Source organism: Streptomyces sp. Edi4, from assembly GCF_040253615.1.
GTDB lineage: Bacteria > Actinomycetota > Actinomycetes > Streptomycetales > Streptomycetaceae > Streptomyces.
In genome coordinates this window covers 6,855,085-6,912,368 of the sequence record NZ_JBEJGY010000004.1, presented here as the reverse complement: position 1 = coordinate 6,912,368, position 57,284 = coordinate 6,855,085, and the positions used below count along the sequence as shown (strand labels likewise).

The window sequence follows — 57,284 nt, the reverse complement described above, 5'->3', positions numbered from 1 at the left end:
GCAGGGTGTGTCCGGTCTCCTGTTCCAGGGCGGCGAGCTGCTGGGAGACGGCGGACGGGGTCAGATACAGCGCTGCTGCGGCGGCGGTCACCGTGCGGTGGTCCGCCGCGGCTCGCAGGATGCGCAGCCGGCGGGGGTCGATCACTCAGCCATTGTCGCGCGCGGGCCAGGCCCTCTACGACGTTCCCGCCCGGCGCCGCCGCTGAGAGCGCTCACACCGCCGCGCACCGCGCGGCCTGCGCCAGGGTGCTGCCGCAGGCGGGGCGGTGCCGCAGGCGGGGGCGGTGCCGCGTGCCGGGGGACGGGGCCAAGTCGGCCCCGGAGTCCTAGCTCAGACACCAGCCGCAAAGGTTGCGGCGCGGGGCAAGTGGGAGAAGACGTTTCTGCGCCCGCACGATCGGCCGCCTGGGCGAGGTGGGCACGGCGCGGCTGTTGCCCCTGGTGGCCGAGGACAACGAGCCGGGTACCGCCCTGCTGGCCGCGCTCAAACGCGGCCCTGGAGCGGTCGGCCTGGACTCGCTGCTGACGGAGATCACCAAGCTCGACGACGTACGCAAGCTCGGGCTGCCCGACGGGCTGTTCGCGGACTGCTCGGAGAAGCTGGTGGCCGCGTGGCGGGCGCGGGCGATCAAGATGTACCCCTCGGACTTCCGCGACACGAGCGAGGACGTACGGATCGCCCTGCTCGCGGCGCTGTGCTCGTCACGTCAGGCGGAGATCACCGATGCCCTGGTCGATCTGCTGGCCGCCCTGGTACACAAGATCAACGCCCGGGCCGAGCGGCGGGTGGAGAAGCAGCTCACCGCCGAGTTGAAGAAGGTGCGCGGCAAGGAGGGCATCCTCTTCAAGCTGGCGACGGCCGCCGTCGACAAGCCCGACGAGGTCGTACGCCGTGCCCTGTTCCCTGTGGTCGGGGAGAAGACACTCCGTGAGCTGGTGGCGGAGGCGAAGGCGAACGAGAAGGTCTTCAAGGCCAAGGTCCGCACCACGCTCCGGTCGTCGTACAGTTCGTACTACCGGCAGATGCTTCCGCCGCTGCTGAACACGCTCGGCTTCAAGTGCAACAACACCGCCTGTCGGCCGGTGATGGACGCGATGAAGCTGTTGAAGAAGTACGCCGACGTCGACGGCAAGACCCGCTTCTACGATGCCACGGACGTGGTGCCGATGGACGGCGTGGTGCGCAAGGACTGGCGCGAGGCGGTCGTCGACGACAAAGGCAAGGTGGAGCGCATCCCGTACGAGCTGTGTGTCCTGGTCGCGCTGCGGGACGCGGTGCGCCGCCGCGAGATCTACGTCGCAGGCGCCGCGCGCTGGCGTAACCCGGAGGACGATCTGCCCGGCGACTTCGAGGCCACTCGCGCCGTGCACTACGCCGCGATCCGCCAGCCGCTGAACCCGAGGGCGTTCATCGCGGATCTGAGGCAGCGCATGGCCGCGGGCCTGGACGGGCTGTCCGGCGCGCTCGCGGACGGCTCGGCGGGCGGGGTGAAGGTCACCACTCGCAAGGGCGAGTCGTGGATCACCGTGCCGAAGCAGGAGCCGCTGGCCGAGCCCACCGGCCTCCAGCCCTCAAGGAGGAGGTCGCACGGCGCTGGGGCGTCCTGGATCTGCTGGATGTGCTGAAGAACGCCGACTTCCTCACCGGTTTCACCGGGGAGTTCTCCTCGGTGGCCGCGTATGAGCGCATCGAGCGTGATGTCCTCCAGCGCCGCCTGCTGCTGGCCCTCTTCGCACTGGGCACGAACATGGGCATCCGCGCCATCGTGGCGACCGGCGAGCACCGCGAGAGCGAGGCTGCGCTGCGGCACGTGCGCCGGCACTTCATCACCGTGGACAATCTGCGGGCCGCTGTAACGAAGCTGGTGAACGCCACCTTCGCCGCCCGGGATACCGACTGGTGGGGGCAGGGCACCGCGTGCGCGTCGGACTCGAAGAAGTTCGGGTCCTGGTCCTCGAACTTCATGACGGAGTACCACGCCCGCTACGGCGGTAACGGCGTGATGATCTACTGGCACGTCGAGCGGAAGAACGTCTGCATCTACTCCCAGCTCAAGAGCTGTTCGTCGTCCGAGGTCGCGGCGATGATCGAGGGCCTGCTGCGGCACTGCACGGACGCCGAGATCGAGTCCAACTACGTCGATACCCACGTGCGAGCGTCGTTGGGTTCGCCTTCACCGAGCTGCTCAGCTTCCGCCTGCTGCCGCGTCTGAAGAACATCGGCAGTATCCGCTTGTACCGTCCGGACGACACCCCGGCCGGCCGGCCCGCACTCGGACCCTCCCTGACGCGGCCGATCCGCTGGGACCTGATCGAGCAGCAGTACGACCAGATGGTGAAGTACGCCGCCGCGCTCCGGCTCGGGACGGCGGAGGCCGAGCAGGTTCTGCGGCGCTTCACCCGCGGCGGCCCCAAGCACCCGACCTACCAGGCTCTCGAAGAACTCGGCCGCGCAGTTCGTACGGTGTTCGCCTGCGATTATCTGGCCAGTCCTGGCCTGCGCCGGGAGATCCACGGCGGGCTTCAGGCCGTGGAGAACTGGAACAGCGCGAACACCGTGCTCCACTACGGCAAGGACGGCGCCCTGACCGGCCCGGACAAGGAGCATGCCGAGACCTCGATGCTCGCCCTGCACCTGCTCCAGTCCGCGCTCGTGCACGTCAACTCCCTGCTGGTGCAGCGGGTCCTGGCCGAACCGGCCTGGGCACCGAGGCTGAGCGAGGAGGATCGGCGCGGCCTGACCGCGCTGTTCTGGTCCAACGTCAACCCCTACGGCACCTTCCGCCTGGACATGGACCAGCGACTCGACCTGGGGCTCACGGTGCCCCGTGCCCGTGGCGCGACAGACACCGCCGGTCGATCACGTACGGAGACGCGATGACGAACTTCCGGCAACCCGCCGTCCGGCAGGCAGGGTGGTGTGTCCGAGCAACGGCTGATCGGCCCCGTCACGTCAGACGGCGGTGAAGCCGCCGTCTGCGGGTACCACGGCTCCGGTGATGAAGCTGGAACGTGGTGAGGCGAGGAAGCAGAGAACCTCGGCGATCTCGTCGGGCTGTGCGACTCGGCCCAGGGGCTGGGCGTCGGCGAACGATGCGAGGTAGGCGCGGCTGTCGGGGCGGATCGTGTCGAGGAAGTCGGTCTCGATGACGCCTGCGGCGACAAGGTTGGCGCGGATGCCCCATGGTCCGCCTTCGACGGCGAGCACCTTGGTCAGTTGGGCCAGGGCGCCTTTGGACGCACTGTAGGCGGCGCCTTCGGGCAGGGCGACCGTGCCGGCGTAGGACCCGGTGCTGACGATGCTCCCGCCGCCCCGGCTCCGCATGGCCCGGAAGGCTTCTCGGGCGCAGAGGAAGGATCCGCGGGCGTTGACGGCCATCACGGTGTCCCAGTCTTCGGCGGTGGTTTCGGTGACGGGTTTGTTCAGGGTGCGTCCGGCGTTGTTCACCAGGATGTCCAGTCCTTCGAAGGTGTCCAGCGCCGAGCGGACCGCGTGGACGGCGGTCTCCTCCCGCGTGATGTCGCCCCGCATCGCGAGTACGCCGGGGAATTCGTCCTGCAGGGTCGTGACGTCGGGACGCAGGTCGACGGCGACGACGCGGGCGCCACGGGCATGGAGCAGTGCCACGGTCTCCTTGCCCACGCCGCGCGCGGCCCCGGTGACCAGGGCGGTCTTCCCGGCGAACTCGGATGCTTCGGCAGACGCGGCGGTGGGCGTCATGATGAGGTCCTCTCGTAAAGATCGGGGTCGCGCGCAGTTTCCTGCGCCGGCTGTCTTGGCTGCTGTACGGTCACGCACTCGCGAGGCAGACGGCACAGGAGATGAGCGCGCTTGCCGGGCGTGCGCACGGGTGGCGTCGTGGACGCCCGGCGGGCGGGTTGTTCAGTGTGCGGTGAGGCCGCCGTCGACGACGAGTTCCGAGCCGGTGACGAAGGAAGAGTCGTCGCTGGCGAGGAAGAGGATCGCGGGGGCGACCTCATCGGCGCGGCCGGCTCGGCGCATGGGGGTGCGCTGGATGTCCGGTTGCTGGTCGCCCTGCTCCTCCAGGAGGTCCTGGATCATCGGTGTGGCGACCACTCCGGGATGTATCGAGTTGACCCGTACGCCCTGCCGTGCGTACTCGACCGCAGCCGTCTTGCTCAGCAGGCGCACCGCGCCCTTCGACGCCTGGTAGGCCGCGGCCGCGCCGCTGCCCACCAGGCCGAGCACGGACGAGGTGTTGATCACCGACGCGTTGCCGCTCGCTCGCAGCAGCGGCATCGCCGCCTTCATACCGAGCCAGGTGCCTTTCTGGTTCACGTCGATCACGCGGTCCCACACCTCCTCCCGCGTGTCCTCGATACCCGGCCAGTCCAGGATTCCGGCGAGGTTCACCAGCACGTCCAGCACGCCGAAACGATCGCGTACGAGGGCCGTCACCTCCTCCCATTCCCGGGCGGAGGAGACATCGAGGTGGGCGGTCGCCACCTCCGCGCCACCCGCCTCGATGCGCCGCGCCAGCTTCTGGAGGGGTTCCCGGGCTACATCGGTGATCACCAGCCGGGCGCCCTCCTGGGCGAAGAGTTCGGCGGTTTCCACACCGATCCCCCCGGTCGCGCCCGTGATCAGGGCCACCTTGCCCTCAAGACGTCGTCCGGTCATGAATACGGTCCTTTCCTTGCGTTTGATACGTCTGTCAGCGACTGCTGCCTGCCTCGGCAGTCGGTCCACTCCCACGAGGGTCGGTCTCCTCGACCGGAGCAGCTGCTGTCCGAACTTCGTTGTCCCGCTACGCTCGCCGCCCCGCTACGACGGGCTCGACTCTCGGTACAGCACGAGGTGTTCGTGGTAGAGCACTCCGTCGCGGATGTCCCCTGTGGCGGTGAACCCGGTGTCGTCGACGTAGTCCAGGTGACTACCGGTGACCGTGTAACGGCCGGTGTACGCACTGGCCCGCCCGCCGCGAGCCTCGTCGTAACGGCCGTCCGGCAGCAGCTCCTGCCGAATGTGCCCGTCCTCGGTCACCCACATACCGACCACGTCCACGTGGCCGTCCTCGATCGCCGCCATGGCTGCCCCCTCTCCTCGAACGGTGCGGTCCCTCCCGCTCCACCGAGTCTGCACAGGTCAGCGGCGACCACCCAGGACGCATGCTCCCTGGGTGCACCACACCCAGGCAGCCCACCGGCGCGCCGCCTAGCCTGATGACATGGACGACAACCATCTGGGGGACTTCCTGCGCGCACGCCGCGCCGCCCTGCGCCCGCACGACGTCGGCATGCCGAGCCACGGGACCCGCAGAGTCGCCGGACTGCGGCGCGAGGAGGTCGCCGTCCTGGCCGGAGTGAACGCCGACTACTACACCCGCCTCGAACAAGGCCGCGAACGCAACCCCTCACCCCAGGTGATCGACGCTCTCAGTCATGCGCTGCACCTCGACGAGGACGCCAGGGCGCACCTGTACCGGCTGGCTGGGGCCACGCCCGGCGACCGACTCTCGCCTCACTCCACTGGGCGCGTCAGCCCCGCCCTGCGACAGCTGATGGACGGCTACCCCAACACCCCGGCGTTCGTCATGAACAGGACCCTCGACCTCCGCGCGGTCAACGCGCTGGCCCAGGCCCTCTACTCGGCGTTCACCCCGGCGGACAACCTCGCCCGCATGACGTTCCTCGACCCGGCCGGCCCCACCTTCTACACGGACTGGAACCGGGCGGCACAAGCCACCGTCGCCAACCTCCGCGAGGCGACCGGCTTCGAACCGGACAACCCGCGGCTGCGCGAACTCGTCGGCACCCTCACCGAGCACAGTGCGGACTTCGCGCGCCTGTGGCAGTCCCACACCGTGCGAGGCAAGACGCAGGACGCCAAACACTTCCTCCACCCGGATGTCGGCCCGCTCACGCTCACCTACCAGGCGTTCGACGTACGCGAGGCACCCGGCCAGCAGCTCGTCATCTACCACGCCGAACCGGGCAGCCCCAGCGCCCACTCCCTCCACCTGCTCGGCTCCCTCCACGCCACCCGGCGCCAAGACCGCTCCCAGCACACAGCTGATCAGCCAACACAACCCGGAGACCCGCACCGATAATGCGACTTCGCCTCAGCGCGTTTCATAGGTGGTCGCTCGTGAAACACCCGGCCGCCCGGCGGCCCACCCGCGGCAATCATGTTTCATAAGTTGTTGCAAACGACTTGCCTACTGAAACACACCCATGAAACGTCCCGAGGTGTGAGCGACGACTTCAGCCGCGTGGAATCGCGCGACTGCCCCATGTCCTCCTGCGCGGCCCCCGCGGGCTCGCCTTGCCGGACCGGCAAGGGCAAGGTGGCCATCCAGTACCACACCGCACGCTTCCGCCTCGTGTCCCACCTCGCCAAGGCCCTCAGCGTGCCGACCCCCCGCCGTGCGCAATCCCGGCTCGGCGTGGACCGAACTGCCCCGGCCCGTGAGCGCCGGCGCCGAACCGGTCGGACACATCCGCCTCGGCTACGCCCGCGCCTCGACCGCCCGGCGGTCCCTGGACGCGCAGCTCGACTCCCTCGCCGCGGGCGGGGTGACCCGCGTCTTCTCGGAGAAGATCTCCGCCCGCGCCACGAAGCGCCCCGAACTGGAGACCGTCGTGAAGCTCGCCGGGGAGATCCGCTCCTCCGGCGCCGCCGTGACCCTCGTCGTCCACGAGCACAAACGGCTCGGCCGCGGCATCGAACTCGCCATGCTCGCCGAGGAACTGAAGGCCAGTGGCGTCGGACTGGAGTTCCTCACCGGGGAACTGAAGGGCTCGCACGACCCGTCCGGCATCGTCTTCACCGTGCTGGCGGCCATGTCGGGCATGGAGCGCGAGTACATCCGCGACCGCACCCTCGAAGGCCATGAGTCCGCCCGAAAGCGCGGCAAGACCATCGGCGGCGCGGGCGTCACCGACCCGGACATGCTGTCCATGGCCCTCCACCTGCGCGACCAGGAGATGAGCCTGCGCGACATCGCCAAGCGGCTCGTCATCACCACCGGCACGAAGAAGGGCCAGCACCCCTCACCCGCCACCGTCATGCGAATGCTCCGCGAGCACGACGAGAAGGCCGCCACGACGGCGAGCGTATGATCACCCGTTACCTTGCGGCTGGTGTCTGAGCTAGGACACCGGGGCCAAGTCCGAGGCTGCGGCCCCGGTCACGGCCCTGAGAGCGCTCTCACCCGCGCGCCCGAGCCTGCCTGCCCCGAAGCCGCCCCGAGGCTGCTCCAGGGGACGATGCGACGCCCCACCGCCGTGAGGTCATGACGCCGTGACGCCATGACTCACGACAGCGCCCTGAGAGCGCTCTCCGTGCCACCTCCCCGACTCGCCGTCCTCGGGGCCATCGCCTCACCAGTCGGCGCCGCACCCCCAAACCGGACCTCAGCCCTTCATCGACGCCCGGGCGTCCACGAACGCGGCCACCGTCTTCTCGATGTCCTCGGTGGAATGCGCCGCCGAGAGCTGCACGCGAATGCGGGCCGCGCCCATCGGGACCACCGGGTAGGAGAAGCCGATCACGTACACGCCACGCTCCAGCAGGAGCTCGGCCATGCGGCCCGCCTCGGCGGCGTCGCCGATCATGACCGGGGCGATGGGGTGCTCGCCGGGCAGGATCTCGAAGCCCTCCTCGGACATCCGGGTGCGGAAGAGCTTGGTGTTGGCGGCCAGCTTCTCGCGCAGATCGCCGGCCGACTCCAGGAGGTCGAGGACCTTGAGGGACGCGGCGGCGATGACCGGGGCCAGCGAGTTCGAGAAGAGGTACGGGCGCGAGCGCTGACGCAGCAGGGCCACGATCTCGGCGCGGGCCGCGACATAGCCGCCCGAGGCGCCGCCGAGTGCCTTGCCGAGGGTGCCGGTGATGATGTCGACGCGGTCGCTCACGCCGTGCAGGGCCGGGGTGCCGGCGCCACCGGGACCCGTGAAGCCGACGGCGTGCGAGTCGTCGACCATCACCATGGCGTCGTAGCGGTCGGCGAGGTCGCAGATCTCCTTGAGCGGTGCGATGTAGCCGTCCATCGAGAACACGCCATCTGTGACGATCAGACGCCTGCGCGCGCCGCACGCCTCCTTTAGCTTGGCCTCCAGATCCGCCATGTCGCGGTTGGCGTAGCGGAAACGGGCCGCCTTGGAAAGCCGGATGCCGTCGATGATCGAGGCGTGGTTGAGGGCGTCGGAGATGACCGCGTCCTCGGCGTCGAGCAGGGTCTCGAAGACGCCGCCGTTGGCGTCGAAGCAGGAGGAGTAGAGGATCGTGTCCTCCTGGCCCAGGAACGCCGAAAGGCGTCCCTCCAGCTCCTTGTGCACGTCCTGGGTACCGCAGATGAAGCGGACCGAGGCCATGCCGTAACCCCAGCGGTCCAGCGCGTCCTTGGCGGCGGCGACGACCTCGGGATGGTCGGCGAGGCCGAGGTAGTTGTTGGCGCAGAAGTTGAGCACGTCGCCCGTGGGCACCGTGACGGACGAACTCTGCGGAGTGGAGATCACGCGCTCGGGCTTGAAGAGCCCGGCTTCCTTGATCTCGTCGAGGGTCTTCTGGAGGTCGTCGCGGACGTTCGCGTACATGCGGGATGTGCTCCTTGGGCGGGCGGAAGGCGGGGCGGGCCTGCGGGAGGGCGCGGCTGGAGGGACGTTACGGGGCCGGCTTGCGCGGGTGCGGGCCGACCAGGACAGGCGTGCCGGGGCCCGGCCCACCCCGGCTGCCGGGCCGACTCGAAGGCCCGGGCCGACCGGAGGCCCGGCCCTCGGCAGGCCCGCCGAACGGTGACACCCTGACCCCCTGCCCCCTGCCCCCTGACACGGCGACACTCAGGCGGTCAGGCGGTCAGGCGGTCAGGCGGTCAGGCGGTCCAGTCAAGAATGATCTTGCCACTGCGAGCGGTGGCGGCCTCGTCGAACGCGGCGTCGAAGTCCTGGTACGCGTACTTGCCGGTGATCACGGGGCTGAGGTCCAGGCCGCCCTCGAGCAGCACCGTCATGGCGTACCAGGTCTCGAACATCTCGCGTCCGTAGATGCCCTTGATGGTGATCATCGAGGTGACGATTTTCGCCCAGTCCACGGCGAACTCCTGGGCCGGCAGGCCCAGCATCGCGATGCGGCCGCCGTGCGTCATGTTGGCGACCATGTCGCGCATGGCTTCGGCGCGGCCCGACATTTCCAGGCCGATGTCGAAGCCCTCCTTGAGGCCCAACTGCCGCTGAGCGTCGGCGATTCCGTGTTCGGCGACATTCAGCGCGAGGGTGGCGCCGGCCTTGCGGGCGATGTCCAGGCGGGACTCGCTGACGTCGGTGATGACGACGTTGCGCGCACCGGCGTGCTTGGCGACGGCGGCGGCCATGATGCCGATCGGGCCGGCGCCGGTGATCAGCACGTCCTCGCCCACCAGCGGGAACGAGAGCGCGGTGTGCACGGCGTTGCCGAACGGGTCGAAGATGGCGGCGATGTCGAGGTCGACCTTGGTCCGGTGCACCCACACGTTGGAGGCCGGGAGCGCCACGTACTCCGCGAACGCACCATCGCGCCCCACGCCGAGGCCGACGGTCGAGCGGCACAGGTGGCGGCGCCCGGCGAGACAGTTGCGGCACTTTCCGCAGACCAGGTGCCCCTCGCCGCTGACCAGATCACCCACGGCGATGTCCGCGACGTCCGCGCCGACAGCCGCGACCTCGCCGACGAACTCGTGGCCGAGGACCAGAGGCGTCTCGACGGCGCCCTGCGCCCACCCGTCCCAGGAACGGATGTGCAGGTCGGTACCGCAGATGCCGGTACGAAGAACCTTGATCAGCACATCACCGGGCCCGGTCTCCGGCTCGGGTACGTCCATGAGCCACAGTCCGGGTTCGGCGTGCTGCTTGACAAGTGCCTTCATGGGCGGGGCTCCCGGCGTACGGAGAGGGTTGCCGGCCACGGAAACGGTGGCCGGGGTACGGCGTGACGGCCGGCCGGACGTACTGGCCCGCACGTGCTGGGTGACCAGATCGGGCAGACCGAGAGGGCCGGCCGATCCGACTGATCACCAATCTGCCGAGCCCCGGCCTCCGAGTCCATCGAGGATTTCTTAAGCGGGCCAACAGCCAAGCTTCACGCGCGCCCCACGCGCCCCGCCCGCCTCACAGCAGGAACCTCCCTCAGCACGGCTCTCCGCCGTCACCACGCGCGGCCGCCACGCCCCGCCGGGCCCGAAACCACGGCGCACACCGGCGAGCAGAAGAACCATCCGGATGGAGCAGTCCGCAGCCGAGGGCGGGGGCGGGGCGGGTGTTGGAGGGCCGGGGGGGAGGGTGCCTGGTGCGCAACGGGGACACCTATGGCCCCCCTGGGGGTATGGCCTCCCTGGGGTATGGCCTCCCTGGGGTATGGCCTCCCTGGGGCGGAGAGCGCTCTCAAACGGGCCCACTTCCGCTGGAGCTCCGGACCTGGCTGCCTCTGGGGACGGCAGGCAGGCCCCCACCTCAGCGACTCTCCTCGGCTCGCCGAGTCCCTTGGCTATCGTGGCTCCACCACAACCGGGGGACATCGAGAGGATGGCGTGGACGTGAAGCGGGGGGTGACACGGTGAAGGCGGCGAACGCCCGGCATATACGGGTGCCGGTCGGTGAGGACGCCGCCCGCTGGGCGACCCGCGGACGGTGCCGACGCGTTCTGTTGGTGGTGCACAACGTGACATCGGCGACCCGCTTGCTCGACATACTCCCCCTCTTCCACGACGACCTGCGCATTCAGCTCCTGGCCACCTGCACCGGCTCCTCGGCCTTCCAGGGCGGCGTGGAGGCCCTGCTCGCGGAGATGGGGATTCCGGTACTCCCCTGGGACCAGGCGCTCGAGACAAGGGTGGACCTGGTCATCACGGCCAGCTTGGGAGGCCAACTCCACCTGCTCCAAGGGAGGTTGGCGCTCCTCTCACACGGCATCGGATACAATAAAACACTTGCCACGCCGGGACGCCGGGACGCCGGGACGCCGGGACGCCGGGACGCCGGGACGCCGGGACGCCGGGACGCCGGGACGCCGGGACGCCGGGACGCCGGGACGCCGGGACGCCGGGACGCCGGGACGCCGGGACGCCGGGACGCCGGGACGCCGTTCTCAGCGGAGGTCGCGCGCGAAGGGCGGCCACTTGAGAGCGCTTCCACAATACCCACGGCACCCCCAACACCCCCCGTCTTCGGCCTCTCTCCCGAGTGGCTGCTGCACGAAGGCGTTCCGATCGTGGACGCCATGGTGCTCTCACATCCGGAACAACTGGACCGGCTGCGCGCCGCGTGCCCCGAGGCGGCCCCTACGGCCGTCCTCGCGGGCGACCCCTGCTTCGACCGCATGCTGGCCGCCCGACCGTACCGAGAGCGCTTTCGCAGAGCACTCGGTGTACGCCGAGGCCAGCGGCTCATCGTGCTCAACTCGACCTGGAACCCCGAGTCGTTGTTCGGCGATGGCGGAGGCGACGACGTACTCCCCTCCCTACTGCCCAGGCTCACGGCGGAGTTGCCCACCGACGAGTACCGGGTCGCAGCCGTGCTCCACCCCAACATCTGGCACGGACACGGCCCCGGGCAGATCCGAGCCTGGCTGGACCGGTCCCTGCGCGGCGGCCTCATACTCGTCGACCCCTTGCACGACTGGCGCCAGGCACTGCTCGCGGCGGACGCGGTACTCGGGGACCACGGCTCGGTCAGCTACTACGCGGCGGCCCTCGGCACCCCGGTGCTGCTCGGCGCACCCCCTTCGGACGGACTCGATCCCCACTCCCCCGTGGCCGAGTTCGTCGGCAAGGCCCCTCGGCTCGACCCGTGCGCGCCCTTGGCCGCCCAGTTGGACGCCCTGATCACCGAACATCGCCCCCTCCCGGGCCCGGCCGACCTCACCACCTCGGCGCCCGGCGCATCGGCGGCATTGCTGCGGGGCCTCTTCTACCGGCTCATGAAAACCCCCGAGCCCCAGCAGCGCGCCTTGTTGGAGCCGCTACGTCTCCCCCCATACCAACGCCGGCCCGCCACCGCCCCGTTGAGTGTCCTCACCCGCCTGACTTCGGACCCGTACGAGATTCACGTGGCCCGCTACATGGAGCCCTGGTACGAGGCCGCCGGCGAAGGCCACATCCACATCGCCGTCCACGAGGACACACGCGACCGCACACAACTCGACCTGGCAGACGTCCTGTTGAGGGAAGGCCAGCCCGACGACCCTCGCTTCGGCTCACCCGCGCAGTGGACGTCGGAGGTACTGCGACGCCACCCGCACAGTGCGCTCGCCGCCTACATCACGGGCCCGGACGAGTGCATGGCACAAACCCGCACCGGGCACCGCGTCCGCCTCATCTGCGAGCCGAACGGCCTGGACCCGGCATCCGCCGCGTCGGCCCTGCACGCCTGGCTGACGTCGGGCCGGACCACCCGGGAGGCCATGGACGACGGCTTGACCATCCGCACGGGCACCGCCGCGCACCGCGTAACCGTCACGACATGCATGGCATGAGGCACGACATGAGAGCGCCCACACGGCGGGGGTCTCGGGGCCTGGACCAAACCCGGGACGTGACGGATCGGCTCAGGAAGTAACGGATCGGCTCAGGAAGCGACGAGCAGCACCGGACGGCACCCGCGGCACCGGACAGCACCGACGGCACCGGGCCACACCGGACGGAAAGGAAACGAAGCGCGCCGGCCAACGTTCCTGAACGCGCTCTCACCCCCGGTCGGATCCCTCCCCCGCCTGCTCCCGGCACCGCTCGCGGAGCGCTCTCAAATGGACCAGGGGGTAGTGGGCCTGCTCGTTGGCCAGCGCCGCGGTGGCCTCTTCGATCAGCGGCAACGCCTCCGTCGGCCGACCGCTCGCCTCCAGGGTCTCCGCGAGGTCGGTGAGCGTACGCGCGGTGTTGTACGCCTCATGTGTGGCCCGGAAGAAACTGAGAGCGCTCTCCAGCTCTTCCCGCGCCGGCGCCCACTGACCGAGACCGCGCAGGGCACGGCCGCGGTGGCGCCGCAGAAGGGCCCGGGCACGCGGCAGATCGTGGCTGCCCTCGCCGTCGGGGCGGACACCGTCCAGGATGCGGTCCGCCGCCTCGAAACAGTCGTACGCCTCACGGAAACGCCACTCACGCAGCCGCAGCAGCCCCAGCGATTCGACGGCCGTGGCGTGGCCCCGGCTATGGCCGGCCGCCTCCTCGATGCGGGCGGCCTCGGTGAAAGCGCTCTCAGCCTCGGGCCACCGGCGCAACTCGGTGAGGTTCAGGCCGAGCAGGGTCTGCATGCGCGCGGCCTCCCTGGAGTCGGGTGCCCAAGAGCGTGTGACCCGGACGCCCGCGTCGAGGGCCGGGAGCAGTTGGTCGTGGCAGCCCATCTTCAGCTGAAGCGGCCACAGAGCCTGGTTCAGGCGGAAGACCGCATCCGCGTCGCCCAACTCCTCAGCCGCGGCGATGGCTTGGAGGAGAGTGCCGAGTGTGTCGCGCAGAGCGGTCAGCGCCTCGCCGGCATCGGTGTACCGTGCCCCGGCCGGTGCAGGCTGCTGCGGTTCTCCGAGCCGCCATCCTTGCCGTAGGGCCGCCTTGCTCGCCGGTTCGGCGAAGGAGACACACCACCGCACCGCCCCGCGGACGGCCTCCTCGACCGCTGCGGGGCCCTCCTCGCTGAGTCCCTGCGTCGCCGCGTACTCCCGGACCAGGGGTCTGATCCAGTACGTGCCGTTGGTCGCGCTCTCCACCAGGCGGACGGCGGCCAGCTCGTCCAGGACGCGTCCGGCGGCCGTCTCCTCAATGCCGAGCACCGCCCCGGTCAGCGGGGCGTCGATGGCGGGCCAGTCGCGCTGGGCGAGCAGTCGCAAGGCGCGTGCCGCGTCGGGCCGCAGGGCACGGATCCCGTCGGCGACCGCGGTGCGGGCGGCGTCGCCGCTCGGCTGCCCGTCCTGCTGCCAGTGCCGGGCCGTGAGGCGGGCCGCCGCGGCACGCAGCGCGAACGGTGAGCCGGCGCAGCGTTCCAGCACGGCGGGCAGCGTCGCCCGGTCCAGGGTCACGTTCCCCGCCTTGGTGACCACGGCCAGCAGTCGCCGGGCGTCCTTGTCCGAGAGCGCTCTCAGCGGGATCCCCACCGCGTCGAGACCGGGCAGCGGGTGGCGGGCGGTCACGATGACGAACACGCCGGGCGCGGAGGTGAGTACGGGAAGGATCTGCGCCGCGGACCGTGCGTGGTCGAGAACGATCAGCAGCCGGCGATCCGTGGTGCAGGCACGCAGCAGTGCTTCACGGTCCTCGCGGGTGGGCGGGACTTCGGCCGCCGGGACGCCCAACTGCCCGAGCAGCGAACCAAGTACGGCCGATGGGTCCGCTCCCGCCGCGGGTCCCGCGCCGCGCAGGTCGGCGTACAGCTGTCCGTCGGGGAAGCGGCGCAGTTCGGCGCAGCCCCAATGCAGGGCCAGCGCGCTCGTTCCGATGCCCTGCGGACCGTGCAGCACCGCCACCCGTGGGCGGCCGTCCGGTCGGCGGGAGGCCTCCCGGCTCAGCGCCTTGCGCTCGCTCTCACGGTCGGTGAAGAACCGGGTGGAGGCGCGCAGCACGGGCCGTAGGTCGGCGTCGCCCGGGCGCGGGGCGCTGCGGGCGAAGGCGGTCCAGGCCGTGGCGAGGCCGGGGTCCTGGCGTACGGCGTCGTGCACCAGTTGGGCCACGCCGCTCAGTTCGTCGCGATCCCGTGGAGCGCGGACCTCATGGCCCACGATGCGCCGGACCAGACCGCCCGCGCTCTCCCAGGCCGCCTTGCCCGCCTCGTTGGCCAGCCCCGCGCCGACCGCGCCCAGTACGGCGGCCACGGCCTCCGCCGACGAGAGGTCCAGCATGTTCCGCCCCCGATTCGCCCGTCGCCCCCGCTTGCCGCCGCCACGCTAGCAACATCCTTTCGGGGCGACCGAGTTCCCCAACGTTTGGCCGAAACCCTTCGGCGCGCGGGGCTCGCAAGCGAGCACTCGACGGCTCGGCGCGCGCCCTAACGGCTGGACACCACGCTGAGATGTCCGCGCCCGCGCCGAGCCACGGCCGGCTCCGACTCACGCAGGACCATCGTCAGGCGGCGGAGCCCGAACTCCCGCAGCGTACGCGGCGATTCGATGAAAAGGCGGCAGCTGGTGCGGCCGCGCCCCGGGTCCGGGTGGCACACCTGCCGTACCGCGCCGTCGTGGTGCACGGCGGCGTCACCGACCGCCTTGACCCAGTGCGGAAGGCCGAGCCGGAAGGCGGCGTCCATGATCGGGTCGTCGGCGATGTCGCGCCGGATGTCCCTGAGCCAGGGAGCGCTCTCATCGTCAGCGAACGCCTCGGCGAACTGGGCCAGCAGGGGGAGGCACCAGGCCGTCTCGTGCTCGGCCAGCACGCTGGCGGCCTCCGGGTGGAACAGGACGAAACGCAGGAAGTTGTGGCCGGGCATCGCCGTGGGGTGCGGTCCGACGCCATCGAAGAGGGCGTCGTAGGCCGCGTTGGAATGGGCCACGCCCCAGCCCGAGTCGAGGACCACGGACGGGAAGGGCAGGGCGTCCGTCATCGTGAAGTAGTCATGGACATAGGCCCTGAGCTCGGGGTTTCCCTCAAGCTCCGAGGTGTCGTGCCTTTCGGCTGTCGTCTTCTCGGCTGCGTGCTCCCTCGCTGCCGTCTGCTGTCCGGGACGCTCCTGGACCAGGGCGAACGGGCACTCCGCCGTGGGGACGTGCGCTGCCGGAATTTTCGTCACCGAATCCTTCGCCACCGATTCTTCCGCCATCGAGTACGCGACTCCTCTTGCTGGCCCGCGAGTGCGGCGGCCGGCCTTCGGGCCCGCCCGGGGCTCGGAGGGCGATCTTCACACCGCGTGGCGATCCTGATACCGCCGCCACAATGATGTCAAGCATCGTGGCATTCCGGCCCCCCGAAGCTTTGATTGCGCCACAACTGTGGCAAGTTCTGGTTGTTGTTGCCGGGAACCGCTAGCCTCCGGAGCATCCACTGTTGTGTCCGCCGACTCTCATGATCTAGGAGAACTACTGGTGACGGACGGCTTCTTGGTTCCGGGACCGGCGGCCACGGGCCCCCTCGCGGCCGTCGTCGCCCGTGTGGCCGAGCTCGCCGGAAAGCTCGGCATGAATCATGCGGACGTGTTCGACGTCCACCGGCTCTCCGAGGCCTCGGGCGTCCCGGCCGACGTGGTCAGCCTGCTGCTCGAAGGCCGGCCCGCCGGTGAACCCGACCTGCAGGCACGCTTCTTGCAGCGGTTCGGTCTGCTGCGCAGCACCCGCCGCAAGCCCAACGGCCGCCCGCACACGCAACAGGAGATCGCTGACGGTGCCGGCATGTCGCGCCAGCAGGCGGGTGCGCTGATCAATGGCGACCGGCGGCCGACCATGGAGCACTGCGACGCGATCCAGCGCTTCTTCGGCGTCCACGCGGGGTTCTTGACGGCCGACGACACCGACGCGCTCGGCGGCGCCCTGCTGCGCACCGAACAGGAATTGCTCCAGCGACTCGCGGGCCGCGAGCGTCAAGAGGCGGACGGCGCACCCGGCGGTGACGCGCTGGAGCGTCTGTTGCAGGACCACGGCGTCCGTGGCATCGCCTGGCGGGCCGCCCAACTCCCCACCGACAAACACCGCGACAAGGTGACCGAGTGGCTGGACATGCTCTTGGAGAGTGTGAAGCAGTCGGAGACCTGATGGCCCGGCCACGCGGCGAACACGCTCTCCGGAGCGCATCAGCCTGCCCGAACGCCGACCGCCGTTGGTTTCCGGCCTTGGAGTGATGGCGAGTTCAACGAACTTGGGCTCAATGTCGACTGGATCAATCGCGCACGGCTCGGCAGAGTGCTGAACCGTGACGGGTTGCTCGACGAATGCTGCTCGATGAACGGCTTGCGGGGAGAACGGTGGGCATAGGCAAGGAGATGCGCCGGCTGTGCGGCGAGCTGGTCGCGGGCATCACGATCCCCGCCCCGGCGGAGCCCACCGCCCTGTACGCGGCCCTGTGCGAGGGCATGAGCCGGCGCCGGGGCCGCCCCGTGGAGTTCCGCATGGCGGCCTTCCCACCCGGAACGGCCAGCGGCCTCTGGCTCGACATGGCGGATCGCGACCTGGTGGTGGTGGAGGAGCGCACCGCTCCGGACCATCAACTGGTCATCCTGGGACATGAGTTGTGGCACATGGACGCCGGACACGGCAGCCACCATGTCGACGGCGCCACTGTGGCGGCACGGCTGTTCTCCACACACGGCGACCTGGGCGCCGCCGTGCGCAAGGTGGCCGCGAGAACGCGCTCTCATCTGTCCGAGGAGACGGACGCCGAGAGCTTCGGACTGCTCCTGGGCAGCAAGTGCCGGCCCTGGCTGACCGGGACGGGCTCGCGCGGCCCGGTGCGCCGCGACATGCTCGCAGGACGCATCGAGGCCTCGCTCGGGTACCGCGGTCCGCAGGGCTGAGGCGTGCAGAGCCAGGATTACTACGTACCGGCCGCCGCGATGGGGACGGCCCTCGCCTTCAAGGTGCCCTCGCTGGTTCGGGCCTGGCGTGATCCGCTGCTGCGCGCGGTGTGCGCGCTGCTCGCCCTGGCCGGACTCGTCTTCTTCTTCGCGGCGCCGTCGACCATCGCGGACGTCAACCGCCTCACCGGCGTCCGCAACTTCTCCGCGCCCCTGGTCTACTCCCTTCTGAGCGCTTTCAGCGCCTCGTGTCTCGTCCTCATCGTCAACTGGCGTGGCGGCCCCGCCGAGCAGACCCGGCGGATCTCCCGCCGGTGGATCGCGGCGTACAGCGTCGAGGTCGTCGTGATCGTCACGCTGTTCCTGCTCGGCGACACGCCCGTCGAGCGGCTGCGCGACCTGGACACGTACTACGCCAACACGCCCTTCATCCGCGAGATGATCGTGCTCTACCTCGTGGCCCTGACCGTCGCGGGCGTGTCGATGAACGTGATGTGCTGGCGCTGGGCGCTCCAGGTGCACGGCTGGCTGCGGACCGGGCTTTTGATCATCGTGCTCGGCTATCTGTTCAACCTGGCTTATCTGATCACCAAGTTCAGCGCCGTGTTCGCGCGGTGGGGCGGCCACGATCTGGACTACCTGAGTTCGGACGTGGCGCCCACGCTGGCCTCCTGGGGGGCTCAGATCAGTGCCGTCGGTTTCTGCCTGCCGCTGGTGTGCCAGCGGTTCGCGGACAGCTGGAGCACCTGGACCACCTACCGCCAGCTGGGGCCGCTCTGGCGCGAACTGCGCGCGGGGGCGCCCTCCCAGGGCCGTTCGGTCCGTATCTCCTGGTGGTCGTCCGCCGAACTGCGCGTGACCCAGCGCGAGTCCGACATCCACGACGGCATGCTGGGGCTCTTCCCCTACTTTGACGCCGAGGTGCGGGCGAAAGCGTATGAGAGCGCTCTCGCGGCGGGCTCCGAACCGGTCCTCGCGCACGCCGAGGCCGACGCCGCGATGGTGACGGCCGCCGTACGGGCCCGCGCCGCCGACCCGCTGGGAAAGGTCATCAATTCCGCCGAGGCAGCCGGCTCGCCGCTGCCCGAGGGACCGCGCGATCTGGTGCGGATGTCCGTAGTACTGCGTCAGTCACCCGTCGTCGCCGCCGCCCGAGAGCGCGCGGAAACCAGGTAAGAGAGCGATTTCCATGAGCGAACCCGAAAGCCCGCGCCGGGGTACGGGCCCCCGTAGAGCCGTCGTCATCGGCGGCGGCATGGCCGGCATGCTGGCCACCGCGGCGCTGGTCGAGCACGTCGACCTCGTCACCGTCGTGGAGCGCGACGTGCTGCCGACCGGCCCCGAGCCGCGCAAGGGCCTGCCGCAGGCCCGCCACGTCCACGTGGTGTGGTCCGGCGGCGCGCGGGCGATGGAGATCCTTCTCCCGGGCCTCATCGACCGCTGGCTGAAGGCCGGGGCGCGGCGCATCCCGTTGCCCACGGGCCTCGTGTCGATGCAGTCACAGGGCTGGCTGCGCCGCTGGCCCGAGATGCAGTTCATGATCGCCTGTAGTCGTGACCTGCTGGACTGGGTGGTCCGCGACCAGGTGGCGTCCAGACCGGACGTCACGGTCCTGGAAGGCACCGAACTCCTCGGCCTCGAGGGGGATTCCTCCCGCGTCACCGGTGTCCGCGTACGGAGCCCCAAGGGTGAAGAGCGCGTCCTGGAGGCGGACTTGGTGGTCGACGCCTCGGGTCGGGGCTCGCGGGCACCCCTGTGGCTGCGGGCGCTCGGGGTGCCCACGCCCCGCGAGGAGAAGGTCGACTCCGGACTCGTGTACGCGAGCCGTCTCTTCGAAGCACCCGCAGGGAGCGAGGAATACCCCCTGGTCAATGTGCAGTCGGACGCCCGGGAACCGGTGCCCGGCCGCACCACGACGATCGTGCCCATCGAGGGCGGACGCTGGCTGGTCACGCTCTCAGGCACCCGGGGCGGCGAGCCGAGCGGTGACCCGGAGGAGTTCGAGACGTTCGCCCGCTCGGTGCGCCACCCCGTCGTCGGCGAGCTCATCGCGGGGATGAAAGCGCTCTCCGACGTCGCCGTGACCCGCAGCACCGTCAACCGGCGGATCTTCTTCGAGGAAGTGCGGCCCTGGCCCGAGGGGTTCGTCGCGCTGGGTGACGCCGTCGCCACCTACAACCCGGTCTACGGGCACGGCCTCACCGTCGCCGCTCAGGGCGCCGTCGCACTGCGCGACCACGTGGCCGCCCACGGGATCGCCGGCCCCGGGCTCGCGCGCCGGGTGCAGCGCGCGGCCGCGCGCCCGGTGACGGTGGCCTGGGAACTGGCCACCGGTCAGGACATCCTCTACCCGGGGGCGAAGGGCAAGCAGCCCGGACTCGCGGCCAAGGTGCTGCGCCACTACGTGGACAGACTCCTGCTCACCGCGACCGGACGGCCACTCGTCACCAAGGCGTTCTTCGACGTGATCACGCTCTCAGCGCCGCTCACGGCGCTCGTGCGGCCCGAGATCGTGCTGGCGGTGCTACGCGGGCCCGTACTCCCCAAGCTCACGTCACCGCCTCTGACGGAGCGTGAACTGCCCCTAGCCCGGCGGCCGCAGAGGACTCCCTGACTCTGCCTCGCGCCACATCGCCGGACCCTGGGCCCAAGGGCTCGCGTGACACCGCGATTTGGGGCACGTATCGAACTTCCATAGGATCCGGCGATGATCACCAGAAAACGGCTGGCGGCCGGAGTGTGCGCGCTGGCCGCCACTTTCGCCACCGGCATTCTCCCGGCCGTCGGCACCGCCCAGGCCTTCGCCGCCCAGGGCCCCGACGGGCAGCCCGCCACGCAGCCCGGGCCCAAGGTCGACCTGGTCCTCGACGTCTCCGGTTCGATGCGGACCGCGGACATCGACGGCAAGACGCGTATGGCCGCCGCCAAGCAGGCGTTCAACGAAGTCCTCGACGCGGTGCCGCCGGAGGTCCAGCTCGGCATACGCACCCTCGGCGCCACCTATCCCGGCGAGGACCGCAAGGTGGGCTGCAAGGACACCCGCGCCCTCTACCCGGTCGGCCCGTTGAACCGTACCGAGGCCAAGACCGCCGTCGCCACCCTCGCGCCCACCGGCTGGACGCCCATCGGGCCGGCCCTGCAAGGCGCCGCCGACGACCTCAAGGGCGGTGACTCCACCCGCCGGATCGTGCTGATCACCGACGGCGAGGACACCTGCCAGCCGCTCGACCCCTGCGAGGTGGCCCGCGACATCGCGGCCCAGGGCATCCATCTGACCATCGACACGCTCGGTCTGATCCCGGACGCCAAGACCCGCCAGCAGCTCACCTGCATCGCCGAGGCCACCGGCGGCACCTACACCTCCGTACAGCACACCGACCAGCTCTCCGGCAAGGTCAAACAGCTGGTGGACCGGGCCGCCGACCCGGTGGTCGTGCCCGTCGCGACGAGCGGCACGGCGAGTTGTGAGAGCGCTCCCGAGCTGAAGCCGGGCCTCTACACGGACCGCGAGAAGTTCGCCGAGCACCGCTCGTACAAGGTGAACGTACTGCCCGGCCAGGAGCTGCGTGCCTCCGCCAGCATCGGCATGGACCGGCCGGCCAATCCGGACTACGGCATCCTGCTGCGGGCGGTGACCGCGCACGGCCGCGAGATCGTACGCGGATCGGAAGCGGGCGACGGACGCACCGATCTCATCTCGACCGGCCTTCGCTACCCCAAGGCGTCGGCGGACGACTCCGACGACAAGTCGACGCCGGAGTCCGTCTGTCTTCAGGTGTCCAACTCCTTCTCGGCCGCACCCGGCGTCAAGACCGACCCCGGGCTGCCCGTGGAGCTCGCCATCGACGTGGTGGACGGCCCCGAGCACGCTTCCGACGTGGCCTCCTTCGGTCTTGGCCGGGGCTGGTGGCTGCTCGGCGCCCTCGCGCTGACCGGTCTCGTCGCGGGGCTGGTGTGGGGCTGGATCTCGCGCTGGCGCATCGCGGTCTGGCGGACCAACTGATGCCGAACACCACCTCACGCCCCGGGGGCCAACTGATGCGTACGGTACGGATGTTGACGGCCGGCGCGCTGACGGGCGCCGCCCTGCTCGCGGGCTCGGCCGCGCCGGCGCTCGCCGACTCGCCATCGGCGAGCCCGTCCGCGTCGAAGAGCTCGGCGGCGCCCACGGAAGCGGGTACCGCCTTCCGTACGGCCGTCGCGGTGCGGCAGGGCCAGAAGGCCACCGCGTCCGCGTCCAGCGGTGACTACCTGTACTGGATGTTCCCGGCAGACGCCGGACAGCGCCCCACGGTCACGGCCAAGGTCACGCTGCCCGAGGCTGCCTCGCGGCACGGTGCCTCCACCTGGCGCATCGATGTGTACGACGGGCTGCGCCGCCGCCAGCCCTGCATGTATGGAACGCAGTCCAGGTCCGCCGCGCAGGACGCGGCCACGGTCGACCTGTCCTGCACCCTGCGACCCACTGTCGCCTGGGCCGACACCTGGTCCAACGATCCGCTGCCGGGCAGCTACTACATCCGGCTGACGGCCGTGTCGCTGCCGGACACCGACCGGGGTCTGCCGTTCAAGGCGGAGGTCGAACCGACCGTCCTGGAGACGGGTGGCGCCCACGCCGTGGACGGGAAGCTCTCGACTCCGCTCGGCGCCAAGTCGGCGGTCGAGCCGGAGGGTGGCTGGACGTCGGGCTGGTGGACCGACCGCTGGCTCTGGACGGCGGCGGGCGGGCTCCTCGCCGCGCTCGCGGGCGTGGCGGGCTACAACCTGACCCGCGGCCGAGGCCGGCCCACGCGGGTGCCGCCGAGGGTGTGAGGAGGCGGGGCGAGGGCACGTGTGCCTGCACTTGAGAGCGCTCTCGGCACCCTTGACCGGTGCCGGAGCATGGCGGGGCGCGCGTGGATGAGAGCGCTCTCCGCGTTTAGCTGGTGCCGGACCGTGGCGGGCGCGTGCGCGTGAGAGCGCTCTCGGCATTCCCGAACCGGTGCCGGACCGTTGGCGGGGCACGCGTGGGTGAGAGCGCTCTCGGCGTTCCCGAGCCGGTGCCGGAGCATGGCGGGCGCGTGTGCGTGAGAGCGCTCTCGGCGTTCCCGAGCCGGTGCCGGAGCGTGGCGCGAGGCCGGCGTGTGAGAGCGCTCTCAGACGCCGGCCTCGCGCCGCCACCCCTCCGCCCATCCACCCCACCCGGCCGCGATTCACCCGGTGCCGTACCCGCCCGGGCCGTACCCGCCGTACCCGCCGTACCAGACTCTGAGGTACCTGACCCAGCGCCACCCCAACCAAGGAGTTCCACGTGAGCCAAGCCGGCCAAGCTACGAACACGCCCGTCGTCGCCGTTCTGGGCACCGGCGTCATGGGGGCAGGCATGGCCCGCAGTCTGCTGCGGGCCGGGCTGACCGTACGGGTCTGGAACCGGACCCCGAAGAAGGCCGAGGCGCTGGCCAAGGACGGGGCATCCGTACACGCGGGCCCCGACGAGGCCGTACGCGGCGCCGATGTCGTCCTCACCTCCCTGCACGACGGCCCGTCTGTCGCCGCCACCCTCGCGGCCGCCTCCCCGGGCGTGCACGCCGGGCAGCCGTGGCTTCAGACCTCCACCGTCGGGCCGGACGCGACGCTCGAACTGGCCGCGCAGGCAGGGGAGTTGGGCGTCGCGTACTACGACTCCCCCGTGCTGGGCACCCGTGATCCCGCCGAACAGGGCAAGCTGACGGTCTTCGTCTCGGGGCCGCCGACGGCGCGGGAAAGCCTCGCGCCCGTACTGGACGCGATCGGCCAACGAACCGTCTGGGTGAGCCACGACCCGGGCGGCGCCTCCCGCCTGAAGCTGGTCGCCAACACCTGGGTGATCAATCTGGTCGGCGCCGTCGCCGAATGCCTCGGCCTGGCCGAGGCCCTTCAGGTGGACCCACGTCTCTTCCTGGACGCGCTCTCCGGCGGCCCCCTGGACACCGCCTACCTGCACGCGAAGTCCGCCGCACTGCTCACCGGTGATCTGACGCCGAGCTTCGCGCTTTCCAGCGCCCTCAAGGACACGCGTCTGATCCTCAGTGCGGCCGAACAGGCGGGCGTACGGCTCGATTTGACCGAGGCCTCTGCTGAGCGCTTCGCACGCGCCCAGGCGGCCGGGCACGGCGACGAGGACATGATCGCGACGTACTTCGCGGGCCGCACGGAGAAGTGAGCGGCCCCGGCGCTCCCCGTCGGCGCCCAGCGACGCCCCGCAGGGGCACCGCCGTGCCCCCGCCAGGCCAGCGCCGGGGGCCCTCGGGGTACCGCCGCGCCACCCTCGGACGCCGTCCCCGCCCGCGAACTCCGGAAAGAAGGGCGCGGGCGGTTCGATAGCATGGCTCTGCCCGTCGGGCGGGGGCGGCACGCGATGCCGGTCCCGGGACGGGCCCTCCCTACCTGGGTTCGCCGCGGCCAGGCCGCGGTGCCGCACGTACGAACATAAGGAGCATCCGAGGATGTCTCGACACCTGATCACCAGCGCGCTGCCGTACATCAACGGGATCAAGCACCTGGGCAACATGGTCGGGTCGATGCTTCCGGCGGACGTGTACTCCCGCTACCTGCGCCAGCGCGGTCACGACGTTCTGTACATCTGCGCCACCGACGAGCACGGCACCCCCGCCGAGCTGGCCGCGAAGGAGGCGGGGGTGTCCGTCGCCGAGTTCTGCGCGCAGGCGCACGACACCCAGAAGGCGATCTACGACGGCTTCCACCTGGCCTTCGACTACTTCGGCCGCAGCTCCTCGCAGCAGAACGTCGAGATCACACAGCACTTCGCGCGGAAGCTGAAGGAGAACGGTTTCATCGAGGAGCGGGCGATCCGCCAGGTGTTCTCGGTCGCCGACGACCGCTTCCTGCCGGACCGCTACATCGTCGGCACCTGCCCCCACTGCGGGTACGACAAGGCGCGCGGCGACCAGTGCGAGAACTGCACGCGCGTCCTGGACCCGACCGACCTGCTGGAAGCGCGTTCAGCGATCAGCGGCAGCAGCGATCTGGAGGTCCGCGAGACGCGGCACCTGTTCCTGCTCCAGTCCAAGCTCCAGGGCGAGGTCGAGGAGTGGATCGACCGGGTCGGCGGTGAGTGGCCCCAGCTGGCGTCGTCGATCGCCCGCAAGTGGCTGACCGAGGGCCTGCATGATCGCGCGATCACCCGCGACCTGGAGTGGGGCGTTCCGGTTCCGGCCGACACCTGGCCGGAGCTGGCCGCCGAGGGCAAGGTCTTCTACGTCTGGTTCGACGCGCCGATCGAGTACATCGGCGCCACGAAGGAGTGGGCGGACCTCGACCCGGAAAACCGTGACTGGCGGTCGTGGTGGTATGAGCCCGAGGGCGCGGCGGACGTGCGGTACACCGAGTTCATGGGCAAGGACAACGTGCCCTTCCACACGGTGATGTTCCCGGCGACCGAGCTGGGGGTGCGCGAGCCGTGGAAGAAGGTCGACTACGTCAAGGCCTTCAACTGGCTCAACTACTACGGCGGCAAGTTCTCCACCTCGCAGCGCCGTGGTGTCTTCACCCACGACGCCCTGGAGATCCTGCCGGCCGACTACTGGCGCTACTTCATGATGGCGAACGCTCCCGAGTCCGACGACACGTCGTTCACCTGGGAGCACTTCACCGCGACGGTCAACAAGGACCTGGCGGACACGCTCGGCAACTTCGTGAACCGCGTCCTGTCGTTCTCCCGCAAGCGCTTCGGCGACGAGGTCCCGGCGGGCGCGGCGGCCGGGGCGGCGGAGGAGAAGCTGGGCGAGGAGATCGCCGGGCTGCTCGCTGAGTACGAGGGCCACATGGAAGCGCTCCAGTTCCGCAAGGCGGCCGCGTCCCTGCGGGCGCTGTGGTCGGCCGGCAACTCCTACCTGGAGGAGAAGGCTCCCTGGCTGGAGATCAAGACCGATCCCGAGGCCGCCGCGCTGACGCTGCGCACCGCGATGAACCTGATCCACCTGTACGCGGTGGTGTCCGAGCCGTTCATCCCGGCCTCGGCCAAGGCCATGCGCTCCGCGTTCGCGCTTGAGGAAGTGGCGCCGTCCGCCGCGCGTGCGACCTGGGTGACGCCCGAGCAGGCCAGGGCCCTGGACGCGGTCCCCGCTGGGAGCGCTTTCACGGTCCCGCCGGTGCTGTTCGCGAAGATCACGGAAGAGGACCTGGAAACGTTCCGGGAGCGCTTCGGCGGCGCCGACGACGCCTGATCGTGTGCCGGATGGTCCGACGGTGGTCGGTCCGGTCGGCCGGTCGGTCCGGCAGTTCCCGTAGGTCCGGTCGGCCGGTCGGCCGGTCGGTCCGGCGGCTGAGCATCGGGGGCGGGGCCCGTCCGTCAGGCGTGACAGGTCGGTCACGCCCGCGACGCCCTCGCCCGCGGCACCCCAGCACGGCCCCGCGACACACGCGCGGGGCCGTGCTGGGTCTCAGGTGGTGAGCAGTCCCGGGTCGCTCACCCCGGTCGCGCCGGTCTCGACGTGTCCGGCGAACCGGCGCAGGAATGTGGCGTCCGCGTCGGACGTCACCGACACGTCGTACCAGTTCTTGCCGGCGCGCAGAGCAACCGTGTACCGGACGGTCGCGCCGGCGGCGACGGTGAAGGTCTGGGTCGCTCCCCCGTAGGCCGCGGCGCTGGCGACCGTGAGGTGGACCGTGCCCTTGCCCGCGTTGGTCATGGTCAGGTCGAGGTTTCCGGTGCCCGCGTTGTGGCGGGCGGTGACCTCGGGCCCCGCCGTCTTGCCGGGGTTGCGGAAGGTGCGCAGGAACCCGTTCGGTCCGTAGACGCTGAGGTTGGTGACACCTCCGGAGTAGGTCGTGTTCCAGGTGTCGGAGACCGTCTTGCCGGCCTCGGTGGTGTAGGTCCAGGGGCCGTCCGTACGGTTCGGCGAGGTGACAAGGAACTGGGCGCCGGCCGAGGCGCCGCCGCCGAAGGTGAGGGTGAACTTGCCGGTGCTCACGTTCGCCGCCCCGTCGACCAGGGGCGCGTAACGCAGCGGCCGGGTGGGGCGCGATCCTCGTTCCTGCTTGGGCAGGGTGCCGGTGGTGGGTGGCACCGGCACGAAGTCGGGGTGCCGGTTGTGGTCCGGCGGCACGTACGCGTCCGTCGAGGGCAGCGTCGGCGCCGACGACTGGGTGCGGCTGAAGTCGAACGCCGACGTCAGGTCGCCGCAGATCGCCCGCCGCCAGGGCGAGATGTTCGGCTCGTGCACACCGAAGCGGCGCTCCATGAACCGGATGATCGACGTGTGGTCGAAGGTCTCCGAACAGGTGTAGCCGCCGGTGCTCCACGGCGAGACGACCAGCATCGGCACCCGCTGGCCGAGACCGTAGGGCCCGGCCGCGTAACTGGCGTTGCCCGCGAAGTAGTCGGGCCCCGTCTCGACCGTCGAGAGGCCTTGGTTGGCGTTGGCGGGCACGTAGGGCGGGACCACGTGGTCGAAGAAGCCGTCGTTCTCGTCGTACGTGATGAACAGCGCGGTCTTGGCCCACACCTCCGGGTTGGCCGTGAGCGCGTCCAGCACCTGGGAGATGTACCAAGCTCCGTAATTCGCGGGCCAGTTGGGGTGTTCGGTGAAGGCCTCGGGGGCGGCGATCCAGGACACCTCGGGCAGCGTGCCGGCCTCGACGTCGGCCCGGAGGACGTCGAAGAAACCGTCGCCGTTCTTGGCGTCGGTGCCGGTGCGTGCCTTGTCGTAGAGCGGGTTCCCGGGCTGCGCGTTGCGGTAACTGTTGAAGTAGAGAAGGGAGTTGTCGCCGTAGTTGCCCCGGTAGGCGTCATTGATCCAGCCCCAGCCACCGGCGGCGTTCAGACCGTCGCCGACGTCCTGGTAGATCTTCCAGGAGACGCCCGCCTCCTCAAGACGCTCGGGGTAGGTGGTCCAGCCGTACCCCTTCTCGTCATTGCCGAGCACGGGTCCGCCGCCCGTCGCGTCGTTGCCCGTGTAACCCGTCCACATGTAGTAGCGGTTGGGGTCGGTCGAGCCGATGAACGAGCAGTGGTAGGCGTCGCAGATGGTGAAGGAGTCGGCGAGCGCGTAATGGAACGGGATGTCCTCACGCGTGAGGTAGGCCATCGTCGTGGACGTCTTGGCGGGGATCCACTGGTCGTACTTGCCGCCGTTGAACGCCTTGTGGCTGCCGTTCCAGTCGTGGTTGAGGTCCTGGATGAACTGGAGTCCGAGTTTGTCCGCCTTGGGCCGGAACGGCAGCACCTCCTTGCCGGCGCCGACCTGGTGGAAGACGGACTTGCCGCTGGGCAGCGTGACGGGCCGCGGGTCACCGAAGCCCCGGACCCCGTTCAGGGAACCGAAGTAGTGGTCGAACGAACGGTTCTCCTGCATCAGGACGACGATGTGCTCGACGTCCTGGATGGTGCCGGTGGTGCCCGCGGCCGGGATGGACGCGGCGCGCGCGATGCTCTGTGAGAGCGCGGCGAAGGCGGCGGTGCCGCCCGCGAGCTGCATGAACCGGCGCCGGTTGAGTTCAGCCATGAGTGGGGGCCTCTGCAAGCGTGAGGGAACAGGGGGCGAGAGGGGTGTATCAAGAACACCCAAGCCCGCGAAAGCCCCCATGTCGTCACTGTGACACTCAGTGGTACGGCAAAAGAACAGGAACCCCATGTGGCGGCGGCCCTGTTGCCGCGGCGAGTCGCGGCGGGCGGGCGCCATCCAGAGGCGGGCGGGCGCCTACGCCATCCAGAACGCCTACGCCATCCAGAAGAAGACGGCGGTCATCCGTTTGTCGTCGATGGTGCTGCCGCAGTAGCCGGTCGCGCTGTGCATGGTGTTGGCGGTGTAGAGCAGCAGCCGGTTGTAGCGGTGCGCGACCCGTACGTCCTCAGTGAAGGAATCCGGGGGTACGAAGCGCGTTCCGAGCGCTTCGACGAGGTTGTTGTGGGGTGCGGTGACCATGTTGCCGCCGAGCACCCCGCCGGGCAGGCTCTGCCGGTAGAAACTGGTGCCGCAGTCCTTGGGCGCGCGCGGGCTGAGGTAGAGCACCGCCGCGTAACGGCACAGCGCACGCGAGTCGGTGTGGGGCCGGGGCTCGCTCTCGCCCGCACCGACGACCTGGACGCAGTTGTGGTTGAGGGTCGCACCCCCGGGCGCCGTCGCCTGCCACAGCTCCTTGGCCCCCGTGCTGGCCTTGACCAGACGCTCCACCCGAGCCAGCTCGGCGGGCATCAGACCGGGCATGGCGCGCAGCCCCGGCCAGGACTCCGCCTTGTACGGATACCCTTCGACCCAGTCATCCTTGGCCACGCAACGCGCCCTGATTTCATCGATGTTGGGCAGCACATCGTCCAATACCCAGTAATCCCGGCCGAGTTTGGGCTTGCGATAGGGAAGGACCGGGAGCGCCGGACGAATGGGGGGCATGCCGCCGACCATACTGGCAGGTCACGCCGGGCTCTCCACTGAACGGGTCAACCTTTCGCCAACACACGGGAATTGACGCGGGTACGATTTGGGAACGGGCTCGTAAATGTCCGCCGGGCAACCGCGCACAGTGAAAGCCGAGGGCAAGAAAAGGCCATGCGCGGGCAAGGGAATGCCCCTTGTTTCGTCAGGGACCCGCCCAACGCGGGTCGCCCGGTCGGCGTGGAGCAGTCGGCGGGTCGGGGCGCATGTGGCCGACTTGCGTTCCGATTGGTACGAGCTTGTGAGCCGGCGGGCCGGCTATGAGGGCAGCCGCCGGGTCGGGGTGGGGCAGCCGCCGGGCTGGGTTGGGGCAGCCGGCGGGTCGGGGTGGGGCGGCCCTGGAACGGCGCCGCTCCGGCGCGATGGCGTACGACGCCCACGCGTAGCCCGTACGAAGCCGATAAGAGGCTCCGTCCCCCACGAAGACCGACCAGCACGCTGAGAGCGCTCTCGGGCAGGGCCGCGTCGCACCCGCCCCCCGCACCCGGCTGCGCACCGCCCCCCGCGCCCGCCCCGCGCCCGAAGCCCGCGTCCGCCCCGCTCGCTCGGGCCTGGCCGTAGGCTCGGGGTGATATGGACGAGCATTCGACTTCGCACTGCCACCCCGCCCCGCTGGCACCCAAGGCGGACAAGGACACCGTGCGCCGGCACAACCTCAGTCTGGTGTTGCGGGCCGTGCACGACGAAAGCGCTCTCAGCCGCGCCGGGGCCGCCGCTCGTACCGGCCTCACCAGGGCCGCTGTGTCTTCGCTCGTCGATCAGTTGATCCGCAGCGGGTTTCTGACCGAGTCGGGCAAGTCCTTCAGTGGGCAGGCGGGGCGACCGGGAACCATGCTTACCCCGGCGCGCACCGGAAGGGCCGGGGCGGGAGTCGAGGTCAATGTCGACTATGTCTCGGTGTGCGTGGTGGACCTCGCGGGGACCGACCGGGTACGTCTCACCGAGCATCTGGACAACCGGGGCGCAGCGCCGGCCGATGTACTGGCCCGGGCAGCCGGGATCGCCGTCCGCGCGCTGGACTCGGCCGCCGAGCAGGGCCTGCGCCCGGTCGGGGTGGAGCTGGCACTGCCGGGCCTTGTCTCCCGGGGCGCCGTACGCCAGGCGCCCAATCTGGGCTGGCGTCAGGTCGAGGCCGAGGACTTGTTCAGCCGGGCTCTGGGCGCGCTGCGCCCCAACTCCCCTGCCCCTGCGGTCACTTCGGACAACGAAGCCAATCTCGCGGCGCTGGCCGAGCTGTGGTTCGGTGAGGCGGCCGGGCGCGTGGATCACTTTCTCTACCTGAGCGGAGAGATCGGCGTGGGCGGGGCGGTCGTCGTCAGTGGCGACCTGTTGCGCGGCGCGCACGGTTTCGCCGGGGAGATCGGGCATGCCGTGGTGGACCCGGACGGTCCCGAGTGCCGGTGCGGCTCCCGTGGCTGCCTTGAGCAGTACGCGGGACAGCTCGCGCTGCTGCGGTCGGCGGGGATCGCGCAGGACGCGGGTGTGCCGGGCGTGGTCGAACTGGAACGCAGGGCGCGCGCGGGCGACGCGAACGCCCTCGACGCACTCGCCCTGGCCGGCCGGACCCTGGGCATCGCCCTGTCGGGCGCGGTCAACCTCCTCGACCCGGACGCGGTCGTATTCGGAGGCATCTATCGCACGCTCGCGCCCTGGCTCGGGCCGGCCGCGGAGCGGGAACTGTCCCGGCGAGCCGTGTCGGGCCTCTGGCTCCCCGAGAGCCGGCGCCTGCGGGCGTCGTCGCTCGCCGGGGACGCGGCGCGTGGGGCGGCGGCCCGCGTCGTGCGCCGAGTCATCGCGGACCCGCTCGCCTACGGATAGGCCGCCCGACGCCATCGCCCGTGGGCGACCCGTTCAACCCCGCCACTCGGCTCCGGCCCCGGCTTCGTGCCGCCCGAGGCCGACCCGGACCCTCACTCCGTGAGAGCGCTCTCACGCCCTGGCTCGGCCGGGCCCCGACCTCCGCCCCTGACCCGCCCCTTGCACGGCCCGCCATCCCACCGTACGAAGCCAGCCCACCACACTACGCCACATCACCCCGCCGCGCCACGCCACCCCACCGCGCCACGCCACACCCCACAGCGCGCCACACTCACTCGCATCACCTCGCCGCACCCCCTCGCACTACCACGCCACACCACCCTGCTTGCATAAACATTCGGAATGATGAATACTCTTCCCATGTCCAAGGTTCTCACCTCCCTGCCCGCCGGCGAGCGCGTCGGCATCGCTTTCTCCGGCGGCCTCGACACCTCCGTCGCGGTCGCGTGGATGCGCGACAAGGGCGCCGTCCCGTGCACGTACACCGCCGACATCGGCCAGTACGACGAGCCCGACATCGCGTCGGTGCCCGGTCGTGCGCAGGCCTACGGTGCCGAGATCGCGCGCCTGGTCGACTGCCGCGCCGCGCTGGTCGAGGAGGGCCTGGCCGCGCTCGCGTGCGGTGCGTTCCACATCCGCTCCGGCGGCCGTGCCTACTTCAACACCACGCCGCTCGGCCGCGCCGTCACCGGTACGCTCCTGGTCCGGGCGATGCTGGAGGACAACGTCCAGATCTGGGGCGACGGCTCGACCTTCAAGGGCAACGACATCGAGCGGTTCTACCGTTACGGTCTGCTCGCCAACCCGCACCTGCGGATCTACAAGCCCTGGCTGGACGCGGACTTCGTGACCGAACTCGGCGGCCGCAAGGAAATGTCGGAGTGGCTGCTCGCCCACGACCTGCCCTACCGCGACAGCACGGAGAAGGCGTACTCCACGGACGCCAACATCTGGGGCGCCACTCACGAGGCCAAGACCCTCGAGCACCTGGACACCGGTGTCGAGACGGTCGATCCGATCATGGGCGTACGGTTCTGGGACCCGTCGGTGGAGATCCCCACCGAGGACGTGACCATCGGCTTCGCGCAGGGCCGCCCTGTGACGATCAACGGCAAGGAGTTCGCCTCCGCCGTCGACCTGGTCATGGAGGCGAACGCCATCGGCGGCCGCCACGGCCTTGGCATGTCGGACCAGATCGAGAACCGGATCATCGAGGCGAAGAGCCGCGGCATCTACGAGGCGCCCGGCATGGCGCTGCTGCACGCCGCGTACGAGCGCCTGGTGAACGCGATTCACAACGAGGACACCCTCGCCCAGTACTACAACGAGGGCCGTCGGCTCGGCCGGCTCATGTACGAGGGCCGCTGGCTCGACCCGCAGGCGCTGATGGTCCGCGAGTCGCTGCAACGCTGGGTCGGTTCCGCCGTCACCGGCGAGGTGACCCTGCGGCTGCGGCGTGGCGAGGACTACTCGATCCTCAACACCACGGGCCCCGCCTTCAGTTACCACCCGGACAAGCTGTCGATGGAGCGTACGGAGGACTCCGCGTTCGGTCCGGTGGACCGGATCGGCCAGCTCACCATGCGCAACCTCGACATCGCCGACTCGCGTGCCCGCCTGGAGCAGTACGCGGGCCTGGGCATCGTGGGCACCGCCCACCCGGAGCTGATCGGCGCCGCGCAGGCGGCGGCGACCGGCCTCATCGGCGCCATGCCCGAGGGCGGAGCCGAGGTCATCGCGTCCCGTGGCGAGGTCTCGGGCGACGACGAGCTCCTTGACCGGGCGGCGATGGAGTCCGGCACCGACTGATCCGGCACCGACCAGGCGCAGCGGCGCGACGGCACGGCAGGGCGACCCCGCGCAGCGCGACCACGGCATATCGGCGCGGTCCGGCCCCGACGGGGCACGAGGTTGGGCCGCCCTCGTACCCCGGCGTGCGGACTGGGCCTATTTGGACGAGGGCGAAGGCGATGTGGAGGCGTGGGGCTCCGTCACCGGCAGGTTGTACACATGGGCCGGTGTCACGATCTGGGTGATCGCCCGGCCGAGGAGCGTGGTCGGCTCGTGCTTGTCGTGCACGATGTCGGTGTTGATCAGCACGACAAGCGTGGCCTTCGCCTCGGGCAGGTACATGGTCAAGGACTCATAGCCGGGCAGTGAGCCGTTGTGGCCGATCCAGCCCTGCACGTTGAAGATGCCCAGACCGTAGGACGCGCCCTGGATGGTCGTCGGGACCGACTTGAGGCGTTGCGCCTGCGTCTGCCGGGACAGCAGAGTGCCGGTCGCCAGCACACGCGCCCAGCTCTTCAGATCGTTGAGGTCGGAGATCATCGCGCCGGCCGCCCATCCCCAGGACGGATTCCAGTCGGTGGTCACCGCGACCTTTCCGTTCAGGGTCTGGTTGGTGTAGCCCTGGGCGTGCGGGCTGGGGAAGGCGGCGTCGGTCGGGAAGCTGGTGTGGGTCAGGCCGGCCGGCTTCAGGACCTTCTGCGTGATGTAGTCGTGCAGGGGCATGCCGCTCTGCTTCTCGACGACCAGGCCGAGCAGGATCAGGTTGGTGTTGCAGTAGAAGAAGACCTTCCCCGGCTGCGAGAGCACCGGGTGCTTGAAGGAGTAGTCGAGCAGCTGTTGCGGGGTGAACGGCTTGGTCGGGTCGGAGAGCAGCGCCTTCACGAAGCCGTCGTCTTCCGAATAGTTGAACAACCCGCTGCGCATCTCGGCGAGTTGACGGAGCGTGATTTTGTCCCCGTTGGGCACGCCGGAGATGTACTTGCCGATCGGGTCGTCCAGGTGGACCTTGCCCTGGTCGACGAGTTGCAGCAGCGCGGTGACCGTGAAGGTCTTGGTCTCGCTCCCGATGCGCATGTACATGTTGGTCTTGATGGGGGCGCCGGTCGCCTTGTCGGCGACGCCGAACGCGCGGACGTAGTCACCCTTGCCGGGCGCCGAAAGGCTCACCATCGCGCCGGGGACGTTCGCTTCCCGCATGACCTGCTTGACGGCGGTGTCCAGGCGCGCGGCCACGGCCGGACTCAGCTGGGCGAAGCCGGAGTCGCTGGACGCCGACGGCGAGTTCGACGCGGACGTCGAGCCGGAAGGGGACGGGGACGAGCCGGAGGAGGACGGGGAAGCGAACGGCGAGTTCGACGCGGTCGCCGTGGCCGATGTGCGAGGTGAGGGCGGCGGGGCCGTCACCCCGTACGCGCTCGTGGCCGCCACCGGCACCGTCAGCACAGCGGCCGTAGCGACCCCGGCACATGTTCTGCGCCACTGGTTCTGTGAATACCTCACGGGCAGGCCTCCTGCCTGACGAGGGCGCCCCAGCCGGGCAACCGGCCCGGCCCGAGCCGAGGGACAGCGCTTCCTCCCACGCTAGGCCCGCGCACCCGCCCTCGCATGGCGGCGACGAAGTTGCGCGGCCACCCCTTCCATGGCGCCCCATCCACGGCAGCCCATCCACGGCAGCCCTGGCCGCCGCGCGGTTAGGCTCGCGCCATGCACGCTTCCTGGGATCCGGCCGCGCCCGGCGTGCTCCTGCTGCCGTCGGGGCGGCTGGTGCGCGGCAGAGGCCTGCGCCACCCACTTCCCGCCGGGCCACGGCCCGAGTTCGCACTCCACCTTCTTGGCCGCCGCCCGGGCCCCGTCGACTGGGGCAGCCAGTGGTTGCGCTGGCCCGACTTCTGGCTGCCGTCCGACCGGACCGGCTTCGCCTCGGCCCTGAGCGCGCTGCTGGCCCGCGCCGGGAACGAGCGGGTGGAGGTGGCCTGCGGGGGCGGCGTGGGCCGTACCGGCACCGCCTTGGCCTGCCTCGCCGTCCTGGACGGCGTCCCCGCCCGAGAGGCAGTCACGTTCGTACGGGAACGTTACGACCGCCGCGCGGTCGAAACCCCCTGGCAGCGGCGCCTCGTGGCGAACTGGGAGCCGACCACCGCCTGAGGACATAAGGGGGTCTCCTCCCCCGAGCCGCACGACGGCGCACGACGCCTCACGCCCCGAGCCGTGCGATCGCCTCCTCGGTGACCGGCGTGAAGAAGTTGACGAGGTGGCCGTCGGGGTCGCGCAGCAGCAGTGAGCGGTTGCCCCACGGCATCGTGGTGGGCTCCTGCACGAACTGCGCCGCGCAGCCCGCGTCCACCAGATTCCGGTGCAACGCGTCCACGTCCCGCACGCGGAACTCCAGGATGACGCTCCGGTTGTCGGCGGGGCGCGCCGCGCCGGGCGCGAACATCGCGACCGTACGGGTGCTGCCGATCGCCAGGGTGGCCGTGGCGGTCCTGAGCTCGGCGAAGTCGTCGGTCGCCCAGCGGGCTCCCACCCCGGTCGCGCGCTCGTAGAAGCCGACGAGGCGGGCGATGTCGTCGGTGATGACACGGATCGAGACGAAGTCCATGGTGCGCTCCGAGGGGAGAGAGGGTCGGTGGTTCCGGCGCGTTTCCGCGCCTGTGACCTCACGCTATGACCAATACCGGACAGAAACCGCCCGGTATTGGCGGCATACTTTCCGGCATGGCCCGACCCACAGCCCGCGTGCTCACCCTGCTCGAACTCCTTCAGTCCGGCGGTACCCGGACGGTGGCCGAGCTCGCCGGTCAGCTCGGTGTCGACGAGCGCACGGTGCGGCGCTATGTCCAGCATCTGCTCGAACTCGACGTGCCCGTCATCTCGGTACGCGGCCGCTATGGCGGTTACCGCCTTGCCCCCGGATACCGGATGCCGCCGCTCATGCTGAACGACGAGGAAGCGCTCGCCGTCCTGCTGGGCCTGGTCGCCGGGCGGCGAGCGGGGCTGATGACGAGCACGGGTGTGGCGAGCGAGACGGCGGCGGCGAAGGTACGGCGTGTGCTGCCCGAGCGGCTGGGCCGGGGACTCGACGCCGTCCTCGACTCGCTGGCATTCACCGACCCCGGCGCCCCGGCAGCCCGGGCTGCCCCGCCGGACAAGCCCGAGCGGCCCATCACGCCCACCGGACCTGGGGCGCAGGACCCCGATCCCGCGGGCCTCCCCGCTCCCCTCTCCGCCACCCATGCGGCCCCGCCCGCCGCCGCTCCCACCGCTCCCCGCAGCGACGTTCTGCTCCCGCTCGCCGACGCCGTACGCCACCACCGGCCGGTCCGCCTGCGGTACGCCTCCGCCACCGGCCGGCACAGTGAACGCACCCTGCACCCGTACGGCCTGGTCACCCATGCCGGCAGGTGGTATGTCACCGGCGCCGACCCCGCGATCGGTGAGGACCGGATGTTCCGGCTCGACCGTGTTCTAGACGCCCGCACCCTGCCCGGATCGTTCGCGCCGCCCACCGGGCCCGGCCCCGGTCCCGCCGAACGTGTCCTGACCGGGCTTGCCACGGCTCCGTACGCACACGAGGTGAGCCTGCGGATCCAGGGGACGGCCGAGCAGATCCGGCCCTGTCTGCCGGCCGCCCTCGCGACGCTCACCCCCATCCCCAGAGCCAAAGGCGGGGAACAGGACGATCAACAGGCTTGGTTCCGTGCCGAGTTGAGAGTCGAACGCCTCGACTGGCTGCCCGCCGTGCTCGCGTCCCTCGACCGGCCGTTCGTCATCGAGCGGCCCGCCGAACTCCGCGCCCTGGTCGTCGACTTCGCCGAGCGTCTGGCCCGTTCGGCGCGGCCGCCGGACGACGAGGGCCGCTCCTGAAGCCTTGCGACACTGGTCCGATGAACCGTGAACAGATCTCCCGCATCGCCCACACGCACCACCCGATCGCGGCCCCCGTCGACGACGACGCGGTCCGCCGCCTCCTCGATGAGGCCATCTCGCGCGAGGACGCCCGCGTACTCGACCTCGGCTGCGGCGGCGCCGAGTGGCTGCTGCGCGCGCTGGCCGCCCGCCCGCGCCTGCGGGCCGTGGGCGTGGACACCTCCGAGCCCGCCCTGACCCGCGCCCGCGAGGAGGCCCGGGGCCGGGGTGTGGACGCACGTCTGACCCTCCACCAGCAGGACGCCGCCCGATTCACCTCGGCCGACCCCTTCGACCTGGTGCTCAACGTCGGCGCCGGGCACGCCCACGGGGGCCTGCTCCCCACCCTCGCGGCGGCCCGCGCGCATCTGGCGCCCGGCGGGCGCGTGCTGGTCGGCGACGGATTCTGGGAGCGCGCCCCCTCCCCCGAAGCCGTCGACATGCTGGGCGAGTTGAGTGATCTGCCGACCACACTCGACGCCGTCGTCGCCGATGGCTGGACACCGGTGGGCGCCCACATCAGCACGCGCGGCGAGCTCGACGCCTACGAATGGTCCTGGACGGGCTCGCTCGCCTCCTGGGCCCTCGACCACCCGCACGACCCGGACAGCGCGCGGGCCCTGGAGACGGCGGCCACCCACCGCACCGAGTGGCTGCGCGGCTACCGGGACTCCTTCGGCTTCGTATGCCTGGTGCTGCGCCCCACGCCGTAGCAGCGCCCAACTTCCTTTCACCTTAACGGCTTTGTCGCACGACTTCCGGACATCCACACCCGTCGGGGCCCGGTTTCCCGGTCCCGCCGGGCCCGTCGCCGGGTCCATGACCTCGCCCCTCGCCGCCCGCGACACCCAGGAATTGCCTGCGGTTTACCCGCGCTCCCTTCACAAGCCATGTGACATATGCAATTTTACAGACGCGCAAGAGCGAGCCGCGTTCATGCCAACTGCTCCGTACGGCCCGTGGGTTCCCGGGTCTGCTTCGTCACGCCCCGTCACCCGGGGGCGGCGGGCGGGCCCGGCCCCCGGTATCCCCCACCGCCGCGCCGCGTGCGCGGCTCCACACCGCTGGGAGGCGGCACGTGAACACCCGAACAGAAGGACTGAGACGAAGTCTCACCGGTTTTCTGATACTTGCCCTCGCACTCTGCATGGGCATCGCCATGATGGCGCAGCCGAGCCGCGCCGTCGCCGCCGGCTCCCAGAAGCCCGCAGGGCCGTCCGGCAAGGCCACCGCCGCGAGCGGGTCCGCCGCCAAGTCCGCGCCGCCACTTGTGGGTTCGACCGCCAATGTGTCCGACCGTTCCGATGCGCGGCACACCCCGCTGGACGCCGCGCACCTGCCGCCGAAGCAGCCCGTGACCTCCCCCGCACAGCAGAAGGCGAAGAGCAGAGCCGTCAAGGGCGCGGCGGCGTCCTGTACGCCGGGTGACTTCGGCAGCCGCAGCGGAGCGGCGCTCGTGAGCTTCGTCCAGGCTTCCACGACGGACTGCGTCAACACCCTGTTCGGTGTGACCGGGACCGACGCGCACAACATCTTCCAAGAGCCCAGCATGGTGGCCGTCGCGGGCGCGCTCCAGAACACGGCGCGGACCTACCCCGGTGACAACTCCACCAACGTGTGGCAGCTCGTGCTGTTCCTGCGCGCCGGCTACTACGTGCAGTCCAACAACGCCTCCGACGTGGGTCCCTACGGAGCGGCGCTCGCCGGCGCCAGCGAGGCGGCCCTGGACACCTTCATCGCGTCCCCGCACTTCATGGACGTCAGCGCGGCCAACGGCGACATCATGGGCGAGGTCATCGTCCTCACCGACAGCGCCAACGAGCAGGCCCGCTACCTGAACACCTACAAGAAGGTGCTCACCTCCTACACCAGCTCCTGGGACACCTACTGGAGCATGGACACCGCCGTCAACGACGTGTTCACACCGCTGTTCCGAGGCCACTGGAACCCTGCCTACATCGCGGCCGTGACGGCCGACCCGGGCATCGTCGACACCCTGAACTCCTTCGTGCTGGGCCACCTCGCCAAGCTCAACGACTCCTGGTTCTACCTGGAGTCCAACGCCGGCACCGAACTCGCGCGCTTCCTCGACACCCCCGCCCTCCAGGCGAAGGTGCGCCCGCTGGCCAAGGGCCTTCTCGGGTCCTCCGCCATCACCGGCCCGACCGCGCCCCTGTGGGTCGGCGTGGCGGCGATGACCGACGCCAACGACAAGGCGCAGTGCTCCTACTACGGCACATGTGACTTCATCAACCAGCTCACCGCGGCCGCGCTGCCGATCACGTACAACTGCGACGCCGACCACACCTTCCGCGCCCAGTCCCTGAGCGACGCCGCCCTCGCCGCGGCCTGCACCAGCGTCAAGGGCCAGGACGCGTACTTCCACAGCATCGTCAAGGACAGCGGTCCGGTGGCGAACGACCACAACACCAACATCCAGATCGTCACGTTCGCCAGCCCCAAGGACTACCAGACGTACTCCGGCTGGATCTTCGGCAACAGCACCAACAACGGCGGCGAGTACCTGGAGGGCGACCCGTCCGACCCGGCCAACCAGGCACGTTTCCTGTCCTACGTGAAGAGCGTGGGCGACGGTTTCCCCGGCGACATCTGGAACCTCAACCACGAGTACACGCACTACCTCGACGGCCGCTACGACATGGCGGGTGACTTCAACGCCGGCCAGGACGTCCCGGACATCTGGTGGATCGAGGGCTTCGCGGAGTACGTCTCCTACAGCTACCGCAACCTGCCCGACACCGAGGCCATCGCCGACGCCGCCCAGCACACCTACGCGCTGAGCACCCTGTGGCAGAGCTCGTACACCAACTCCGACCAGACCCGCACCTACCCGTGGGGCTACCTGGCCACCCGGTACATGGTCGAGAAGCACCCGGCCGACGTGCAGAACATGCTCGCCAAGTTCCGCGCCGGTGACTACGCGGGGGCGTACGCGCTCTACGCGACCGGCATCGGCACGCGGTACGACGCGGACTTCAACACCTGGCTTGACGCCTGCGCCGCCGGCGCCTGCGGCGGGACGGCCAGTGGCCCCACCGCGGCCTTCGACGCCACCGTCGCCCAGCTCACCGTCAGCCTGACCGACAAGTCCACCGACGCCGCCGGCACCATCACCCAGCGCGCCTGGGACTTCGGCGACGGCACCACCTCCACCGCCACCAACCCCTCCAAGACCTACAAGGCGCCCGGCACCTACACCGTCACCCTGACCGTCACCGACGTCAAGGGCCTGACCAACACGGCCACCAAGTCGGTCGTCGTCACCGGCGCCCTGCCCACCTGCACCGACCCCGACACCCGTGTCATGGGCCAGAACTGCTCGCGCTCGGGCCTCGCGGCCCAGAAGGGCGACCTGGACTACCTGTTCCTGTACCTGCCCGCCGGAAAGGTCACCCTGAAGGTCACCACGACCGGCGGCACCGGGAACGCCGACCTCTACTACAACACCAGCACCTGGGCGACGAACTCGGCCTACACCGCGCGCTCCACGAAGTCCGGCAACGCCGAGACCATCACCGTGACCAACAAGACGGCGGGCTACCGCTACATCAGCCTCTACGGGAAGACCGCGTTCAGCGGGGTGACAGTCACCACGGCCTACTGATCCCGGCCCGGTCCATCCCCCTGTGACGACGTGCGGTGCCGGACCCGGACCCCGGGTCCGGCACCGCACGGACGCGTTCTCGCGCTCAGCCCGGCCAGGTCCCGGTCAGGCGCCGGGTCGCGGTGGCGCCGGCCCGGTCGACGGTGGCCTTGACGGCGGCGTAGATCGCGCCCTGCAACATGGCGGCGAGCAGCACCTCGCGCCAGCCCCGGTCCTCGTCGGTGGCATCGGGTGCGTCGTCGTCATGAGCGAGCCGCTTCCACGTCTGCTTGAACACGATCCCGGCGAGCATTCCGCCGACGACGCCGAGACCGAGCCCGACCGGCTTGTAAAGGATCTTCGACACTTTCACCGGCTCATCCCTTCCCCCGGCGGCAGACCAGCCACACCACGGCGGCCACACCGCCCGCCGCGAGGAGCAGGGCCCTCGGATCCCGGATCCCGCGCCCGGTGCCCGCCGCGGTGTGCCACACCGTTTCGGGGACGGCGCCCGGGACCGCATCGGGCGTCTTGTCCTGCCAGGTGCGCACCGCCTTGTCCCGGGCCGCGCCGGCGGCGTGGGCGGCCTTGTCCTTGACGGGGTGGGCGACCTTGCCCTGCACCGTGTCCTGCACGTGGTGGGCGACGTCCGCGGTCTTGGCCTTCAGCTCGTGCGCCTTGGCCTCGGCGCGTTCTCGCACTTCGGCGGCCTTGTCACGGGCGCGTGCCTTGACATCGGTCTTGGCCGCCAGCGCCTCGACCGTACGCCCCAGGTCCTGGCGGGTGCGTTCGACCTGCTCGCGCAGTTCCTCGGGGCCGGGAGAGCCCAGCTCTCCGTGGGGTGTGTCGGTCATCGGTGTGCACTTCCCTTGATCGTGGCCAGGTCGGCCTTCACGTTCTCGATGGTCTGCTCGGGCGCGGGCGGGGCCGCCCGGCCCACCTGCTTCTTCCCGCTGAGGGCCATGACCGCGGCGATCGCGCCCAGCACCCCGGCCACGATGAGCGCGGCGGCCCACACGGGCAGCGGCACGGCGAGCCCCGCGATGGCGGCGGCCACCAGGGCCTGGAGGGTGAGGAAGCCGATCAGTCCGGCGCCGCCGAAGAGGCCGCCGCCCCGGCCGTACCGCCTGCCCTTCTCCTTCATCTCGGCCTGCGCGAGCGACAGTTCGGCGCGCACCAGCTCGGTCAGTTGCTGCGAGGCCCGCTGGACCAGTTCACTCACCGGCTCTTTGCCCGGCGCGTGGGCGCCCGGTCCTGGGCCTGCCCCGTGGGGCTGCGTGCTCGACACGAGGGCCACCTCCCGTTTTCGTGAATCGTCTCGGCTCACGGGTACCGGTGCCCGCGGCCGCCTGCCCCCACCCGAGTACCCCGGATGGCACGATTCAGGGCAGACCGGCCGGGAACGCCCGGTCCGGCCCACCCCGCCGCGGGGCGTTCGGAGCCGGAGCTCTCAGATCTCTCCCACGCGCCGCCGGTCGTGCTCGTCCCACGCCGCGGTGTCACGCGGCTGGGTGTACGGTTCCTCGTCCGGCGGCATGCCGCCGGCGATCGCCCGCTGGCGTACGGTCTCCGCGTCGAACTCGAGCCCCAGCAGGATCGCCAGATTGGTGAGCCACAGCCACACCAGGAAGACGATGACGCCGGCCATCGTGCCGTACGTCTTGTTGTACGAACCGAAGTTGGCGACGTAGACCGCGAGACCGCCCGAGGCGAGCAGCCAGATCAGCAGCGCCACGAAGCTGCCCGGCGTGAGCCAGACGAAGCCCTTCACCTTCGCGTTCGGGCTCGCCCAGTACAGCAGCGCGATCATGATCACGACCAGCAGGACCAGGACGGGCCACTTGGCGATCGACCACACCGTAAGGCCGGCGCTCCCCACGCCGAGAGCGGTTCCGGCCTGCTCGGCCAGGCTGCCGGTGAAGACCACGATGAGCGCGCTGATGACCGCGAGGACCATCAGGAGCACGGTCAGACCGAGCCGCAGGGGCAGGATCTTCCACACCGGGCGCCCCTCCGGCATGTCGTAGACCGCGTTGGCCGCCCGCATGAACGCGGCCACATAGCTCGACGCGGACCACACCGCGAGCACCAGGCCGACGACCGCCACCAGTGAGCCCGTGCCCGCGCTGCCCTGCAACTGTTTCACCGCGCTCGTGATGATGTCCCTGGCGGGTCCCGGCGCCAGCCCCTGAAGGTTGTTCAGGAGCTTGTCGGTGGTCGACTGCCCCGCGATGCCGAGGAGCGACACGAGCACGAGCAACGCGGGGAAGAGCGACTGCACTCCGTAGTAGGTGAGCGCGGCGGCCCGGTCGACGAGCTCGTCGTCCCTGAACTCCCGCAGGCTGCCTTTGAGCACCGCCCGCCACAGCCCTTTCGGGAGCTTGGTCGGTACGTCCGGCGCCGCCCGCTCCACCTCGGGGCCGGGGCCGGCGTCCCGGGCCGTCCCGGCTCCGTCCTGGGCTCCGGATCCGGCTCCGGCCTCCGGTGACCGGCCGCTCTGTCGCCATGGAAGATGCAAGTTCGCCATGTGCGGCGGGTACCCCGACGAGCGTACGTTTCACCGAGGCGGCCCCACGGGCTGTCGTGCGCGGGCCGCGAGTTGAGCAACTCCCCCTCCGAGCACACCAGTTGCTGGACGGACATCCGTGGGCCATACGCAGGTCATGCGTAGGTCATGTGTAAGTCATACGCAGGCCAGTCGAGGGACGGATTCAGGACAGCCGTTCTTGAGAGCGCGACCAGTCGCCTCGGACCCGCCCGCGTGCCTCGTCGGCGGCGTCGCCTTCGGGACCTTTTGCGACCGTGCCGGTTTCCGGCCATCGACCGGTAATTTCCTGGAAACTTGACTGTGCCGTGGGCAGGGTGACGACCGGACGCCGGAGTCGGAACCGGGCGGCGCGCCGTGACCGCACTGCGCGCCGGCCCGGCACGCGGTGCGCCGCGCCGGGAAGGCCCAGGACGCCAAGGACGCCAGTGATGCCAAGGAGGCCAAGCGTACGAGGGCGTCAGGACACCGAGGACGTCGACGACGTCGACGACCTCAAGGAATGGGGCCGCCGCACGCGGGACTTCTGGCGCTGCCAAGTGATTCACGGGGACGCATCAAGGTCGCGCATGCCGACACGCGAGCCGCGACGGGGGACGAGAAATGTCAACACTGGGGTATCTGACAAGCCTGCCCGAGCTCGCGCTCGCCTTCGCGGACGAGGCCAACCGCGCCGCGTACGAGGACCGTTGCGTGGTGGGCGCGCAATTCGTCCCCTGCCTCGCCGTCGAGGACGCTCTCGACATCGCCGGGTGTCTCGTGGTCGCCCACGCGGCGACCGTGGGGGCGCTCGCACCGGCCCGTGTCGACCGGTTGTTGCGGGCGCTCAGGGACAGGAGAGCGGCCGGCCTCGCGCTGAGCGTCCCCCGTGACCCGGGTTCCGGCGTCACCCCCGTCGTACGGCAGACTGCGCTGCGCCTTGCCCTGCCGCTGCTGGCGACCCGGGCCGAGCCGACGGTGTGGGAGCGGGTCGACCGCGACCTCTCGCGCACCTGGCAGCGCCAGGCGAGGCAGCACATGCGACGCATCGCGCAATACGTCGAACACCTCCCGGCCGCTTTCGACCGGCCCGACGCCGACGAGCACCTGGTGACGGGCCTGTCCAAGTCGCTGGCCGCGTACGTGCTTCTCCTGGGGCCCACACCCGGGGAGGTCCGCGCCGAGTATCCCCACGACGCCCCCGACACGCACCGGTACACCGCCCATGAGGCCGTGCTGAGCCAGGAGACCACCCGCCGGCCGCGGTTTCGCAACGGCCTGCACGTGGTGAAACTGTCCGTGGGGGCCGAGACCGACGCGTCGTTTCTCGTTCTGGTCTCCACCATGCCCTTCGAGGCGGAAACGCTCGCCCTGGCACACCACACGGCCAAACTGCTCGCTCTGGCACACGAGGTCCTGCGCGTCCACCAGCTCAACGACAGCGCCCGAGGGGTCAGACTCAGCGTGTTCCAGATGCTGATGGGCGGCCAGACCGTCCTGGCCCAGCGGGCGATGGAAGGGCTCAGCCCGGGGCTGCTGCGGACGGAGCAGGTCCGCGTCCATGTCATCGCCACCCCGCCCCAAGGCCGCGAGGACATGGTGCGCGCCCTGGAGCCGGCCACCGACGGCAAGGCCCTGCTGGTGCGCTGCCCGGCCCGCGAGGACCACATCATCGTCGTGGAGCCGCTGCGCCGGCCGCCGGGCGACACCGACAGCGTGCGGCGCGTGCTCGAGGACGCCGTGTCCACCCGGCGGACATGCGTCCTGGGCGGCAGCCGCCCGTACGGGCTCGCCGATGTCGCGGACGCCTACAGCGAGGCGAGCAACGCGCTGGTCTCCGCGCACCACAGCCTCGAACGGATCGGCATGTTCGACGGCTCGGCGCCGCTGGCACCCCTGCTCGGTGCGGCGGCGCACCGCTGGGCCGAACATGTCCTGGCCCCACTCCTCGCCATGCCGTACGCGGTCCGCGACGAGCTCATCGGCACGATGCGCCTCGCGCTGGACTTCCCTCACACCGAGACGGCCCGGATCCTGGGGGCGCACCGCAACACGGTGGCCGCCCGCGCCGCGCGCGTCGCCGAGGTGCTGGGCGCCGAGGGCAGGCCGCTCGACCTCAAGGACGTCCGCGTACGTACGGTCGTCCACCTCGCGCTGTCCCTGACCAGGACGTGGAACCCGCTCCACGACACCGCGCCCGAGCGGGCGTCGCTCGCCTCCATCCTTCAGTGCGAGCCCGCCCTGACCTGGGCGCGGGCCCTGCTCCAGCCCCTGCGCGGCGCACCCCCGCAGCTGATCGGCACGCTGCGCGCGTGGGTCGGGTGCAACCTGCACATCGACGACACCGCCGAGGCGGTCGGGGTCGGCGCCGCGACGGTACGCAAGCGGCTGCGGCAGGCGGAGGCGTTGATCCAGCGCGATCTGACGACGGGCCTGTCGGGGGCGCACACTCTGGTCCTGGCACTGTCCGCGACGACGGGCGAGCCGGTACTGCCAAGTCTGCGCTAGCCGGGGAACCCCCAGCGCCCGTGCCTCTCCCCCATTCCCCGCTCCCGTACCCCCTCCCCCGCTCCCCGTGCCTGGCACGCACGCGGGACCGACTGTGCACGCGTGATCTCCCGCAGCCGTCGAACTGTGCATCGGTGCGCTATCCGGTGACCGGGGCCGCACCTAGCGTGAGAGGTACGCGAACAAGCTCTTCGCCCGACGACAGTCCCGCTTCGCCACACTTCAGAGGATGGTTGTGCCCGCACTGCCTGTAGTCGCGGTCCTGGGGTCGGCCCCCGTGGCCCACTTCGCCGCCCACGGTCTCACGTCCGTCGGCCTCACGGCCCATACCTGGGCTCTGCCCGGCCGCTATTCCGCCCGCAAGGCCGCCGGGCTGGCCGACTCGGTGCCGGACTGGTCGGCCCAACTCGCCCCGTGCGACACCCTGTTGACCGCGTTCGACCACCCCAACGTCCTCGAGGTGGTCATGCTGCACCACCTCCTTCCCGCCGTGCGGCCCGGGGCCCTGTGGATCCAGATCGGCCCCGTGTCGGACCCGGGCGCCGGCGCCCTGACCGACCTGTCCCAGCGCATGGGTGTGGCCTGCGCGCAGGCTCCGCTGCGCTGGTCGGCGGACGGCGTCACCGCGTACGGGCACCTTCCGTCGCTCGCCAACACCCCTTGGACGCAGCGGCAGGCCGACGCCGACCTGGTGTACGGCGCGGTGATAGCCGGGATCGTCGGCAGCGGATTCGGCGGCGAGTTCACCCCCTCGGACCTGCCCCGCGAGAGCGCACGCGACTTCATCCTCTGGGACGCCGAACTGAACGACAGACCCCTGCCGGGCCGCCCGGACGAAACGGCGGCAGAGCGCCTTACGGCCCTGACGGCCCAGACGCACTCCGAAGCGGTGATCGCCGAACTGATCCGCCGGGGTCTGGTGAACCCCCGCAACTCACAGCGGGGGGAGCATCCTTGGTGACGGGGATGGGAGCAGCGAGGGACAGGGCGGGGTCGACCGCCTGGAACACCAGGTCGGCAACCTCCTGGACATGTCCCGCCTGCATACCGGCACGGTCTCCCCGCTGATCCGCGACAAGGGGGCCTCTTGGAGCGCGCGGTCGCCGACATCGTGGAACGGTACGCTCACGGCCGAGGACACCCCCGGCGGGGGCTGACGATGGCCCGGACGCCGCGGACCGCCCCGACCGGTCCGCGCGGCCGGAAGGGGGAGCACCCCGCGGCGGTCACGTCCTGACCACCGCCCCCCGTCCCTACGACCCGACCCGCATACGCCCCCTCATACGTCCCGTCGCGCGATCAGCTCCGCCAGCGTGGCCAGCGCCCCCGCCCCTTCGGGAACGAGCTCCGCGCCTGCCAGACAGTCGAGGGCCGCCGCCCGCTGCCGGTCCGCCTCTTCCTGGGCCCAGCGGCGGCCGCCCGCCTCCTCGATCAGCGCGGCGGCACGGTCGACCGCCGCGTCGTCCAGCGGTTCCGCGCGGCCGTAGAGCGCGGCGAGCCGGGCCCCCGCAGGGCTCCCGCCGGACAGCGCGGCCGCCACCGGCAGGGACTTCTTGCGCAGCCGGATGTCCGCGCCGACGGGCTTGCCGGTCGTCGCGCTGTCGCCCCAGATGCCCAGGAGGTCGTCGACGAGCTGGAAGGCGAGCCCCAGATGGCGCCCGAACTCCCGCAGCAGGTTCACATTCCGCTCGTCGGCACCGGCCGCGAGCGCGCCCATCGCACAGGCCGCGGCCAGCAGCGACGCCGTCTTGCCGCCCGCCATCCGCAGACACTCGTCCAGGCCGACATCCGCGCGCGTCTCGAAGGCCAGATCGGCGCCCTGGCCCGCGACCAGCTCCAGGAGGGCGGCGGACAGCTCGCGCACGGTGGCGGGGGAGAGCTGCGGGCAGCGGTGCGCGAGCACATCGATCGCGGCGGCGAGCAGGGCGTCACCGGCGAGCACCGCCCGTGCGCTGCCGAAGACCGCCCAGGTGGCGGGGCGGCCCCTGCGGGTCCTGTCGCCGTCCATCAGATCGTCGTGCACCACCGTGAAGTTGTGCACCAGCTCCACGGCCGCCGCATGCGCCACCGCCTGCCCTGGCCCCGCGCCGAGCGCCTGGGCGGCGGCCAGGACGAGGGCGCCGCGCACCCCTTTGCCCCAGTCGCCGTTGACCGGGCGCCCTGCCTCGTCGCACCAGCCGAAGTGGTAGGCGGCCACCGAATGCACCGGCTCAGCGAGCCGGTCGACCGCCTTGCGCAGCTCGGGCTCGGTGAGCTCCTTGGCCCGCTGGAGGAGCAGTCCCGCCTCGGTGGTGACCGCCGGCGCCGTCAATGCTCGGCCCTCGTCAGGACCGACTCCAGATAGGCGTCGGGGCGCCGGCTGTCGTCGGCCACCTCGGCGGCCTGGTACCGCTTGGTCCGGCGCGACCAGTCGAGATTGCCCCGCATCCAGGTCCGCATCCCCGCCAGATACGGCGTGAGGACCGCCGAGTGCTCCGGGTACGCCTCCAGCAGTTCGCTCTCCCGCGCCAGGAACTCCTCGGTCCGCGCCGACGTCGCGCCGACGACGTGGGCGAGCGCCTTCTCCCCGTCAAGACCCCGGTGGTGCTCCACCACGTGGACGAGGTTGTGGACCTCGCCCATGGCCCGCTCCTTCTCCAGCGAGTAGACGTCGTTGGTCCAGCACACGACGTCGCACGCCGCGTCGAGGGCCGCCGTGAACTCCGCGCTCTCATAGACGGCCACCGGTACGTCGATCCGCTCGACCATGTCGATGAAGTCCATGCACACATAGATCGCGCCGGTGTGCCTGCGCTTCTCGATGTACGTCTCCTCGTCGGGGACGACGCCCGCGTGTCGGTTCCCCGCCTCCCAGGTCGCCGCCGTGGTCAGGCAGTCGTCCAAGTGCTGCACGAACCGGCGGCGCCAGTGGGCCGTGGTCACCTCCGAGGAGCGCAGCCACAGGTCGGCGAGGGACGAGACGGCCGCCGGAAGCGCGGGGTCCACCGAGGCGGCCGCGCCGTGGTCGGCGCTCTCCAGGACGGCTCGCATCCCGCCCACCACCTCGCGCACCTGCTCCGGGCTGCGCCCCACGCTGCCGTCGTCCAACTGGTCGTCGACGAGGAAGAGCCAGGCGAACCAGTCCGCCATCAGATCAAGGCGCTCGGCGTCCGCGGTCGGGTACACCAGGGCGGCGAACCAGCCGAAATCCGCCTTCTCGAACCGCCGCCTGGCCGCCTCGCGCCGCACCAGACCGATCCGCCGGGTCCACTCCCCGAGGTGGGCTCGCGCCTGCTCGACGTACGGACTCACCTGGTACGGGAACGGGTTGAGGATCTGCGGCACGGGCCCCTCCGGCCTGTCGGCGGTCGTCGGCTTCGTCATGAGCGCGGCTCCGGCCGCAGGTGCACCCCGCCCTTGGGATGCAGCGTGATCAGCGCCTCCGGGTGCACGTCGGGCGAGCCCGCCGGCCGGACGAGACGGTGGGTGCGGCCCACCGTGGCGAGCACCAGGGTGAGTTCGGCGAGGGCGAAGTGCTTGCCGATGCAGATACGGTGGCCGCTGCCGAAGGGGACGTAGGCGTGCTTGGGACGCCTCGCGACCTGCTCGGGTGTGAACCGCTCGGGATCGAAGCGCTCCGGGTCGTCCCAGAAGTCCGGGTGCCGGTGCAGGAAGTAGCTGTTGATCAGGACGTTGGTACCAGCCGGCATCCGGTGCCCGTCGATCTCGTCCTCCTCGCGCGCCCGCCGCATGAACTGGTAGGCGGGGGAGTAGATGCGCAGCGTCTCCTCGGCGACCATCCGGGCGTACGACAGCTTCGGCAGGTCCTCGAACTCCGGCACCCGCCCGCCGAGCACCTGATCGACCTCGGCGTGCAGCCGCTCCTCGATCTCGGGGTGTCCGGCCAGCAGGTAGAAGGCCCAGGACAGGGTGTTGGTGGTCGTCTCGTAGGCGCCGATGCAGATGTTCAGGACCTCGTGGTGCAGCTGCTCCAGGTCCATCCCCTTGCCGTCCTCCTCGTCCACGGAGTGCAACAGCAGGGTCAGCAGATCGGGTTCCTCGCCCGCGGGGGTGTCCTCGCGCAGCCGCTGGGTGATGAACCCGGAGACGAACGCGTCCATGTCGTTGATGGCCCTGCGCAGCCGCTCGTTGCGCGGCGTCGGGACGCTCAGCGGCGGGAACGGGAAGCGGAAGAAAGCGCCGAGGATACTGTTCGCCTCGCCGAAGGCCCGCTCGAAGGCCTGCGCGGACGTGCTCACATCGGCGCTGAACAGCGACCTGTTGACGATGCGCAGCGCCAGCTGGCCGATCTCGTCGGTGACGTCGAGCGTCCCCCCGGGCCCGCGGGCCCCCTCGCCGCGCTCCCAGCGTTCCAGCATGCGGACGGTCTCGTCGGTCATGTTCCTGGCGAACGCGCCGACCGTGCGCGGCGTGAAGTGCGGCGCCATCATGCGCCGCTGCCTGCGCCACAGCTCCATGTCCGCGTTGGCGATGAGCCCCTTGCGCAGCACGGGCCTGACCACCTTGAAGAGCACGGCGTCCTTGTCGTACTGCTCGCCGCGGTCGACGAGCACGTGCCGGATGTAGTCCGGGTGGTTCACCATCACCATCGGCAGGCCGAGCAGCCGGAAACGGAAGATGTCCCCGTGCCGCTCGAGACCGCCGCCGAGAAAGGCGAGTTGGTCACGCTTGAAGGCGAGCGTGCCGCCGATGCCGTCCCGTGCCCTGATGGTCGGAATCTCTTTCAGCGGAGAATTCTTCCGGGGACGCAACCGGCGTGCGGCGCGGTCGAGCGGAGTCAGGGACATTCATGACCTCGATAGGTGGGGCGTCAGCGGCGTTGCAGTGTCAGCTGTATGCCGCCCTTGGGGTGCAGCGTGATGAGCGGAGCGAATCCCACCGGCGGTTGTCCGGCCGGCTTCGTGACATGAAAGGTCTGGGCGAGCATGACGGTGATGATGTGCAGCTCGGTGAGTGCGAATTGCTTGCCGAGGCAGTAACGCGGACCACTGCCGAAGGGCTGGTACGCGCTGCGCGGGCGCTTGGCGATTTCCTCGGGCGTGAAACGCTCGGGGTCGAACCGGGTCGGCTCCGGCCAGAATTCCGGGTGCCGGTGGAACGTGAACAGATTCAGATAGACGTCGGTCCCCTTCGGGATCCGGTAGCCGCCGATGACGTCCTCGTCGACCGCGTGCCGCATCGTCTGCCACGCGGGTGTGAACAGGCGCAGCGTCTCGTCGATGACCTGCCGCGTGTACGACAGGTTCGGCAGGTCCTCGAAGGTGGGAACCCGCCCGTCGAGGACCCCGTCCACCTCCTCCTGCACCCGGCGCTGGACGTCGGGGTGCTCGGCGAGCTGGTGGAAGATCCACGAGATGGAATTGCTGGACGTCTCGTACCCCGCGATGATCATGGCGAGGATCTCGTTGGTCAGCTGATCGTGCGTGAGCCCCGTCCCGGTCTCCTCGTCGAGCGAGTTCAGGAGCAGGGTGAACAGATCGGGCCGGTCGCTCTCGTGTTCCATGCGCGCCGCGATGAGGTGCGCGATGAAGGCGTCCATCTCCTTGATGAGCGCGCGCAGCCGGTTGCGGGACGGCGAGTACCAGGACAGCGGCGGGAACGGGAACCGGAAGAAGTTCCCGGCGATCGCGTTCACCTCGAGGAAGTCCCGCTCGAAACGCCGCCCGCGCTCCTCGGCGTCCACCCCGAAGAGCGCGCGCAGCACGATCTTCAACGCCAGATCGGCGACGTCGGCGGTGACCTCGACGGGATCACCCGCGTCGGCGTGCGCCTCCCAGGCCCGCAGCAGCCCGGCGGTCAGATCGCTGATGTTGGTGGTGAACCCGGCCACGCTGGAGCGGTGGAACGAGGGCTGCATCAGCTTGCGGTGCGTCCGCCACGACTCGCCGCCCTTGTTGGCGATGAGCCCCTCGCGCAGCACCGTGCGGGTGGCGCGGTAGAGGAAGTTGTCCTTGTCGTAGTTCTGGTGGTGATCGACCAGGACGTGCTGGAGGTAGTCCGGATGATTGATCAGCACGGTGGGAAGTCCGCCGAGACGCAGCCGGAAAATATCGCCGTGGGTCTCCACCGAACGCACCAGGAAGCCGAGTTGGTCGCGCCGTATTTCTCTGAGTCCGACCAGATTCTCACGCGGACTCAATCGTGGAACAGGTCGGGGAGGTGAGCCCTCCAAATCGGGCAGCCTTGATCCGACGGGTGTGCTGGACACGTGAGTTCCTCGTGACATCGGGAGCTGGGGCACGCAACTTTCGGGGAATTTAGTCGCCCGCAATATCGCCTCGTTATCGCGGAGATTTCACGGCGACAGCAAGGAGATCCGGCCGTACGATGCCGCCATGACCGTCCTCCTGATCGGCACCGGAACGCACGGTGACATAGCACCGCTCATCGGCCTCGGCGTCCGACTCCAGGCGGCGGGACACTCCGTCGCCATCGCGACGTACAGAGCATTCGAGCGGCAAGTCACGGACAGCAATGCGGAATTCCGCCTACTGCCGGGCGACCCGAGCCTGCTCGGCGTCAATGAACAGGGCCGCCTCAAGAAGAAGAGCCTCGGCGAAATACTGGGCACCGGCCGCTGGCTGAAGCGGATACTCCAGCACCTGACGGAACTCGGCGACGGCCTGATCGCGGCGGCCGAGAAGGAGACCGACGTCCTGGTGTGCAGCGGCCTCACGACGTTCCACGGCTACCACCTGGCGAAAGCCCTCGGCCTGCCCAGCATGGGCCTGGGCCTGCAACCCCTGCATCCCACAGGGGACTTCCCGCCGCCCATCGGCGTCGCCTCGCTGGGCCGCTGGGCCAACCGCTGCCTCGGTCAGCTCATGTTCACCACGGGACTCACCCCGTGGTCGAGCTCACCGGAGTTCTGCGCGCGGCTCGGCGTGCCCCGGCTCACCACCGCGCAGACGCTGCGCCGCACCGCCGAGGAGCGCTGGCCCGTCCACTACGGCTTCAGCCCCTCCGTGGTGCCGCGTCCCGCGGACTGGCGGCCCGGCGTGGACGTGGTCGGCTACTGGTGGCCCCACGAGCCGCCCGGCCGGCAACCGTCGCGGGAACTGGTCGACTTCCTCGACGCGGGACCCGCGCCGGTCCGCGTCGGCCTGGGCAGCGCGGGCGACCCGCGCGACGGCGAGCGGCTCGGCGAGCTGATCACGGCGGCCCTGCGCAAGGCGAAGGTGCGGGCCGTCGTCCAGTCCGGCACCGCGGGCCTCGACCTCACCGGCGACGACGTACTGACCATCGGGGACGTACCGCACGGCTGGCTGTTCCCGCGCACCGCCGCCGTGGTCCACCACATGGGCGCGGGCACCACGGGCGCGGGCCTGCGCGCGGGCGTGCCCGCGGTGGGCATCCCCACGTTCGGCGACGCCCCCTTCTGGTCGCGCCGCCTGGTCTCCCTCGGTGTGAGCCCCGGCTTCCTGCCCATCACCGAGCTGGCCCCCGACCGCCTCGCGGCACTGATCCACGCCGCGGTGCACGAGCGGAACCACACGGACCGCGCCCGGAGCCTGGCCACGGCACTCGCCGCCGAGGACGGCGCCGCCCGCACGGTCGCTGCGGTGGAGCGCCTGCTGGACCGCGGCAACGCAAAAGACCCCAGATGAACTGGGGTCTTTTGGCTGGTGGTGTCCGAGGGGGGACTTGAACCCCCACGCCCGATAAAGGGCACTAGCACCTCAAGCTAGCGCGTCTGCCATTCCGCCACCCGGACAAGGTGTCTGTCTCGCGGCGTGTTCCCCGCGGCGACATAGAGAACTCTACCAGGGGTTTGAGGCGCTGTTCACCCGCATAGTGCAAGGTCAGGCGATCGGTCAGACCCTGTTCGCGGCGGCCCAGTCCTCGTTCACCTGCCACGCGTACAGCGTGTGTCCCTCCAGATACGCGTTGTACGACCCGCAGCGGGCGAGAGGGCGCTGTCCGGCCCGCTTCGGGAACCAGGAGGCGGTGATGGCCGGCGGGCGGGTGGCGGCCCCCGGCTTGTGGGGCTCGCAGGTGGGCGGGAGCGTGGCCGCGGGGAGGGCGGCCTTCAGAAGACGGTCGCCGCCGGTCGTCCGCATCGCGTACTCGATGTGCTTCGCGTCGTCGGGCAGCCAGCGCGGCACGGAGGCGCGGTCCCCCTTGGCCTCCTTGCCGGACCGGTAGGAGGCGGCCTCGTCGTGACGGTTCTGGTACCAGTCCTTCGCCGCCGGAACGGCCACGACCGCGGCGAACCCGATCGTCACCGCGATCGCCAGGACGGCAAGGACGACGGTCCGGGTGCGGGTGAGGCCGGCGGGCATGTCTCTGTCTCCTTGGATGGCGGCGGAAGGGAGCGCCGCTTGCCTGTCCCGTTCGGCGCGGGCTCCCTGTGCTCTCCATTCTTCGGGCCCCGGTTGTCCGTATGCGTACGCCGTGAGGACCAATGTGTGTACGCCTGGGGGACCACACGGCGGCGCGACGTCCTCGGCCGTGCGGGCCGGCCCTAGCCTCGCCGCGTGAGCAAGGGCAAGGGCACGGGCACGGGCGAGCGCAAGGGCACGGGATACCGGCGGCCGAGAGCGCTCTCACCGTTGCGGGAGCATCTGCGCGACACCTACTGGTTCGCGCCGACCGCGGCCATGGTGCTGATCTTCGTCGTGTGGGCCGCCGCGAGCGAAGCCGACGCGGCCATCGTCCGGCTGCTCCAGGACCACCAGGACTTCGACGACGTCGACAACCTCATCCGGATCGTGAACGACGCCAAGTCCGTGATCAACACGGTCAGCTCGGCGATGATGACCTTCATCGGCGTCGTGTTCAGCATTTCGCTGGTGGCGGTTCAAATGGCGAGCGGCCACTTCACGCCCCGCGTGGTCCGGATCTTCGTACGGTCCCGCATCACCAAGCTGACGTTCGCCGTGTTCCTCGCGACCTTCACACTGACGCTGCTCGTGCTGACCTCGTTCGACAGCGAGAGCGATCCGCGTCTGGTGACGACCGTCCCGTTCGTTCAGAGCGTCCTGACGCTGATGATGGTCGCGCTCAGCCTCTTCCTCTTCATCGCGTACGTGAACTCCACGCTGCGACTCATGCGGGCCGGGTACGTCGTCGAGCGGATCACCGGCGAGGCGCTGCGGGTCGTGAACAAGATGCCGTGCGGCGACCTCGACGGGTTCGACCCCGGCCCCGAGTTCGCCCGCGTCGGGTACGAGGGGCGGGCCGGGGTCCTGCGGGACGTGAACATCGCACGCCTGGTCCGGGTGGCGCGACGCCACGGCGTGGTGCTGCGGCTGCTCCCCCGGATCGGCGACTTCGTGGTGCCGGGAACCCCTCTCCTCTCGGTGCACGGCGCGGACGGGAGCAAGGTGTTCCCGCGAACCGCGTTGCGCCGCACCGTGTCGGTCGGTGTGGAGCGCACGTTCCATCAGGATCTGGGGTTCGGGCTCCGACAGCTCTGCGACATCGGCCTGAGAGCGCTCTCGGCCGCGGTGAACGACCCCACCACCGCCGTCCAGTGCCTCGACCGGATCCTCCAACTGCTCACCGCCCTCGCGGACCGGCCGCTCGGGGCGGTCGGGCATCCCGACGCCAAGGGCACGGTCCGGCTCGTCCAGGACGTACCCGACTGGGCCGACGTGGTCGATCTCGCCTTCGCCGAGATCCGGCTCTGCGCGGTGGGCAGCCCCCAGGTCACCCGCCGCATCCTGGCGGGCCTGGACGATCTGCTCCGGATCGTTCCGCCATCACGACGCCGGCCACTGCTGCGCCACCGCGAACTTCTCGTCCAAGCGGTCACGTCGGCAGTACCGGAGGCAGCCGAGCGCACCTTCGCCCTGGAACCGGACCGGCAGGGAATCGGGTGACTCAGCGCGCCGGTGAGTAGGGCGTCCTCGTTCATCGAGCCGTCACGGCCGGCCCAGACCCCGGATCCAGGGTGAAAGCGCTCTCACTGCCGCCCAACTCCGGGCATCCGGGCATCTCCGACGCCGCACGCCCACGTCACAGTTGCCCCGGCAGCCGCCTCCCCAGGACCGGAACCGGCGCTGACGCAAGATCGTCCTCCATGGCATGCCCACAGCACTCGTACTCGGTATCGACCCGCACGCCGTTCCCGGGATGGACGGCGACGCCCTTCGTTCGGCCCTCGACAACGAACTCGCCCGTTTCGGGACGCACGGAATCCAGGCGTCCATGGCGTTCATCACGCTGGACGAGACGGCCGAACCCACGGTGGTCGCCGCGTTGAGCGAGCGGGCCTGGGACGTAGTCGTGATCGGCGGGGGCATTCGTAAGCCGGAGCCTCTGCTCACGTTCTTCGAGCTGGTCGTGAACCTGGTACGCCGGCACGCCCCGGACTCCGCGATCGCGTTCAACACCAGCGGGGGCGACAGCGTGGAGGCCGCCCAGCGCTGGCTGACACCGGCCGGATGAACTGCCCGGCCCCGCTTGACCGCCCCTCCTGCTTGCACGCCCGCCCCGCTTGAACTGCTGCTTTCTGCTGGAACTGCCCTCCCGCTTCAACTGCGGTCTCGCATGAAGCTGTGCCCAGCCCGCATGAGGCCCGCATGAGGCCCGCAGGCTACCCCGCGCATTGTCAGTGGCCTGTGCGAGAGTCGACAGCATGCTTGCGATCACAGTCGATACGGAGAACGGGCGTCGGCACAGCCGGGTCACCGCCGAGGCGTTGGCCGATCTGGTCCGCCGGATCGGGGGCGAGGACAATCGGTTCCTGGTGGTGCAGCCGATACCTGACCTGCCCGACTTCTTCGTTCAGGTGTGGCACGAGGCGGGTGGCGAGTACACGCTGGAGTACCGGGACGGGTCGGCCGACCGGCACTTCCGTACGCTGCTCGACACGGCGGAGCCGGTGATAGCGGCCATGACCGCGTGGGCTCGGCGGACGGCGGACTGGAACGCCGGGATGCGCTGGGAGCGACTGGATTTCGAACCCCCGGCCGACATACCGCCGTTGGATCTCGGCGCGGACGACAGCGCGCTCCTGGAAACCCGAATCCGTGAGGTCATCGCGGGCGGTTACGCGACCCGGGCGCAGCTGGCCGGGCTGGCGGAGGACCACCTCGTCTCCGGTGACGTCCGGCCCGTTTCGCCGGAGCAGGCACGGCAGTTGGCGGACCGCCTCTGGCTCGAGCGGGTCGCGGAGCAGGCGAACTGGGACGACGAAGAGGAGGAGAGCGACCCGGAGCGGATCACCCGCGCCTTCGCCGCCCTGGAGGCGGCAGGCCTCACCGCCCGGGAGAACTTCACCTGTTGCCGCTCGTGCGGCCAGGCGGAGATAGGCGGCGCGGGCTCGCCCGAGGCCCGTGGCTTCGTCTATTTCCACTCCCAGTCGACCGACACGGCCGCCTCGGGGCACGGACTGACGTTGATGTACGGGGGGTTCGACGGCTCGGAGCGCACCACCGCGTCCGTCGGTCGGGAGGTGGTGGCGGCGCTTGAGAAGTGCGGCCTGTCGGTGGAGTGGGACGGCGATCCCGGGCAGACCATCACGGTCGCGCCGCTGAACTGGCGCAAGCGGTTGGTGGGTTGAGGCGGGCGACCTGCGGCGCCGAGCAGGACGTCACGGGCTCATGCCCTCGCTCCCGCGCGGGCGGAGGGACCATCGACTTGGGCCCCCGGGCCTGTCATGGCCAGGTCGAGCGGGGCTGGCGGGACCCGTCCCTCCCGATGCCGTTCTTCGCCCGGAGCCGGGCGCCCCGCGCGCCAGCCGCCCTCACGCCGTACGCGGCCTCGCGCTTGGACGGCGTCACCCTGGACGAAACCGAGAAGGCCGTCACCGCCTCGTCACGGGCAGCGTACGACCTGTCCCGCGTACGACAGATTGCCGCCGAAGCCGAACAGCAGGACCGGGTCGCCGGTGCTGATCTCGCCGCGCTCGACCAGTTTCGACAGGGCCATCGGAATGCTGGCCGCCGAGGTGTTCCCGGACTCGACGACATCGCGGGCGACCACCGCGTTGACGGCGCCGATCTTGCGCGCGACGGGTTCGATGATGCGCAGGTTCGCCTGGTGCAGCACGACGGCGGCCAGCTCCTCGGGCGTGAGCCCCGCGCGCTCGCACACCTGGCGGGCGATGGGCGGCAGCTGCGTGGTGGCCCAGCGATACACGGACTGGCCCTCCTGCGCGAACACCGGCGGGCTGCCCTCGATGCGTACCGCATGCCCCATCTCGGGCACCGAACCCCACAGCACCGGTCCGATCAGGGCATCTTCGCTCGCCTCGATCACCACGGCTCCGGCTCCGTCGCCGACCAGGACGCAGGTGCTGCGGTCGGTCCAGTCGGTCACCGCCGTCATGCTGTCCGCGCCGATCACCAGCGCGCGCGTCGCC

General features: G+C 70.5%; 48 protein-coding genes, 1 tRNA gene and 2 pseudogenes (2 of these 51 only partly in view). 28 read left to right on the top strand and 23 right to left on the bottom strand.

The annotated features are described in order from the left end of the window. Nucleotides 1-145, bottom strand: the 5' portion of a protein-coding gene (locus ABR738_RS33135) for a LysR family transcriptional regulator (protein ID WP_350233616.1). Its footprint begins 770 nt before the window's first position; only the first 145 of its 915 coding nucleotides appear in the window; it begins with the start codon at nucleotides 143-145; its stop codon lies off the left edge, out of view. A 269-nt stretch (nucleotides 146-414) separates the two neighbouring features. On the opposite strand from ABR738_RS33135, the gene ABR738_RS33130 reads away from it, so the two are divergent. From ABR738_RS33130 to ABR738_RS33120, 3 genes are read left to right on the top strand one after another with little or no spacing between them, the layout of a single operon-like run. Next, nucleotides 415-1,626, top strand: coding sequence for a hypothetical protein (locus ABR738_RS33130; RefSeq protein WP_350233615.1), 1,212 nt, complete (start codon nucleotides 415-417; stop codon nucleotides 1,624-1,626). Beyond that, nucleotides 1,620-2,213, top strand: a complete 594-nt coding sequence (locus ABR738_RS33125) for a Tn3 family transposase (protein ID WP_350233614.1) — start codon at nucleotides 1,620-1,622, stop codon at nucleotides 2,211-2,213. The genes ABR738_RS33130 and ABR738_RS33125 overlap by 7 nt, the downstream gene beginning before the upstream one ends. After that, nucleotides 2,108-2,881 carry a Tn3 family transposase gene (locus ABR738_RS33120; protein ID WP_350234850.1) on the top strand — a complete coding sequence of 258 codons (774 nt, stop codon included), beginning with the start codon at nucleotides 2,108-2,110 and terminating at the stop codon, nucleotides 2,879-2,881. Before ABR738_RS33125 ends, ABR738_RS33120 begins: the two co-directional genes overlap by 106 nt. 72 nt (nucleotides 2,882-2,953) lie before the next feature. Here ABR738_RS33120 and ABR738_RS33115 read toward each other — a convergent pair whose 3' ends face one another. The 3 genes from ABR738_RS33115 to ABR738_RS33105 form a co-directional block, all read right to left on the bottom strand. Next, entirely contained in the window at nucleotides 2,954-3,721 is a 768-nt protein-coding gene (locus tag ABR738_RS33115; protein WP_350233613.1) for an SDR family NAD(P)-dependent oxidoreductase, read from the bottom strand. A gap of 162 nt (nucleotides 3,722-3,883) precedes the next feature. Then, complete coding sequence (locus ABR738_RS33110; RefSeq protein WP_350233612.1) at nucleotides 3,884-4,642, bottom strand: SDR family NAD(P)-dependent oxidoreductase; 759 nt, start codon at nucleotides 4,640-4,642, stop codon at nucleotides 3,884-3,886. A gap of 144 nt (nucleotides 4,643-4,786) precedes the next feature. Continuing rightward, on the bottom strand, nucleotides 4,787-5,050 hold the full coding sequence (locus tag ABR738_RS33105; protein ID WP_350233611.1) for an Atu4866 domain-containing protein: 264 nt from the start codon (nucleotides 5,048-5,050) through the stop codon (nucleotides 4,787-4,789). Between the two features lie 139 nt (nucleotides 5,051-5,189). Here ABR738_RS33105 and ABR738_RS33100 point away from each other — a divergent pair, with 139 nt between their 5' ends. From ABR738_RS33100 to ABR738_RS33095, 3 genes and pseudogenes are all read left to right on the top strand, one after another. Continuing rightward, nucleotides 5,190-6,071: a helix-turn-helix transcriptional regulator gene (locus ABR738_RS33100; protein WP_350233610.1), complete on the top strand. Its 882-nt coding sequence runs from the start codon at nucleotides 5,190-5,192 to the stop codon at nucleotides 6,069-6,071. A gap of 78 nt (nucleotides 6,072-6,149) precedes the next feature. Continuing rightward, nucleotides 6,150-6,323, top strand: a pseudogene (locus tag ABR738_RS37800) (zinc finger domain-containing protein); the annotation flags it as partial. 64 nt (nucleotides 6,324-6,387) lie between these two features. Next, nucleotides 6,388-7,083 (top strand): recombinase family protein, encoded by a 696-nt coding sequence (locus ABR738_RS33095; RefSeq protein WP_350233609.1) that lies wholly within the window; start codon nucleotides 6,388-6,390, stop codon nucleotides 7,081-7,083. A 294-nt stretch (nucleotides 7,084-7,377) separates the two neighbouring features. On the opposite strand, the gene ABR738_RS33090 is transcribed toward ABR738_RS33095, so the two are convergent. Both ABR738_RS33090 and tdh read right to left on the bottom strand, forming a co-directional pair. Further along, nucleotides 7,378-8,559, bottom strand: coding sequence for a glycine C-acetyltransferase (locus tag ABR738_RS33090; RefSeq protein WP_350233608.1), 1,182 nt, complete (start codon nucleotides 8,557-8,559; stop codon nucleotides 7,378-7,380). Between the two features lie 275 nt (nucleotides 8,560-8,834). Further along, entirely contained in the window at nucleotides 8,835-9,863 is a 1,029-nt protein-coding gene (gene tdh, locus ABR738_RS33085; RefSeq protein WP_350233607.1) for an L-threonine 3-dehydrogenase, read from the bottom strand. A gap of 791 nt (nucleotides 9,864-10,654) precedes the next feature. Here tdh and ABR738_RS33080 point away from each other — a divergent pair. Then, complete coding sequence (locus ABR738_RS33080; RefSeq protein ID WP_502964180.1) at nucleotides 10,655-12,466, top strand: hypothetical protein; 1,812 nt, start codon at nucleotides 10,655-10,657, stop codon at nucleotides 12,464-12,466. Between the two features lie 210 nt (nucleotides 12,467-12,676). Here the strand turns inward: ABR738_RS33080 and ABR738_RS33075 are convergent, their stop codons facing one another. Continuing rightward, nucleotides 12,677-14,815, bottom strand: coding sequence for a tetratricopeptide repeat protein (locus tag ABR738_RS33075; protein WP_350233605.1), 2,139 nt, complete (start codon nucleotides 14,813-14,815; stop codon nucleotides 12,677-12,679). A 146-nt stretch (nucleotides 14,816-14,961) separates the two neighbouring features. Next, nucleotides 14,962-15,729 carry an MmyB family transcriptional regulator gene (locus ABR738_RS33070; RefSeq protein ID WP_350233604.1) on the bottom strand — a complete coding sequence of 256 codons (768 nt, stop codon included), beginning with the start codon at nucleotides 15,727-15,729 and terminating at the stop codon, nucleotides 14,962-14,964. A 262-nt stretch (nucleotides 15,730-15,991) separates the two neighbouring features. On the opposite strand from ABR738_RS33070, the gene ABR738_RS33065 reads away from it, so the two are divergent. The 8 genes from ABR738_RS33065 to metG all read left to right on the top strand — a co-directional run bounded on the left by ABR738_RS33065 (nucleotide 15,992) and on the right by metG (nucleotide 25,616). Continuing rightward, nucleotides 15,992-16,654 (top strand): helix-turn-helix domain-containing protein, encoded by a 663-nt coding sequence (locus ABR738_RS33065; protein WP_350233603.1) that lies wholly within the window; start codon nucleotides 15,992-15,994, stop codon nucleotides 16,652-16,654. 227 nt (nucleotides 16,655-16,881) lie between these two features. Next, on the top strand, nucleotides 16,882-17,412 hold the full coding sequence (locus ABR738_RS33060; RefSeq protein WP_350234849.1) for a toxin-antitoxin system, toxin component: 531 nt from the start codon (nucleotides 16,882-16,884) through the stop codon (nucleotides 17,410-17,412). Nucleotides 17,413-17,415: 3 nt separating this feature from the next. Then, nucleotides 17,416-18,588 (top strand): MAB_1171c family putative transporter, encoded by a 1,173-nt coding sequence (locus tag ABR738_RS33055; RefSeq protein ID WP_350233602.1) that lies wholly within the window; start codon nucleotides 17,416-17,418, stop codon nucleotides 18,586-18,588. Nucleotides 18,589-18,601: 13 nt separating this feature from the next. Continuing rightward, on the top strand, nucleotides 18,602-20,026 hold the full coding sequence (locus tag ABR738_RS33050; RefSeq protein ID WP_350233601.1) for an FAD-dependent oxidoreductase: 1,425 nt from the start codon (nucleotides 18,602-18,604) through the stop codon (nucleotides 20,024-20,026). 93 nt (nucleotides 20,027-20,119) lie between these two features. Next, complete coding sequence (locus tag ABR738_RS33045) at nucleotides 20,120-21,415, top strand: VWA domain-containing protein (protein ID WP_350233600.1); 1,296 nt, start codon at nucleotides 20,120-20,122, stop codon at nucleotides 21,413-21,415. Between the two features lie 35 nt (nucleotides 21,416-21,450). Next, nucleotides 21,451-22,224, top strand: a complete 774-nt coding sequence (locus tag ABR738_RS33040) for a hypothetical protein (protein ID WP_350234848.1) — start codon at nucleotides 21,451-21,453, stop codon at nucleotides 22,222-22,224. Between the two features lie 478 nt (nucleotides 22,225-22,702). Further along, nucleotides 22,703-23,593, top strand: a complete 891-nt coding sequence (locus tag ABR738_RS33035; protein ID WP_350233599.1) for an NAD(P)-dependent oxidoreductase — start codon at nucleotides 22,703-22,705, stop codon at nucleotides 23,591-23,593. A gap of 283 nt (nucleotides 23,594-23,876) precedes the next feature. After that, nucleotides 23,877-25,616 (top strand): methionine--tRNA ligase, encoded by a 1,740-nt coding sequence (gene metG, locus ABR738_RS33030; RefSeq protein ID WP_350233598.1) that lies wholly within the window; start codon nucleotides 23,877-23,879, stop codon nucleotides 25,614-25,616. 216 nt (nucleotides 25,617-25,832) lie between these two features. Here the strand turns inward: metG and ABR738_RS33025 are convergent, their stop codons facing one another. Both ABR738_RS33025 and ABR738_RS33020 read right to left on the bottom strand, forming a co-directional pair. Further along, complete coding sequence (locus tag ABR738_RS33025; RefSeq protein WP_350233597.1) at nucleotides 25,833-27,896, bottom strand: phosphocholine-specific phospholipase C; 2,064 nt, start codon at nucleotides 27,894-27,896, stop codon at nucleotides 25,833-25,835. A gap of 213 nt (nucleotides 27,897-28,109) precedes the next feature. Further along, nucleotides 28,110-28,781 (bottom strand): DUF6445 family protein, encoded by a 672-nt coding sequence (locus tag ABR738_RS33020; RefSeq protein WP_350233596.1) that lies wholly within the window; start codon nucleotides 28,779-28,781, stop codon nucleotides 28,110-28,112. 615 nt (nucleotides 28,782-29,396) lie between these two features. Between ABR738_RS33020 and ABR738_RS33015 the strand changes: the two genes are divergently transcribed. Both ABR738_RS33015 and argG read left to right on the top strand, forming a co-directional pair. After that, nucleotides 29,397-30,641: an ROK family transcriptional regulator gene (locus ABR738_RS33015; protein ID WP_350233595.1), complete on the top strand. Its 1,245-nt coding sequence runs from the start codon at nucleotides 29,397-29,399 to the stop codon at nucleotides 30,639-30,641. Nucleotides 30,642-31,001: 360 nt separating this feature from the next. Next, entirely contained in the window at nucleotides 31,002-32,450 is a 1,449-nt protein-coding gene (argG, locus tag ABR738_RS33010; RefSeq protein WP_350233594.1) for an argininosuccinate synthase, read from the top strand. A gap of 138 nt (nucleotides 32,451-32,588) precedes the next feature. Here the strand turns inward: argG and ABR738_RS33005 are convergent, their stop codons facing one another. Further along, the gene (locus ABR738_RS33005; RefSeq protein ID WP_502964258.1) at nucleotides 32,589-33,875 is read right to left on the bottom strand and encodes a serine hydrolase domain-containing protein; all 1,287 of its coding nucleotides are present in this window, start codon (nucleotides 33,873-33,875) and stop codon (nucleotides 32,589-32,591) included. 261 nt (nucleotides 33,876-34,136) lie between these two features. On the opposite strand from ABR738_RS33005, the gene ABR738_RS33000 reads away from it, so the two are divergent. Next, nucleotides 34,137-34,577, top strand: coding sequence for a protein-tyrosine phosphatase family protein (locus ABR738_RS33000; protein WP_350233593.1), 441 nt, complete (start codon nucleotides 34,137-34,139; stop codon nucleotides 34,575-34,577). Between the two features lie 49 nt (nucleotides 34,578-34,626). Here the strand turns inward: ABR738_RS33000 and ABR738_RS32995 are convergent, their stop codons facing one another. After that, nucleotides 34,627-35,031, bottom strand: coding sequence for a VOC family protein (locus tag ABR738_RS32995; RefSeq protein WP_350233592.1), 405 nt, complete (start codon nucleotides 35,029-35,031; stop codon nucleotides 34,627-34,629). A gap of 116 nt (nucleotides 35,032-35,147) precedes the next feature. On the opposite strand from ABR738_RS32995, the gene ABR738_RS32990 reads away from it, so the two are divergent. From ABR738_RS32990 to ABR738_RS32980, 3 genes are all read left to right on the top strand, one after another. Beyond that, nucleotides 35,148-36,296, top strand: coding sequence for a helix-turn-helix transcriptional regulator (locus ABR738_RS32990; protein ID WP_350233591.1), 1,149 nt, complete (start codon nucleotides 35,148-35,150; stop codon nucleotides 36,294-36,296). A 20-nt stretch (nucleotides 36,297-36,316) separates the two neighbouring features. Further along, the gene (locus ABR738_RS32985) at nucleotides 36,317-37,051 is read left to right on the top strand and encodes an SAM-dependent methyltransferase (protein WP_350233590.1); all 735 of its coding nucleotides are present in this window, start codon (nucleotides 36,317-36,319) and stop codon (nucleotides 37,049-37,051) included. A 365-nt stretch (nucleotides 37,052-37,416) separates the two neighbouring features. Continuing rightward, nucleotides 37,417-39,963 carry a collagenase gene (locus ABR738_RS32980; RefSeq protein WP_350233589.1) on the top strand — a complete coding sequence of 849 codons (2,547 nt, stop codon included), beginning with the start codon at nucleotides 37,417-37,419 and terminating at the stop codon, nucleotides 39,961-39,963. 85 nt (nucleotides 39,964-40,048) lie between these two features. Here ABR738_RS32980 and ABR738_RS32975 read toward each other — a convergent pair whose 3' ends face one another. The 4 genes from ABR738_RS32975 to ABR738_RS32960 form a co-directional block, all read right to left on the bottom strand. Further along, the gene (locus ABR738_RS32975) at nucleotides 40,049-40,315 is read right to left on the bottom strand and encodes a DUF4235 domain-containing protein (protein WP_350233588.1); all 267 of its coding nucleotides are present in this window, start codon (nucleotides 40,313-40,315) and stop codon (nucleotides 40,049-40,051) included. Between the two features lie 4 nt (nucleotides 40,316-40,319). Beyond that, the gene (locus tag ABR738_RS32970) at nucleotides 40,320-40,796 is read right to left on the bottom strand and encodes a DUF3618 domain-containing protein (RefSeq protein ID WP_350233587.1); all 477 of its coding nucleotides are present in this window, start codon (nucleotides 40,794-40,796) and stop codon (nucleotides 40,320-40,322) included. Continuing rightward, nucleotides 40,793-41,164, bottom strand: a complete 372-nt coding sequence (locus ABR738_RS32965; RefSeq protein ID WP_350233586.1) for a phage holin family protein — start codon at nucleotides 41,162-41,164, stop codon at nucleotides 40,793-40,795. Before ABR738_RS32965 ends, ABR738_RS32970 begins: the two co-directional genes overlap by 4 nt. 228 nt (nucleotides 41,165-41,392) lie before the next feature. Continuing rightward, nucleotides 41,393-42,469, bottom strand: coding sequence for a YihY/virulence factor BrkB family protein (locus ABR738_RS32960; RefSeq protein ID WP_350233585.1), 1,077 nt, complete (start codon nucleotides 42,467-42,469; stop codon nucleotides 41,393-41,395). A 621-nt stretch (nucleotides 42,470-43,090) separates the two neighbouring features. Between ABR738_RS32960 and ABR738_RS32955 the strand changes: the two genes are divergently transcribed. The 3 genes and pseudogenes from ABR738_RS32955 to ABR738_RS37795 form a co-directional block, all read left to right on the top strand. Further along, nucleotides 43,091-44,974, top strand: coding sequence for a helix-turn-helix domain-containing protein (locus ABR738_RS32955; RefSeq protein ID WP_350233584.1), 1,884 nt, complete (start codon nucleotides 43,091-43,093; stop codon nucleotides 44,972-44,974). Between the two features lie 229 nt (nucleotides 44,975-45,203). Continuing rightward, nucleotides 45,204-45,935, top strand: a complete 732-nt coding sequence (locus ABR738_RS32950) for a hypothetical protein (protein ID WP_350233583.1) — start codon at nucleotides 45,204-45,206, stop codon at nucleotides 45,933-45,935. Nucleotides 45,936-45,957: 22 nt separating this feature from the next. Beyond that, a pseudogene (locus ABR738_RS37795) lies at nucleotides 45,958-46,050 on the top strand (sensor protein KdpD); the annotation flags it as partial. Between the two features lie 203 nt (nucleotides 46,051-46,253). Here the strand turns inward: ABR738_RS37795 and ABR738_RS32940 are convergent. The 4 genes from ABR738_RS32940 to ABR738_RS32925 are packed head-to-tail and all read right to left on the bottom strand — an operon-like array spanning nucleotide 46,254 to nucleotide 51,113. Further along, nucleotides 46,254-47,285 carry a polyprenyl synthetase family protein gene (locus ABR738_RS32940; RefSeq protein ID WP_350233581.1) on the bottom strand — a complete coding sequence of 344 codons (1,032 nt, stop codon included), beginning with the start codon at nucleotides 47,283-47,285 and terminating at the stop codon, nucleotides 46,254-46,256. Then, nucleotides 47,282-48,337: a terpene synthase family protein gene (locus ABR738_RS32935; RefSeq protein WP_350233580.1), complete on the bottom strand. Its 1,056-nt coding sequence runs from the start codon at nucleotides 48,335-48,337 to the stop codon at nucleotides 47,282-47,284. The genes ABR738_RS32940 and ABR738_RS32935 overlap by 4 nt, the downstream gene beginning before the upstream one ends. Further along, nucleotides 48,334-49,761 carry a cytochrome P450 gene (locus tag ABR738_RS32930; protein ID WP_350233579.1) on the bottom strand — a complete coding sequence of 476 codons (1,428 nt, stop codon included), beginning with the start codon at nucleotides 49,759-49,761 and terminating at the stop codon, nucleotides 48,334-48,336. The genes ABR738_RS32935 and ABR738_RS32930 overlap by 4 nt, the downstream gene beginning before the upstream one ends. 23 nt (nucleotides 49,762-49,784) lie before the next feature. Next, a complete protein-coding gene (locus ABR738_RS32925; RefSeq protein WP_350233578.1) occupies nucleotides 49,785-51,113 on the bottom strand; it encodes a cytochrome P450 in 1,329 nt (442 codons plus the stop codon). 196 nt (nucleotides 51,114-51,309) lie between these two features. On the opposite strand from ABR738_RS32925, the gene ABR738_RS32920 reads away from it, so the two are divergent. Beyond that, complete coding sequence (locus ABR738_RS32920; protein ID WP_350233577.1) at nucleotides 51,310-52,581, top strand: glycosyltransferase; 1,272 nt, start codon at nucleotides 51,310-51,312, stop codon at nucleotides 52,579-52,581. 19 nt (nucleotides 52,582-52,600) lie between these two features. Here ABR738_RS32920 and ABR738_RS32915 read toward each other — a convergent pair. Beyond that, nucleotides 52,601-52,688 (bottom strand) — tRNA-Leu (locus tag ABR738_RS32915). A gap of 100 nt (nucleotides 52,689-52,788) precedes the next feature. Further along, complete coding sequence (locus ABR738_RS32910; RefSeq protein ID WP_350233576.1) at nucleotides 52,789-53,256, bottom strand: hypothetical protein; 468 nt, start codon at nucleotides 53,254-53,256, stop codon at nucleotides 52,789-52,791. A 195-nt stretch (nucleotides 53,257-53,451) separates the two neighbouring features. Between ABR738_RS32910 and ABR738_RS32905 the strand changes: the two genes are divergently transcribed. From ABR738_RS32905 to ABR738_RS32895, 3 genes are all read left to right on the top strand, one after another. Then, nucleotides 53,452-54,798, top strand: a complete 1,347-nt coding sequence (locus ABR738_RS32905) for a DUF2254 domain-containing protein (protein ID WP_350233575.1) — start codon at nucleotides 53,452-53,454, stop codon at nucleotides 54,796-54,798. Between the two features lie 205 nt (nucleotides 54,799-55,003). Next, nucleotides 55,004-55,366: a hypothetical protein gene (locus tag ABR738_RS32900; RefSeq protein WP_350233574.1), complete on the top strand. Its 363-nt coding sequence runs from the start codon at nucleotides 55,004-55,006 to the stop codon at nucleotides 55,364-55,366. A 190-nt stretch (nucleotides 55,367-55,556) separates the two neighbouring features. Next, nucleotides 55,557-56,483, top strand: a complete 927-nt coding sequence (locus tag ABR738_RS32895) for a DUF6891 domain-containing protein (RefSeq protein WP_350233573.1) — start codon at nucleotides 55,557-55,559, stop codon at nucleotides 56,481-56,483. 254 nt (nucleotides 56,484-56,737) lie between these two features. Here ABR738_RS32895 and ABR738_RS32890 read toward each other — a convergent pair whose 3' ends face one another. Continuing rightward, nucleotides 56,738-57,284, bottom strand: partial view of a beta-ketoacyl-ACP synthase III gene (locus tag ABR738_RS32890; RefSeq protein WP_350234846.1) — the 3' portion only. The gene runs 392 nt beyond the window's last position; only the last 547 of its 939 coding nucleotides appear in the window; the start codon falls outside the window, past its right edge — the gene reads right to left on this strand; it ends in the stop codon at nucleotides 56,738-56,740.

Coding starts and splice junctions, on each gene's coding strand:
- ABR738_RS33115 (WP_350233613.1), bottom strand. CDS start 3,721: ATGACGCCCACCGCCGCGTCTGCCGAAGCATCCGAGTTCGCCGGGAAG.
- ABR738_RS33110 (WP_350233612.1), bottom strand. CDS start 4,642: ATGACCGGACGACGTCTTGAGGGCAAGGTGGCCCTGATCACGGGCGCG.
- ABR738_RS33105 (WP_350233611.1), bottom strand. CDS start 5,050: ATGGCGGCGATCGAGGACGGCCACGTGGACGTGGTCGGTATGTGGGTG.
- ABR738_RS33100 (WP_350233610.1), top strand. CDS start 5,190: ATGGACGACAACCATCTGGGGGACTTCCTGCGCGCACGCCGCGCCGCC.
- ABR738_RS33090 (WP_350233608.1), bottom strand. CDS start 8,559: ATGTACGCGAACGTCCGCGACGACCTCCAGAAGACCCTCGACGAGATC.
- tdh (WP_350233607.1), bottom strand. CDS start 9,863: ATGAAGGCACTTGTCAAGCAGCACGCCGAACCCGGACTGTGGCTCATG.
- ABR738_RS33075 (WP_350233605.1), bottom strand. CDS start 14,815: ATGCTGGACCTCTCGTCGGCGGAGGCCGTGGCCGCCGTACTGGGCGCG.
- ABR738_RS33070 (WP_350233604.1), bottom strand. CDS start 15,729: ATGGCGGAAGAATCGGTGGCGAAGGATTCGGTGACGAAAATTCCGGCA.
- ABR738_RS33060 (WP_350234849.1), top strand. CDS start 16,882: ATGCGCCGGCTGTGCGGCGAGCTGGTCGCGGGCATCACGATCCCCGCC.
- ABR738_RS33050 (WP_350233601.1), top strand. CDS start 18,602: ATGAGCGAACCCGAAAGCCCGCGCCGGGGTACGGGCCCCCGTAGAGCC.
- ABR738_RS33045 (WP_350233600.1), top strand. CDS start 20,120: ATGATCACCAGAAAACGGCTGGCGGCCGGAGTGTGCGCGCTGGCCGCC.
- ABR738_RS33040 (WP_350234848.1), top strand. CDS start 21,451: ATGCGTACGGTACGGATGTTGACGGCCGGCGCGCTGACGGGCGCCGCC.
- metG (WP_350233598.1), top strand. CDS start 23,877: ATGTCTCGACACCTGATCACCAGCGCGCTGCCGTACATCAACGGGATC.
- ABR738_RS33025 (WP_350233597.1), bottom strand. CDS start 27,896: ATGGCTGAACTCAACCGGCGCCGGTTCATGCAGCTCGCGGGCGGCACC.
- ABR738_RS33020 (WP_350233596.1), bottom strand. CDS start 28,781: ATGCCCCCCATTCGTCCGGCGCTCCCGGTCCTTCCCTATCGCAAGCCC.
- ABR738_RS33015 (WP_350233595.1), top strand. CDS start 29,397: ATGGACGAGCATTCGACTTCGCACTGCCACCCCGCCCCGCTGGCACCC.
- argG (WP_350233594.1), top strand. CDS start 31,002: ATGTCCAAGGTTCTCACCTCCCTGCCCGCCGGCGAGCGCGTCGGCATC.
- ABR738_RS33000 (WP_350233593.1), top strand. CDS start 34,137: ATGCACGCTTCCTGGGATCCGGCCGCGCCCGGCGTGCTCCTGCTGCCG.
- ABR738_RS32995 (WP_350233592.1), bottom strand. CDS start 35,031: ATGGACTTCGTCTCGATCCGTGTCATCACCGACGACATCGCCCGCCTC.
- ABR738_RS32990 (WP_350233591.1), top strand. CDS start 35,148: ATGGCCCGACCCACAGCCCGCGTGCTCACCCTGCTCGAACTCCTTCAG.
- ABR738_RS32985 (WP_350233590.1), top strand. CDS start 36,317: ATGAACCGTGAACAGATCTCCCGCATCGCCCACACGCACCACCCGATC.
- ABR738_RS32970 (WP_350233587.1), bottom strand. CDS start 40,796: ATGACCGACACACCCCACGGAGAGCTGGGCTCTCCCGGCCCCGAGGAA.
- ABR738_RS32960 (WP_350233585.1), bottom strand. CDS start 42,469: ATGGCGAACTTGCATCTTCCATGGCGACAGAGCGGCCGGTCACCGGAG.
- ABR738_RS32955 (WP_350233584.1), top strand. CDS start 43,091: ATGTCAACACTGGGGTATCTGACAAGCCTGCCCGAGCTCGCGCTCGCC.
- ABR738_RS32950 (WP_350233583.1), top strand. CDS start 45,204: ATGGTTGTGCCCGCACTGCCTGTAGTCGCGGTCCTGGGGTCGGCCCCC.
- ABR738_RS32935 (WP_350233580.1), bottom strand. CDS start 48,337: ATGACGAAGCCGACGACCGCCGACAGGCCGGAGGGGCCCGTGCCGCAG.
- ABR738_RS32930 (WP_350233579.1), bottom strand. CDS start 49,761: ATGTCCCTGACTCCGCTCGACCGCGCCGCACGCCGGTTGCGTCCCCGG.
- ABR738_RS32920 (WP_350233577.1), top strand. CDS start 51,310: ATGACCGTCCTCCTGATCGGCACCGGAACGCACGGTGACATAGCACCG.
- ABR738_RS32910 (WP_350233576.1), bottom strand. CDS start 53,256: ATGCCCGCCGGCCTCACCCGCACCCGGACCGTCGTCCTTGCCGTCCTG.
- ABR738_RS32900 (WP_350233574.1), top strand. CDS start 55,004: ATGCCCACAGCACTCGTACTCGGTATCGACCCGCACGCCGTTCCCGGG.
- ABR738_RS32895 (WP_350233573.1), top strand. CDS start 55,557: ATGCTTGCGATCACAGTCGATACGGAGAACGGGCGTCGGCACAGCCGG.